The sequence below is a fragment of the Leifsonia sp. Root112D2 genome, assembly GCF_001424905.1.
GTDB lineage: Bacteria > Actinomycetota > Actinomycetes > Actinomycetales > Microbacteriaceae > Root112D2.
In genome coordinates, this window is sequence record NZ_LMCU01000002.1 from 57075 (window position 1) to 113959 (window position 56885).

The 56885-nt window shown below is 65.5% G+C and carries 53 protein-coding genes and 1 pseudogene (2 of these 54 cut by a window edge); 26 read left to right on the forward strand and 28 right to left on the reverse strand.

Features of this window, described 5'->3' with window-relative positions; all coding sequences use genetic code 11:
* From ASC63_RS14125 to ASC63_RS14155, 7 genes are all read left to right on the forward strand, one after another.
* A protein-coding gene (locus ASC63_RS14125) for a hypothetical protein (RefSeq protein ID WP_200936937.1) crosses the window boundary here: on the forward strand, positions 1-747 show its 3' portion. The gene continues 135 nt to the left of window position 1, outside the view; 747 of the gene's 882 nt are visible here — the last part of the coding sequence; its start codon lies beyond the left edge, outside the window; the stop codon is at positions 745-747.
* Positions 748-767: 20 nt separating this feature from the next.
* Positions 768-2342 carry a DNA polymerase Y family protein gene (locus ASC63_RS14130; protein WP_200936938.1) on the forward strand — a complete coding sequence of 525 codons (1575 nt, stop codon included), beginning with the start codon at positions 768-770 and terminating at the stop codon, positions 2340-2342.
* A 30-nt stretch (positions 2343-2372) separates the two neighbouring features.
* Positions 2373-5840, forward strand: coding sequence for an error-prone DNA polymerase (locus ASC63_RS14135; protein WP_055815739.1), 3468 nt, complete (start codon positions 2373-2375; stop codon positions 5838-5840).
* 57 nt (positions 5841-5897) lie between these two features.
* Complete coding sequence (locus ASC63_RS14140; protein ID WP_055815741.1) at positions 5898-6491, forward strand: TetR/AcrR family transcriptional regulator; 594 nt, start codon at positions 5898-5900, stop codon at positions 6489-6491.
* Between the two features lie 91 nt (positions 6492-6582).
* The gene (locus tag ASC63_RS14145; RefSeq protein ID WP_055815744.1) at positions 6583-8076 is read left to right on the forward strand and encodes an MFS transporter; all 1494 of its coding nucleotides are present in this window, start codon (positions 6583-6585) and stop codon (positions 8074-8076) included.
* A 60-nt stretch (positions 8077-8136) separates the two neighbouring features.
* Complete coding sequence (locus ASC63_RS14150) at positions 8137-9735, forward strand: molybdopterin-dependent oxidoreductase (RefSeq protein ID WP_235492342.1); 1599 nt, start codon at positions 8137-8139, stop codon at positions 9733-9735.
* A 57-nt stretch (positions 9736-9792) separates the two neighbouring features.
* Complete coding sequence (locus ASC63_RS14155) at positions 9793-10494, forward strand: endonuclease/exonuclease/phosphatase family protein (protein WP_055815746.1); 702 nt, start codon at positions 9793-9795, stop codon at positions 10492-10494.
* A 31-nt stretch (positions 10495-10525) separates the two neighbouring features.
* Here the strand turns inward: ASC63_RS14155 and ASC63_RS14160 are convergent, their stop codons facing one another.
* Entirely contained in the window at positions 10526-11974 is a 1449-nt protein-coding gene (locus ASC63_RS14160) for an MFS transporter (RefSeq protein ID WP_055815749.1), read from the reverse strand.
* A 42-nt stretch (positions 11975-12016) separates the two neighbouring features.
* Positions 12017-12832 (reverse strand): COG4705 family protein, encoded by an 816-nt coding sequence (locus ASC63_RS14165; protein ID WP_055815752.1) that lies wholly within the window; start codon positions 12830-12832, stop codon positions 12017-12019.
* 87 nt (positions 12833-12919) lie between these two features.
* Here ASC63_RS14165 and ASC63_RS14170 point away from each other — a divergent pair, with 87 nt between their 5' ends.
* The 3 genes from ASC63_RS14170 to ASC63_RS16535 all read left to right on the forward strand — a co-directional run bounded on the left by ASC63_RS14170 (position 12920) and on the right by ASC63_RS16535 (position 14785).
* Positions 12920-13348, forward strand: coding sequence for a hypothetical protein (locus tag ASC63_RS14170; protein WP_235492343.1), 429 nt, complete (start codon positions 12920-12922; stop codon positions 13346-13348).
* A 31-nt stretch (positions 13349-13379) separates the two neighbouring features.
* Positions 13380-14408 (forward strand): LLM class flavin-dependent oxidoreductase, encoded by a 1029-nt coding sequence (locus ASC63_RS14175; RefSeq protein WP_055815755.1) that lies wholly within the window; start codon positions 13380-13382, stop codon positions 14406-14408.
* Positions 14409-14614: 206 nt separating this feature from the next.
* The gene (locus ASC63_RS16535; RefSeq protein WP_200936939.1) at positions 14615-14785 is read left to right on the forward strand and encodes a hypothetical protein; all 171 of its coding nucleotides are present in this window, start codon (positions 14615-14617) and stop codon (positions 14783-14785) included.
* A 105-nt stretch (positions 14786-14890) separates the two neighbouring features.
* On the opposite strand, the gene ASC63_RS14180 is transcribed toward ASC63_RS16535, so the two are convergent.
* The 3 genes from ASC63_RS14180 to ASC63_RS14190 are packed head-to-tail and all read right to left on the reverse strand — an operon-like array spanning position 14891 to position 18927.
* Entirely contained in the window at positions 14891-15685 is a 795-nt protein-coding gene (locus ASC63_RS14180) for a ferritin-like domain-containing protein (protein WP_055815756.1), read from the reverse strand.
* A 30-nt stretch (positions 15686-15715) separates the two neighbouring features.
* Entirely contained in the window at positions 15716-18079 is a 2364-nt protein-coding gene (locus tag ASC63_RS14185) for an HAD-IB family hydrolase (protein ID WP_082487853.1), read from the reverse strand.
* Positions 18076-18927 (reverse strand): hypothetical protein, encoded by an 852-nt coding sequence (locus tag ASC63_RS14190; RefSeq protein WP_055815759.1) that lies wholly within the window; start codon positions 18925-18927, stop codon positions 18076-18078. The genes ASC63_RS14185 and ASC63_RS14190 overlap by 4 nt, the downstream gene beginning before the upstream one ends.
* A 77-nt stretch (positions 18928-19004) precedes the next feature.
* Here ASC63_RS14190 and ASC63_RS14195 point away from each other — a divergent pair, with 77 nt between their 5' ends.
* From ASC63_RS14195 to ASC63_RS14205, 3 genes are read left to right on the forward strand one after another with little or no spacing between them, the layout of a single operon-like run.
* Positions 19005-19784, forward strand: a complete 780-nt coding sequence (locus ASC63_RS14195; protein WP_055815763.1) for an SDR family NAD(P)-dependent oxidoreductase — start codon at positions 19005-19007, stop codon at positions 19782-19784.
* Positions 19784-20548 (forward strand): lysophospholipid acyltransferase family protein, encoded by a 765-nt coding sequence (locus ASC63_RS14200; RefSeq protein ID WP_082487855.1) that lies wholly within the window; start codon positions 19784-19786, stop codon positions 20546-20548. Before ASC63_RS14195 ends, ASC63_RS14200 begins: the two co-directional genes overlap by 1 nt.
* Positions 20545-22239 carry an FAD-binding oxidoreductase gene (locus tag ASC63_RS14205; protein ID WP_055815766.1) on the forward strand — a complete coding sequence of 565 codons (1695 nt, stop codon included), beginning with the start codon at positions 20545-20547 and terminating at the stop codon, positions 22237-22239. Before ASC63_RS14200 ends, ASC63_RS14205 begins: the two co-directional genes overlap by 4 nt.
* A gap of 5 nt (positions 22240-22244) precedes the next feature.
* On the opposite strand, the gene ASC63_RS14210 is transcribed toward ASC63_RS14205, so the two are convergent.
* Genes ASC63_RS14210 through ASC63_RS14230 form a run of 5 tightly spaced genes read right to left on the reverse strand, consistent with a single transcriptional unit; the run spans position 22245 to position 26499 of the window.
* Positions 22245-23081, reverse strand: coding sequence for an MBL fold metallo-hydrolase (locus ASC63_RS14210; RefSeq protein WP_235492344.1), 837 nt, complete (start codon positions 23079-23081; stop codon positions 22245-22247).
* A gap of 42 nt (positions 23082-23123) precedes the next feature.
* On the reverse strand, positions 23124-23537 hold the full coding sequence (locus ASC63_RS14215; RefSeq protein ID WP_055815772.1) for a VOC family protein: 414 nt from the start codon (positions 23535-23537) through the stop codon (positions 23124-23126).
* A 37-nt stretch (positions 23538-23574) separates the two neighbouring features.
* Positions 23575-24411: an ABC transporter permease gene (locus ASC63_RS14220; protein ID WP_268765204.1), complete on the reverse strand. Its 837-nt coding sequence runs from the start codon at positions 24409-24411 to the stop codon at positions 23575-23577.
* Positions 24412-24448: 37 nt separating this feature from the next.
* On the reverse strand, positions 24449-25435 hold the full coding sequence (locus ASC63_RS14225) for an ABC transporter ATP-binding protein (protein ID WP_235492345.1): 987 nt from the start codon (positions 25433-25435) through the stop codon (positions 24449-24451).
* Entirely contained in the window at positions 25432-26499 is a 1068-nt protein-coding gene (locus tag ASC63_RS14230) for a LolA family protein (protein WP_200936940.1), read from the reverse strand. Before ASC63_RS14230 ends, ASC63_RS14225 begins: the two co-directional genes overlap by 4 nt.
* Positions 26500-26661: 162 nt before the next feature.
* Between ASC63_RS14230 and ASC63_RS14235 the strand changes: the two genes are divergently transcribed.
* Positions 26662-27714, forward strand: a complete 1053-nt coding sequence (locus ASC63_RS14235; protein WP_055815775.1) for an ATP-dependent DNA ligase — start codon at positions 26662-26664, stop codon at positions 27712-27714.
* Positions 27715-27733: 19 nt separating this feature from the next.
* Here the strand turns inward: ASC63_RS14235 and ligD are convergent, their stop codons facing one another.
* The 6 genes from ligD to ASC63_RS16370 all read right to left on the reverse strand — a co-directional run bounded on the left by ligD (position 27734) and on the right by ASC63_RS16370 (position 33161).
* Positions 27734-28756 carry a non-homologous end-joining DNA ligase gene (gene ligD, locus ASC63_RS14240; RefSeq protein WP_055815778.1) on the reverse strand — a complete coding sequence of 341 codons (1023 nt, stop codon included), beginning with the start codon at positions 28754-28756 and terminating at the stop codon, positions 27734-27736.
* 40 nt (positions 28757-28796) lie between these two features.
* The gene (gene mctP, locus ASC63_RS14245) at positions 28797-30518 is read right to left on the reverse strand and encodes a monocarboxylate uptake permease MctP (RefSeq protein WP_055815781.1); all 1722 of its coding nucleotides are present in this window, start codon (positions 30516-30518) and stop codon (positions 28797-28799) included.
* Positions 30515-30823, reverse strand: a complete 309-nt coding sequence (locus ASC63_RS14250) for a DUF3311 domain-containing protein (protein WP_082487861.1) — start codon at positions 30821-30823, stop codon at positions 30515-30517. Before ASC63_RS14250 ends, mctP begins: the two co-directional genes overlap by 4 nt.
* A gap of 175 nt (positions 30824-30998) precedes the next feature.
* Positions 30999-31940, reverse strand: a complete 942-nt coding sequence (locus ASC63_RS14255) for a quinone oxidoreductase family protein (RefSeq protein WP_055815785.1) — start codon at positions 31938-31940, stop codon at positions 30999-31001.
* A gap of 34 nt (positions 31941-31974) precedes the next feature.
* Complete coding sequence (locus ASC63_RS14260) at positions 31975-33000, reverse strand: SDR family oxidoreductase (RefSeq protein WP_235492346.1); 1026 nt, start codon at positions 32998-33000, stop codon at positions 31975-31977.
* Complete coding sequence (locus ASC63_RS16370; RefSeq protein WP_157487727.1) at positions 33000-33161, reverse strand: hypothetical protein; 162 nt, start codon at positions 33159-33161, stop codon at positions 33000-33002. Before ASC63_RS16370 ends, ASC63_RS14260 begins: the two co-directional genes overlap by 1 nt.
* 150 nt (positions 33162-33311) lie before the next feature.
* Between ASC63_RS16370 and ASC63_RS14265 the strand changes: the two genes are divergently transcribed.
* Together ASC63_RS14265 and ASC63_RS14270 are read left to right on the forward strand one after the other, a co-directional pair.
* Entirely contained in the window at positions 33312-34265 is a 954-nt protein-coding gene (locus ASC63_RS14265; RefSeq protein ID WP_055815787.1) for a DNA topoisomerase IB, read from the forward strand.
* Positions 34266-34398: 133 nt separating this feature from the next.
* Complete coding sequence (locus tag ASC63_RS14270; RefSeq protein WP_055815790.1) at positions 34399-36291, forward strand: transketolase; 1893 nt, start codon at positions 34399-34401, stop codon at positions 36289-36291.
* A gap of 16 nt (positions 36292-36307) precedes the next feature.
* On the opposite strand, the gene ASC63_RS14275 is transcribed toward ASC63_RS14270, so the two are convergent.
* From ASC63_RS14275 to ASC63_RS14290, 4 genes are all read right to left on the reverse strand, one after another.
* The gene (locus ASC63_RS14275) at positions 36308-36772 is read right to left on the reverse strand and encodes a hypothetical protein (protein WP_055815793.1); all 465 of its coding nucleotides are present in this window, start codon (positions 36770-36772) and stop codon (positions 36308-36310) included.
* The gene (locus ASC63_RS14280; RefSeq protein WP_055815797.1) at positions 36769-39261 is read right to left on the reverse strand and encodes a molybdopterin oxidoreductase family protein; all 2493 of its coding nucleotides are present in this window, start codon (positions 39259-39261) and stop codon (positions 36769-36771) included. Before ASC63_RS14280 ends, ASC63_RS14275 begins: the two co-directional genes overlap by 4 nt.
* 31 nt (positions 39262-39292) lie before the next feature.
* The gene (locus ASC63_RS14285; protein WP_157487728.1) at positions 39293-39463 is read right to left on the reverse strand and encodes a hypothetical protein; all 171 of its coding nucleotides are present in this window, start codon (positions 39461-39463) and stop codon (positions 39293-39295) included.
* A gap of 208 nt (positions 39464-39671) precedes the next feature.
* Entirely contained in the window at positions 39672-40016 is a 345-nt protein-coding gene (locus ASC63_RS14290) for a DUF7882 family protein (protein ID WP_055815802.1), read from the reverse strand.
* A gap of 178 nt (positions 40017-40194) precedes the next feature.
* On the opposite strand from ASC63_RS14290, the gene ku reads away from it, so the two are divergent.
* The 4 genes from ku to ASC63_RS14310 all read left to right on the forward strand — a co-directional run bounded on the left by ku (position 40195) and on the right by ASC63_RS14310 (position 44483).
* Positions 40195-41079 carry a non-homologous end joining protein Ku gene (ku, locus tag ASC63_RS14295; protein WP_055815805.1) on the forward strand — a complete coding sequence of 295 codons (885 nt, stop codon included), beginning with the start codon at positions 40195-40197 and terminating at the stop codon, positions 41077-41079.
* A gap of 144 nt (positions 41080-41223) precedes the next feature.
* The gene (locus ASC63_RS14300) at positions 41224-41571 is read left to right on the forward strand and encodes a hypothetical protein (protein WP_082487931.1); all 348 of its coding nucleotides are present in this window, start codon (positions 41224-41226) and stop codon (positions 41569-41571) included.
* 21 nt (positions 41572-41592) lie between these two features.
* Positions 41593-44082: an ATP-dependent DNA ligase gene (locus tag ASC63_RS14305; protein ID WP_055815813.1), complete on the forward strand. Its 2490-nt coding sequence runs from the start codon at positions 41593-41595 to the stop codon at positions 44080-44082.
* Positions 44083-44153: 71 nt separating this feature from the next.
* The gene (locus tag ASC63_RS14310; protein WP_055815816.1) at positions 44154-44483 is read left to right on the forward strand and encodes a DUF7882 family protein; all 330 of its coding nucleotides are present in this window, start codon (positions 44154-44156) and stop codon (positions 44481-44483) included.
* Positions 44484-44510: 27 nt separating this feature from the next.
* Here ASC63_RS14310 and ASC63_RS14315 read toward each other — a convergent pair whose 3' ends face one another.
* Positions 44511-44852: a DUF7882 family protein gene (locus ASC63_RS14315; protein ID WP_055815819.1), complete on the reverse strand. Its 342-nt coding sequence runs from the start codon at positions 44850-44852 to the stop codon at positions 44511-44513.
* A 180-nt stretch (positions 44853-45032) separates the two neighbouring features.
* Here ASC63_RS14315 and ASC63_RS14320 point away from each other — a divergent pair, with 180 nt between their 5' ends.
* From ASC63_RS14320 to ASC63_RS14330, 3 genes and pseudogenes are all read left to right on the forward strand, one after another.
* On the forward strand, positions 45033-45518 hold the full coding sequence (locus ASC63_RS14320; protein WP_055815822.1) for a Dps family protein: 486 nt from the start codon (positions 45033-45035) through the stop codon (positions 45516-45518).
* A gap of 23 nt (positions 45519-45541) precedes the next feature.
* A pseudogene (locus ASC63_RS16705) lies at positions 45542-45703 on the forward strand (DUF72 domain-containing protein); the annotation flags it as partial.
* 185 nt (positions 45704-45888) lie between these two features.
* Positions 45889-47259, forward strand: coding sequence for an NAD-dependent succinate-semialdehyde dehydrogenase (locus ASC63_RS14330; RefSeq protein WP_055815828.1), 1371 nt, complete (start codon positions 45889-45891; stop codon positions 47257-47259).
* On the opposite strand, the gene ASC63_RS14335 is transcribed toward ASC63_RS14330, so the two are convergent.
* Together ASC63_RS14335 and ASC63_RS14340 are read right to left on the reverse strand one after the other, a co-directional pair.
* The gene (locus ASC63_RS14335) at positions 47256-47936 is read right to left on the reverse strand and encodes an NUDIX hydrolase (protein WP_157487729.1); all 681 of its coding nucleotides are present in this window, start codon (positions 47934-47936) and stop codon (positions 47256-47258) included. The genes ASC63_RS14330 and ASC63_RS14335 overlap by 4 nt on opposite strands.
* Before the next feature lie 46 nt (positions 47937-47982).
* The gene (locus ASC63_RS14340) at positions 47983-48747 is read right to left on the reverse strand and encodes an SDR family oxidoreductase (protein WP_055815834.1); all 765 of its coding nucleotides are present in this window, start codon (positions 48745-48747) and stop codon (positions 47983-47985) included.
* A gap of 102 nt (positions 48748-48849) precedes the next feature.
* Between ASC63_RS14340 and ASC63_RS14345 the strand changes: the two genes are divergently transcribed.
* Together ASC63_RS14345 and ASC63_RS14350 are read left to right on the forward strand one after the other, a co-directional pair.
* On the forward strand, positions 48850-49698 hold the full coding sequence (locus ASC63_RS14345) for a helix-turn-helix transcriptional regulator (RefSeq protein WP_055815837.1): 849 nt from the start codon (positions 48850-48852) through the stop codon (positions 49696-49698).
* Between the two features lie 103 nt (positions 49699-49801).
* A complete protein-coding gene (locus ASC63_RS14350) occupies positions 49802-51577 on the forward strand; it encodes a DEAD/DEAH box helicase (protein WP_055815840.1) in 1776 nt (591 codons plus the stop codon).
* A 63-nt stretch (positions 51578-51640) separates the two neighbouring features.
* Here ASC63_RS14350 and ASC63_RS14355 read toward each other — a convergent pair whose 3' ends face one another.
* From ASC63_RS14355 to ASC63_RS14370, 4 genes are all read right to left on the reverse strand, one after another.
* Positions 51641-52264 (reverse strand): GrpB family protein, encoded by a 624-nt coding sequence (locus ASC63_RS14355; protein WP_055815842.1) that lies wholly within the window; start codon positions 52262-52264, stop codon positions 51641-51643.
* 120 nt (positions 52265-52384) lie between these two features.
* Positions 52385-52807 carry an alternative ribosome rescue aminoacyl-tRNA hydrolase ArfB gene (gene arfB / locus ASC63_RS14360; RefSeq protein ID WP_055815845.1) on the reverse strand — a complete coding sequence of 141 codons (423 nt, stop codon included), beginning with the start codon at positions 52805-52807 and terminating at the stop codon, positions 52385-52387.
* 45 nt (positions 52808-52852) lie between these two features.
* A complete protein-coding gene (locus ASC63_RS14365) occupies positions 52853-54448 on the reverse strand; it encodes an ABC-F family ATP-binding cassette domain-containing protein (protein WP_055815847.1) in 1596 nt (531 codons plus the stop codon).
* The gene (locus ASC63_RS14370) at positions 54445-55194 is read right to left on the reverse strand and encodes a TetR/AcrR family transcriptional regulator (RefSeq protein ID WP_055815850.1); all 750 of its coding nucleotides are present in this window, start codon (positions 55192-55194) and stop codon (positions 54445-54447) included. Before ASC63_RS14370 ends, ASC63_RS14365 begins: the two co-directional genes overlap by 4 nt.
* Before the next feature lie 116 nt (positions 55195-55310).
* On the opposite strand from ASC63_RS14370, the gene ASC63_RS14375 reads away from it, so the two are divergent.
* On the forward strand, positions 55311-56810 hold the full coding sequence (locus ASC63_RS14375; protein WP_055815853.1) for an MFS transporter: 1500 nt from the start codon (positions 55311-55313) through the stop codon (positions 56808-56810).
* A gap of 40 nt (positions 56811-56850) precedes the next feature.
* Here the strand turns inward: ASC63_RS14375 and ASC63_RS14380 are convergent, their stop codons facing one another.
* Positions 56851-56885 carry the end of a response regulator gene (locus ASC63_RS14380; RefSeq protein ID WP_055815854.1) on the reverse strand. 628 nt of this gene lie beyond the right edge of the window, so only the last 35 of its 663 coding nucleotides appear in the window; the start codon falls outside the window, past its right edge; the stop codon is at positions 56851-56853.

The following is a 56885-nucleotide window of genomic DNA, read 5'->3' on the forward strand; positions in this document are numbered from 1 at the left end:
CACCGCCCCGAGCGGGTGCAGGAGCTGCAGACGCGCATCCGGCAGATGCAGCGACGCACCCTGGAAGAACGCACACTGCCCACCCTGCCGGGCCTGGCCGAGTTGCTCCCGGGCGGTGCACTGCGGGCGGGGTCCGCGTATTCTGTGGCCGAGTCGCACGCTCTCGTGATGGCCATGATGGCGGGGCCCAGCGCATCCGGTTCGTGGTGCGGCGTGGTGGGGTTGCCCGACTTCGGGGTGGAGGCAGCGGCAGGTTTCGGTGTGCAACTCGAGCATCTGGTTCTGGTGCCGCGCCCCGGCGATCGCTGGCTCACCGTGACGGCCGCGCTCGCCGACGTTCTGCCCGTGGTCGTCACCCGGCCGCCTGCACGCGTGAGCGATGCGGATGCCGCGCGGCTGGCCGCCCGCCTGCGCCAGCGCGGGTGCACCCTCATTTCGATGGGCCCGTGGCCGCAGAGCGAAGCCAGGCTCAGCCTCGAGCAGACCAGCTGGAGCGGGCTCGGTGCCGGGCACGGTCGACTGACCGACCGACAGGTGACGGTGAGCGTTTCCACGGCGGGCGGCACGGGGCGGCCCCGCACGGGGCGGCTGTGGCTGCCCTCGGCTGATGCGACGCTCGAGCAGGCCCCTCACCTCACGGCAGTCGCGCCGCTGGAATACGGAACAGGCGACCGCTCTGTTCCTGTTCCCGTTCCCGGCTCCGCAGCTGGATCTGCAGCCATTTTACGAACGGCGGTGGGGGCGTGAGAGAGGCACCCGCGGTCTCTGTGTCCACGAGCAGAGCAATAGTGGTCTGGGTTCCGGACTGGCCTGTCGCTGCGGTTGCGACCGCACCCGCAGCATCCGGTTTGTCCGGCGCAGGCGGTGCGGGCAGTAACGGGCTCGTCGCCGTCATCGAGAACGGCCGCGTCTTCGCCTGCTCCGCTGCCGCCCGGGCCGAGGGGGTGCGCCGAGGGCATCGGCTGCGCGAGGCGCAGGCCCGCTGCCCCCAGCTGACGACGATTGCCTACGACCCGGTGCTCGACGCCCGCAGCTACGAACCCGTGCTCGCGCTCATCGAACGACTGATGCCGGGCGTGCAGCCGATTCGACCGGGAATGTGCGCGATTCGCGCCCGAGGCCCCGCTCGCTTCTACGGGGGTGAGCATCAGGCGGCTTCCGTGTTGCTCGGCGAGCTGGCCGAGCTCGGCTTCGACTCCTGCCGGGTCGGCATCGCCGACGGACTGTTTGCGGCCGAGCAGGCAGCACGCTCAGGCACGGGAATACACATCGTGCCCCCGGGCGAATCGCCGCGGTTTCTTGCGCCGCTGCCCGTCGGTATCCTGGGCGATGCCACCCTGGCCACACTGCTGATTCGGCTGGGCATGGGCACGCTCGGCGATTTCGCCGCGCTCGATGCGTTCCAGGTGCGACACCGTTTCGGCGAGCTCGGTGCCCGGGCACACGCGCTGGCGGGCGGGGTGCTGGGCGGCAGCGTCGTTCCCCGCGTCCCGCAGAAAGAACTCGACGTCGCCGTTGAATTCGAACCGCCCCTCTCCTCACTCGACCAGGTGGCCTTCGCGTTCCGCACCGCCGCCGAGAGATTCATCACGCAATTGAGCGATGCCTCCCAGGTATGCACGGCAGTGCGGGTGAGCGTGACGAGCGAATCGGGAGAGGTCTCCGAACGCGAGTGGCTGCATCCACGGTGGTTCACGGCGGCAGATGTCGTAGACCGGGTGCGCTGGCAGTTGCAGGGCTCGGGCAGCGGCTCCAGCGGGTTGAGTTCGGCCGTCACGCGGGTGTCGGTGAGTCCGGGTGGCGTGGACGCGGCCGGCAACCACGAGGAAGGGCTGTGGGGAACGGCGCCCGACGAACGAATCCACCACGCTCTCTCCCGGGTGCAGGGGCTGCTTGGCCACGATGCCGTGCTCACGCCTGTGATGGGCGGTGGGCGCATGCTCGCCGATCGCCAGTTGCTCGTGTCGTGGGGCGACCGCGCTCCGACGGATGCGGCAGCCTCGCAGGCACGCCCCTGGCCGGGGCGCTTGCCACCTCCGCTGCCCTCGAGCGTGTTCGCTCCCCCGCGCCCGGCCGTCGTCGTGGACCCCGCGGGAGATGCGGTGCTCGTCGACGAGCGAGGCAGGCTCACGGGGCCGCCCGCCCGAATGAGCGTGCAGGGCAGGGATGCGGCGCTGCGGTCGGTGTCGGCGTGGTCAGGGCCGTGGTCCGTCGATGAACGCTGGTGGGATGCGGGCTCAGCGCGTCACGTCAACCGCTTCCAAGTGGTCGACGATTCCGGATGCGCCTGGCTGCTGCTGCAGGAAGGCGAGCGCTGGCTCGCGGAGGCCCGTTATGACTGAGGGGCGCTATGGCCAAGGGGCGGTGCGCTGATGGGCTGGAATAACCCGCCGATTCCGTGGTCCCAGCTGGAGCGCACGCTCTCCGGTCGGGAGCGACCGGCCGGAGAGGAGAGCGACGGCGCGTTCAGCAGAAAGCGTCAGCCGTATGAGCCGGGTGTGCTGCCGCCCGCCGACGATGGCCCGCTCGTGCCCTATGCCGAACTGCACGCCCACTCGCACTACAGTTTTCTCGACGGCGCCTCCTCCCCCGAACGCCTGGTTGAGGAGGCGGCCCGCCTGCGGCTGCACGCCCTGGCTCTCACCGACCATGACGGTCTCTACGGCATCGTGCGCATGGCCGAGGCGGCCGAGGCTCACAACCGGCTTGCACTCGAGAACCCGGCGGTGCGTCCCGTGAAGACGGTGTTCGGCGCCGAGCTCTCGTTCTCGCTGAGTAAGCCGCAAAACGGCGTGGCCGACCCCGAGGGCAGCCACCTCCTCGTGCTTGCGCGAGGTCAGGAGGGGTATCACCGCCTGGCCGGGGCACTCACGCAGGCCCAGCTGGCCGAGGGCGCCGAGAAAGGGCGCCCGCTGTATGAACTGCAGCAGCTGGCCGAGCAGGCAGACGGGCACTGGGCGATTCTCACCGGATGCCGCAAGGGCCGGGTGCGCCAGGCCCTCGAGAATGAGAGCGGCGGGTTGAGGGCCGCGGAACGGGAGATCGAGCGACTCACCACCCTGTTCGGGCACGACAACGTCTTCGTCGAGCTGTTCGATCATGGCGATCCCCTCGACAGCACCCACAACGACGCGCTTGCCGCGCTGGCCACCCGTCTCGGGTTGCCCACGCTCGCCACCAACAATGTGCACTACGCCGCCCCCGGTGAACGTCGGCTCGCCACAGCAATAGCGGCGGTGCGGGCGCGCAGAAGCCTCGATGAACTGGATGGATGGCTGCCGGCATCCGGTTCGGCGCACCTGCGCAGCGGGGCCGAGATGGCCGCCCGCTTCGCGCGCTACCCGGGTGCCGTCGAGCGCACGGTCGCTCTGGCCGACGAGCTCGCCTTCGAGTTGCGTAGCGCCCGGCCCCGGCTGCCGCAGCAGGATGTACCGACCGGGCACACCCCCATGAGCTGGCTGCGCGAGCTCGTACGCGTCGGCGTCACCGAGAGGTACCCCGACGCGCTGGTGATCGCTGACGCCGCTCCGGCGACCATCGCTCAGGCCGCCGAGACGGATGCCACGTGGGAGCGCCTCGAGAAGGAGCTGGCCGTCATCGAGGCCAAGGATTTTCCCGGCTACTTTCTGATCGTGCACGATATCGTCGAATTCGCCCGCAGCAAGGGCATTCTCTGCCAGGGCCGGGGTTCTGCCGCGAATTCCGCGGTCTGCTACGCGCTGGGTATCACGGCCGTCGATTCCATCTTCTTCGACCTGCCGTTCGAACGGTTTCTCTCCAGCATTCGTGACGAGGAGCCCGACATCGATGTGGATTTCGACTCCGACCGCCGCGAGGAGGTCATCCAGTACGTCTACGAGAAGTACGGCCGCCGCAATGCCGCCCAGGTGGCCAACGTCATCTCGTACCGGCCCGCATTCGCGGTGCGCGACATGGCGAAGGCGCTCGGCCACAGTCCCGGTCAGCAGGATGCCTGGTCGAAGCAGGTGGAGCGCTGGGGTTCCGAGGTCTCCAGCCAAGAGCACGATATTCCCGCGGAGGTGGTCGATCTTGCCACCGAACTGCTGAGGTCTCCCCGGCACCTGGGCATCCACTCGGGCGGAATGGTGCTCACCGAACGACCGGTCGGCGAAGTATGCCCCATCGAGCATGCACGCAAAGAGAATCGCACGGTACTGCAGTGGGACAAAGACGACTGCGAGTGGATGGGCCTGGTCAAGTTCGATCTGCTGGGTCTCGGCATGCTCGCCGCGCTGCAATACGTCTTCGACCTCGTCGACGAACATCTGGGTGAGAGGTGGACGCTTGCGACAATTCCCAAGGAAGAGCCAGCCGTGTACGACATGCTCTGCCGGGCCGACTCGATAGGGGTGTTCCAGGTGGAGAGCCGGGCGCAGATGAGCACGCTGCCCCGGCTGCTGCCCCGCAGCTTCTACGACCTCGTGATAGAGATCGCGCTGATCAGGCCGGGACCCATCCAGGGCGGGGCCGTGCATCCGTACATTCGCCGGCGCACCGGGGACGAACCCGTGAGCTACCTGCACCCGAAACTCGAACCCGTGCTCAGGCGCACACTCGGCGTTCCCCTGTTCCAGGAGCAGCTCATGCAGATGGCCATGGCCGTGGGCGACTGCAGCGCCGAAGACGCCGACCTGTTGCGCCGCGCCATGGGTTCCAAGCGCGGGGTGGAGCGCATCTCCTCCCTCAAGCAGAAGCTCTACGCCGGCATGGCCGGCAACGACATCAGCGACACCGACGCCGACGTCATCTACGCCAAGATCGAGGCCTTTGCCAACTTCGGATTCGCCGAGAGCCATTCGCTCAGCTTCGCCCTGCTCGTCTACGCGAGCTCCTGGCTCAAGCTGCACTACCCCGCCGCGTTTCTCACCGCGCTGTTGCGCGCACAGCCCATGGGCTTCTACTCCCCCAACACCCTGGTTTCGGATGCGCGCCGGCACGGCGTCGAGGTGCGTCACGCCGACATCCAGCTCTCCGGGGTGCAGGCAGGGCTGGAGCGCACGGTCCCTTCCGCGCCTGCCGCCCCTGACGCCTGTCTCAACGAGCACCAACCGCCCATCGGAGCATTCGACCGCGCCGCACCCGACGCATCCGCCGCCCACCGCCGCGACGGCGGCCACGCCGTGCGACTCGGGCTGGCCGGCGTGAACTCCATCGGAGAGAAGCACGCCGAGCGCATCGTGGCCGAGCGTGAGGCAAACGGTGCGTATCGAGACATGGCCGATGTCGCACGCCGCGTCGGCCTCTCTACCCCGCAACTCGAGTCCCTCGCCGCAGCGGGAGCCTTCGATTCTCTGGGCCTCGACCGCCGCGAGGCCCTGTGGAACGCCGGATGGGCCGCACAGGAACGCGCCGACCAGCTTCTCGGCAGCGCCGTCGTGATCCAGCCACCCCTGCTGCCCTTGCTCACACCGGCCGAGCAGACCATCTACGACATGTGGGCAACGGGAATCTCCCCCGACGATCACCCGGTTCGTCATGCACGCGACATGCTCGATCACCGTGGCGTGCTCCCCATCGCAGGTACCCGAACGGCCGAGGCCGGTCGACGAATCGAGTCCGCCGGGGTCGTCACGCACCGCCAGCGCCCCATGACCGCGGGCGGTGTCACGTTCCTCAACCTCGAAGACGAGACAGGAATCCTCAACGTGATAGTCGGCGTGGGTGTCTGGAATCGCTACCGCAAGGCCGCACGTGAGGCGCCCGCCATGATCGTGCGCGGCATCCTGGAGCGCTCCCCCGAAGGCGTCACCAACCTGCTCGCCGACCGCATCGAGGCGTTACCGCTGCTCGCCCCCACACGGTCACGGGACTTCCAGTGAGCCTTACCCGGTATAAGGATGTTGACCAGTATCAAGAGTGAGTGTACAGTCACTCATATGCCCGAACGATCCTCAACCCTCTCCACCGCCGAACAACGACGTCCCGTCGTGCTTGCCAGCGCGGTGCGGCGCTTCGCCCGCTCGGGTTACCTCGGAACCACCGTGGCGGATGTCGCCACCGAAGCAAACATCTCTCCCGCCTACGTATTCAAGCTGTTCCCCAGCAAGGAGGGACTCTTCGTCGCAACACTTGAGCATTGTTTCGACCGGGTTCAGGAGGCGCTCGAAGCGGGCGCCGATGCCAGCACCGAGTCCACGCCATCCGCCATTCTCTACGCCATGGGTGGCGCGTACGCGGAACTCATCGCCGATCGCAGCCTGCTCATGCTGCAGGTGCACGCGCAATCCGCCGCCGAGGTGCCCGAGATCGGGGGCGCCTTGCGGCGCGGCCTCGCCCGCGTGACGACCTTCGCCAAGACCCGCTCCGGCGCGAGCGATGCCGAGGTACAGCAGTTCATCGCCTTCGGCCAGCTCTGCCACCTCATCGTCACCCTCGGCATCGACGGCTCGAACGAGCCCTGGGCCACGCTTCTCACCGACGGCATTCGCCACCCCGCCTTCGCGCCCGAAACAGGTGGCGAAGACAGCTAACCGGCACACCGACCCGCCCGCGTTCATACGCGGGCAGCTTTTCGCAACGAGGAGTGATTGACCAATCACTCATATCGCAAAGGAGACCATCATGACCCTCAATTCCCCCGCTCGCCTCGAGACCACAAGCACGGCGGCACCGGATGCGCGCTCCCGCAGCACACACCGCTGGTGGGCGCTCGCGATCCTCGCGCTGGCGCAGTTTCTCGTGATACTCGACGCCACCATCGTCAATATCGCCCTGCCGTCGATCGGCGGCCAGCTGCATCTGGATACCGCCGGGCTGAGTTGGGTCATCACGGCATACGTTCTGCCCTTCGGCGGACTCCTGCTGCTTGGCGGTCGCCTCGCCGACCGATACGGCCATCGCAGACTCTTCCTCATCGGAACTGCCGGCTTCATCGTCGGCTCCGCTTTGGCGGGCTTCTCCACCTCGGGCATCCTGCTCTTCAGCGCCCGGGCGATTCAGGGCGCGTCTGCCGCCCTGCTCGCTCCCGCCGCGCTGGCGCTCGTGACTCAGCTCTTCACCAGCAACACGGACCGCGGCAAGGCGCTGGGCATCTGGGGAGCCGTCGCCGGTTTCGGCAGCGCGGCCGGGGTGCTGCTCGGCGGCGTGCTGACCGCGGCATTCGGCTGGCAGGCGGTGTTCTTTGTGAACCTGCCCGTGGGCATCCTCGTTGTCGCTTCCCTACCGTCGCTGCTGAACCGCGACCCGAAGCGAGCGGCGGAGCGCCTCGACGCGCCAGGAGCAGCTGCCATTACCGCGGGCCTCATCGCTGCGGTCGGGGCGTTGACCTCGGCCGAGCGGCTGGGATTCGCGCATCCGCTCACCCTCGCGCTGTTCGCGGCAGCCGCCGTTCTTATCGCGACCTTCATCGTCATCGAGCACCGAAGCACCTCTCCTCTGGTGCCGTTCAGCATCTTCGCCAACCGTGCCGTCACGGCGGGCAATCTGGTGATTCTTCTTCTCGGCGGCGCTATCGTCGCTCTCTTCTTCGCGTTGTCGGTGTACATGCAGACCGTGCTGCACTACGACGCGCTCACCGCCGGCGTTGCCCAGTTGCCGCTGGCCGGCGCGCTCGTTGTCGTCGCCGGCATTGTGCCGAGCCTGATTGTGCGGTTGGGCATGCGCAACACGCTCGCGATCTCGCTGCTGGTCATGGCCGGCGGTTTGCTCTGGCTCGCCACGGCGCCGAGCGATGCACAGTTCGTGACGCAGTTGCTCGGTCCGTCACTTCTGATCGGGATGGGCCTCGGCGGCGCGGCCGTCTCGGGAACCCAACTTGCCGTGCATGGCGTGACGCCAACGGATGCCGGCCTGGCCGGCGGGCTTGTCAACGCCAGCCAGCAGATCGGTGGCGCACTCGGGATTGCCGTACTCGGCGCCATCGCGGCTTCACGCACCGCGGCCCTGCAACAGCAGGGTGCCGCGGCAGCTGACGCGCTCACCGCGGGATTCTCGTGGGTGTTCCTGGGGTCGGCGATGCTTGCCGTCGCGGGCGCGATAATAGCCGTCACCGTGAGGGACCGGCACATGACACCGGCCGCGGCAGCCCGATCAGCCGCGAAAGACCTCAGCGCGTAGCCGTCGGATGCCCACTCATACTCACAGCATCGCGAGTGGCCGAGCGCGTATCGTGAAGCGGTGTCCACCGTTCGCGCGCAGCAGCAACAGACTCGTCCCGGAATCGACGCGGTCGGGTTACGGTGGCTGGCCGCCGCGTGCGGGGTCGTCGCCGCACTCGTCACCCTGGCGGTCAGCGAGGCGGTCGCGCTGTTCGTCTCCCCCTCGAGTAGCCCACTCTTCGCGGTGGGTGGCTGGATCATCGATCTTGCGCCGGCCGGGTTCAAGGAGTGGATCATCCATACCGTCGGTACCGCCGACAAGCCGGTGCTGCTCATTTCCCTGGGTGTGCTCGTACTCCTGCTCGCGCTGCTCGTGGGGCTTCTCGAGTTGCGCTGGGCGCCATGGGGAAGCGTGCTTCTGGCGGGGGTGTCTGCGGTCGCCGCCATCGCCGTCATGACCCGAGCTGGAGCATCCGTTTCATGGCTGCTGCCGACGGTGCTTGGAGCGGTCGCCGGGGTGCTCGTCTTGCGCGCATCCGTCGCCCGGTTGAGACGCTGGCGAGCGAGTAGTGCCGCCAGCCACCGCATCCCGAGCAACGCACAGCGTCTGGATCGTCGCTCGTTCCTTGTCTTCACGCTCGCCAGTGCTGCCGTGGCGATTGCCGTGGGAACGAGTGCCCGCATCGTGAATGCGGGAAGCGTTGCCGTGACCGCGGCCCGCCAGGCGCTGCGTCTGCCCAAGGCGGCAACACCGGCGGCTCCTGTGCCGGCCGGCGCCGATCTCAGGTTGTCGGACCTCTCGAGTTATGTCACGCCGAACGACACCTTCTACCGCATCGATACGGCCCTGCAGGTGCCGGCCATCGACGCGAATGCCTGGAAATTGACGGTGACCGGCGCCGTCGACAATCCCTTTGAGATCAGTTTTGATGAGCTGCTCGCCCTGCCGCTCACCGAACATATGCTCACTCTGGCCTGTGTCTCCAACGAGGTCGGCGGCGATCTCATCGGCAACGCCCTGTGGCTCGGGTATCCCATTCGAGAATTGTTGAAACGTGCCGGGCCTCATTCGGGCATGGATATGGTGCTGTCGACGAGCCAGGACGGCTGGAGCGCCGGCACCCCTCTGGATGTCTTGCTCGACGACAATACAGAGGCGCTGCTCGCAGTGGGAATGAACGGCGAGCCGTTGCCACTCGAGCACGGCTTTCCCGTGCGCATGGTCGTTCCCGGCCTGTACGGCTACGTTTCTGCCACCAAGTGGGTGACGCAGTTGAAGGTCACCCGTTTCGCCGACGAAATCGGGTACTGGACAGACAAAGGCTGGTCGGCTCGCGGCCCGGTCAAGACCGAATCGCGCATCGACAAGCCGCGCAACGGGGCATCCGTGAAGGCTGGTCAATCGGTGATCGCCGGGGTCGCCTGGGCACAGCACACCGGCATCGAGAAGGTCGAAGTTCGGGTCGACGGCGGCCAGTGGCAGCAGGCGAAACTTGCCGAGACCGTCTCTATCGACACCTGGCGGCAATGGGTGCTCCCCTGGCAAGCGACGAGCGGCAACCACACGATCCAGGTGCGAGCGACCGACGCGAGCGGATACACGCAGACCTCACGCGAGGCTCCTCCCGCACCGGATGGAGCCAGCGGTTGGCACGCCGTTCAGGTGATCGTCTCCTAGCCCCGCGTAGAATCGAAGCACACGTGCCCATTCCTCACGACCGAAGAGCTCATCCTGATACGAGTCATCAGCTACAACCTCCGCAAGAACCATGCCAGCGGAGAGTTGGTTCGTCTTGCCGAGAAGTTCGACGCCGATGTGTTGTGCCTGCAGGAGTGCGACACCACGGATATGCCCGCGGACATCGATGCGCTGCACCTGGCAGATTCGACCAAGCGCAATCGCCTCGGACTCGCCGTCTACTACAACCGCGACCGTTTCACCGCGCACGAGACCAAGGCATTCGAGCTCAAGAAGTCCCTCCACGACCGGGTGCTCACCCCCGCGCATGAACGGCTCATCGGCACGAAACTCGTCGACAACGTCACCGGCACGGGCCTTATCGTGGCGTCCTTCCATGCTGCGCCGCTGACCGCGCTCAATTCGCTGCGGCGCAAACAGATCACCGCCGCGTACAGCGAATTACGCACCATGGGCGACGGCGTTGCCACGCTCATGGTCGGCGACTACAACTATCCGATCTTCAAGAACAAGCTCATCGAGCACGTGGGTGAATCGGGCTACGACCTCTCACTCAGTGACCAAAGAACATACACGCGCTACAAGATATTTCGCGGGCACTTCGACTTCGTCACCTCGTCACACCTGAACATCAGCACCGTGCAGACGCTGGCCGCCGGCGACTCCGACCACAAGCCGATTCTCGTCTCGGCCGAATACGAGACGGCCGCACAGGGCGAGGCCGAGCTCAGTAGCTGAGAGCTCTGAAAACGCGGCGGCACTGGCTCGCCTATTCGGCGGGCACCTGTCGCGCCGTCCGCGCGTCCTGTCGCTTCGACAGACGCCGATCGGGCCGGATGTTCTCGCCGACGCTTCGATCGATCAACAGCGCCTCGACAACGGCCACGAGTGTCAGCAGCGCAATGGCGATGAAGGCGATCCGGTACGGCGTGACGGCCGCGGGGGCGGCATCCACCAACTGGCCTGCCCGCAGCGCCACGGCGCCGACGGTCACCCCGAAACCTGCCGCCACCTGCTGCACGGTCGAGGAAAGCGTGTTCGCGCTCGTCATGTGACCCGGCGCGATATCCGCAAAGGCGATCGTGTTGTACGCCGTGAATCCGATTGAACGCATCGCCCCGCCCACGAGCAACAGCGCGGCAATGATGGCAACCGGCGTCGTCGCACCGAGCAGCGCCACGCCCGCGATGCACAGCGCGACACCCAGCGTTGAGCCGACAAGCACGGTGCGAAACCCGAAGCGCACCAGAAGGGGCGTTGTGGCCGGCTTGATCGCGAGATTGCCGACGAACACTAACAACACGAGCGCCCCGCTGGTCACCGGTGACCAGCCGAACGAATCCTGGAACAGCAGCGGCAGCAGAAACGGCACGGCATTCACGGCAAGGCGGAACAGCGAACCACCCCAGTGCGCGATGCGAAAGGTGGCCACCTTCATGGAACTCAGATCGAGAAGCGGATGCTTCGCGCGGGACAGATACCAGATCGCCAGCCCGGTGAGCACGACCCCCAGCACCCCGAAGACGACGAGCTGAGGCCACGCAGGCTGTGCACTGGCCAACAGCGAACCCAGCCATACGAGCGTGCCAAGACCGCCACAGCTAAGCAGCAGCCCGCGCCAGTCCAAAGCCGCGGGCACCTCGAGACGCTCGCGGGGCACCAGGCGCAACGCGGCGAGGAAGGCAATCACGCCGAGCGGCACGTTGATGAGAAAGATCCAGTGCCAGCTGAGGACGGTGACAATAACGCCGCCGGCCAGCGGCGCCACGACGGGAGCCGCGAGCGCAGGCCAGGTGAGCCACGCTATGGCCTTGATCAGATCCTTCTTCTCCGTCACGCGTAACACGGTGAGCCGGCCTACCGGCACCATCATGGCCCCTCCCACGCCCTGCAACACGCGCATCGCCACGAGCATCGGCAGGTTCATGCTGAGCGCACACAGCACGGACGCGAGAGTGAATATGACTATCGCGCTCGGAAAGACGACGCGCGCCCCGAGGCGCTGGGTCAGCCATCCGCTCAGGGGAATGAGCACGGCGAGGGTCAGGAGATACGCGGTGATGGCCACCCCGACATCCGAAGACTCAACGCCGAGCGAGTCGGCGATCGGCGGCGCGGCTGTCGTCAGAATGGTGCCGTCGAGATTCTCCATGAAGAAGGTGCCAGCAACCAGCAGCGTGAGCGGCAGCCGCCCCTGCTGCCCAGATTGCCCCTGCATGGGTCGCCTCCGCGCCGGTTGCGCCTGCGCCATGGTGCCCCTTTACCCGTCGGCGGTGGAATTCCGCTCCTCGAGAATACCGAACGGCGCGAGCGCGCGCGTGGCGCCCCGGCCGGACGTCGCCATCACGGCCACAAGAACGATGATGATCGCGAACAGCACCAGGCTGACCGGCCCCGTGCCCCAGTCGAGCCCGCCTCGGGCCCGCGACACCCCCATCCAATCGGCAAAGGAGGCGCCGAGGGGGCGGGTCACGATGTAGGCGAACCAGAACGCCACCACGGCGTTGAGTCTGAACCACCGGAACGCCACGATGGGAATCACTATGACCACCGCGAACAGAACCCCGGAGGCGAAATACCCCAGCGTGAACGTCACGGCCGTCAGGTCGCCGACCGCCGTGCCAAGAGCGAATGTGGCCAGCACGGTGGCCCAATAGAAGGCCTCACGACGCGGCGTGCGGATGCTGTGAATCGAGAGGGTCTTCTCGCTCGCGTACCAGAGCACCAGGATCGTGGCCAGCACGATGAGAAAGAACGCCGTGGAGATCACGTAAGGAATGCCGATGACGATGTGCAGCACATCGGCCGCCATCGTTCCGAAGACGCTCACCATCACGACGGCAAACCAATAGACACCCGGTATGTATCGACGCACCGTGAACTGCACGGCGAGGGCGATGACGAGTACCACGAAGCCGATCCCCACGGCGATCACCGGGTCGATGAGGCGCACGAAGAAGTCGGATGTCGTCTCCCCCATGCCGGTCGTGAGCACCTTCGCCACCCAGAACAGCACGGTGATCTCGGGCACCTTGGTTGCGGCGCGCCTCAGCGTCGGGTGCGGGGCGGACATCATGCCTCAATCCTTCCGCGCCCGGCACCGTTTCACATCACCGACCGCCTGCGAATGCTCTCAGCCACGAGCGGCGTTAGGATTACGTCCGTGAGCAACGTTGATACCGCATCCACCAGAAAAGACCAGTCCGTCAGCGACGAACCGCTCGTCCGCGCCGTCGGCGGCGAACTGCCCGGCCCCACGGGAGCGCTGCTGGCGACCATCGTCGTACTGGTCTCCCTCGGGCTCTTCGTATGGAGCCTCATCGCCACCTGGAGCGGCTCGCCGCACAACGCGCTGCCGCTGTTCGCCGTGTTCGTGGCGGGCACCGTCGTCTCGCTCACGGCAATCTACGCCCACAAGACCTTCAGCTACGTCATAGCGCTCATCGGCGCCGCCGCCTGGTTGTGGGTCTCGATGGTTCCGTTTCTGCCGGTCTTCCAAATGATCTTCCAGGCCATCACGGTGACCGTGATGCTCGCGGGTGTCATCATCGCTCTCGAAGCCGTCAAGTACACCAAGCGCCCCCGGTTCTAAGAGGCCGGTCGCACGCGAGAGGAACACAGACATGGCGCCCAAGCGCATTGGTTTCCTTTCCTTCGGCCACTGGCAGGCCATCCCCGGCTCGCAGGTGCGATCCGCGGCAGATGCCCTGCTGCAGACCATCGAACTCGCTGTCGCGGCCGAGGAGCTCGGAGTCGACGGTGCCTACGTGCGCGTGCACCATTTCGCGCCGCAACTCGCCTCACCGTTCCCGCTGCTGGCGGCGATCGGCGCCCGTACCAGCCGCATAGAGATCGGCACGGCCGTCATCGACATGCGTTACGAGAATCCGCTGTATATGGCAGAGGACGCCGCGTCCGCCGATCTCATCAGCGGAGGCCGGCTGCAGCTCGGCATCAGCCGCGGTTCACCCGAAACTGCCCTGCGCGGATCCGAATCATTCGGCTATGTGCCAGCCGATGACGAGACGGATGCCGACCTCGCGCGCTCGCACACCGCCGTGTTCCGTGCCGCTATCGCGGGCGCCGGCGTTGCCCACGCCAACCCGCAAATGACGGGGTCGACGGGGGCTCTCTCGATTCAGCCGCTCTCTCCCGGCCTTCCCGATCGCATCTGGTGGGGTTCGGGCACCCGCCAGACGGCGAAGTGGACGGGCGAACAGGGCATGAACCTCATGAGTTCCACGCTGCTCACTGAAGACACCGGTGTGCCGTTCGACGAGTTGCAGGCCGAGCAGATCGCGATCTTCCGCGAGGCGTGGGCCGCGGCCGGCTGGCAGCGCGAGCCGCGCGTTTCGGTGAGTCGCAGCATCCTGCCCATCGTCAACGACACCGACCGCGCCTACTTCGGCGGACGGGGCACCGGCGAGGAGAGCACCGACCAGGTGGGTTATCTCGACGGCGGCCTCGCCCGCTTCGGCAAGAGCTATACCGGCGAACCCGACGCCATCGCGAATGAGCTGAAGTCGGATGCCGCAGTGCAGGCCGCCGACACGGTATTGCTCACCGTGCCGAACCAGCTGGGCGTCGACTACAACGCGCACATGCTGGAGACGATTCTGACGCACGTCGCACCGGAACTCGGCTGGCGCTGACCCCACCGCTTCGTGCGGTCGTTCACCTCGCGTGAAAGAACGGCCCCTCTTCCATCACATTGCCCACCGGCGCACCCCCTCTATAACCCGTTTCCGACGAAAATGTCAGCCCTTTACAGCGCTCACGTTCGCGAGCATGCTGCAACTACAACGTCTCGTCCGCCTCGAAACGAGGGTACCGGGCAGAGACCGAAAGGAGTTCGACCGTGAATGCTCTCTTGGTAATCATCGCTATCGTGGCCATCATCCTTCTCTTCATCGGGGGTTTCGCACAGGCCGTATCGTGGCTGCTCTGGGTCGGCATCGTTCTGCTGATCATTGCGGTCATCGTGTGGCTCCTGCGATTCATCACCGGGCGCAGGAACACCTCGGTGTGACCGACGTGATCGTGCACCACTGAGCAAAGTACGGATGCCGCGGCGCTTGCGCCGTGGCATCCGCTTTTTCAGAAGACAGAGTGCTCTGCAGTCACCATGGTGGTGCTAAGCGGCAATCCCCAGCTTGTCGAGCGAGTCCTCGACAATGGTGAGGCCCTCCAGACCGGGCATGCGGCTGATCGAATCGTCGATCTTGTGCGCGGCCTTGCGCCCATCCGGCCCGCTCATCAGGTGATTCATCACGTGCACCACCTCGGCCTTCTCCATGATGCTCGACCCGACCGGCGCCCAGAACTTGCGCAGGGCCAGACGCGTGAACTTCTGCGCCCTCGTGCTGGCGGCCAGCCGATCGCGCGCCTGCGAGGTGTAGAAGGCGACGTGTCGTGCCTCCTGCTTCGCGATACGGCGCAGCAGTTCGGCCAGCACCGGATGCTCCTCAAGCTCGGCCATGCGGTTGTATGCGGCAATGGCAGAGAGTTCGTTCGCCGCGCCCCAGGCCATGTGCACCGCGACGAAGTCGTTGCCGACGAGGGTGCCGAGCACGGACTGCTTGATCGGGTCGAGCCGATCCTTCCACCCGAGCTTGAGCCGGTTGGCCTTCAACTCGTCGAAGTCGACGGTGATGCCGTGAATCGCGAGCACCGCAGCGAGTGCCTCGCCGTGCCAGAACTCTTCCCGGTTCCACATCGTCATGAAGGCGCTCACCTCCGGCTCCTTGTGCGAGGGCGTGGTGAGCAGATCGCGCGTGTAACAGACGGTGTGATATTCGACATCCGTCATGTAGCGCAGCGTGCGCAGGGAACCTTCGGGAATCGGATCGGTGCGGAACTGCTCAAAGTCGAGGTCGTCCCAGTGCACGCTCACCGAGGTGGCGGTGTACTTGTCAATGTCGAATGCCATGGTGGGTGAGAACAGGCCGCTGGCCAGTCCTTACGCTCCTTCCCGATTCGCACCGGCGACGATGTCACCGGTACTTTCAATGAAATCACGGCTGACCCCGCGAGTTCCACGTTTCCAGTCGTTGATGGTCCATCTTCTTTTCAGCGCCTCGCGAGACAGATGGGTATCAGGATTCACCGCGTGTGGGTTGCCGAGCAACTGCAGCCAGACCAGATCGGCGTGGCTGTCGCCGTATCCGTAGGACTGGGTGAGATTCAGGCCGTGTTCGTCGGCGTACTGTCGCAGCCAGGCGGCCCTCGCTTCATCCACGAGCGGTGGCTTGGCCAGATAGCCGGTCAGGATGCCGTCACGCTCGTGCATGGAACTCGCCACGACCTCGTCGAAGAGCCCGGCGAGCGGCGCGACGAGCGTGCCGATCGAGCCGGTGACCAGCACCGTTCGGTGCCCCGCCTCCCGATGTGCCTTGATGCGTTCCACTGCTGCCGGCATCGTGTGACGCAACAGGGTGTCGCTGTATCCGCGGGCGACGATCTTCTCGAGCCTCTCGACAGGCATCCCGCTGTAGCGCCGCAGGAACACCCGGATGAACTCCCCGCGGTCACGATGCTCGGCCCGCAGGTACCGGGGCAGCGATGCCAGCAGGCTCAGGGTCTCCCCCGGCCATGCCGCCTTGCGGAAGCCCGCGGAGCGCACCCAGAGGTACTGCTCGACGATGTTCGAGTCGACGACGGTTCCCTCGAGGTCGAACACGGCGACGACATCGCTGCGCTTCGGCAGTGCCTTCGCCGCGCGTTGGCGCGCCGCCGGTCGCACGGCGAACGCGCGGGTGAGCGTCATGATCGACGGAATATGCACGCGCTGGAGGTAGTCGTCCCAGTCGATGTCGCGCACATCGAAACCGCGTTCGGCCCTGACGGCCTGCGGCAGGGAATCGTGCAGTGCCCGCGTGCGCCGATCGTCGAAGATGATCTCCGACTGTACATAGGCGCGATAAAGGTCCGAGAAGCCGCGAAAGGACTCCAGGTCGCTTCGTCGCTGCTGAACGCCAGCCAGCCAGACGCGCGTTCGTGCCGTGGACGGCATGCGCTCGATGAGCCGTTCGCGACCGTTGTTCGCCCGCTCGGCGAGCAGCGTTCGGCGTTCGACCTCGCGACCACCGGGCAGCTTCCAGGTGGGAACGCGAATGTGCCCCTCGCCCTGCTGAGGCACCGGGTTGGCGCTGAAGAATTCGTTGACGTTGCGCACCATCGCATGGAAAGGCAGGGGGTTGGCGGTTCCGGATGTCACGTGGAAGTATTCCGCTTCGCCCGGTTGCGGCGGCGTCGCGGCCACCGCCAGAATCGCGTTCACGACGAAGTCAACGGGAATGACGTCGAGAATGCTGTCCGGCAGCCCCGGGAACTCGGGGAGGATCCCGCGCCCGTAGGCGAGGATCAGCGGGTCGGCCACCTTGAAACCGTCGATCCAGCCGGGAAAGGGATGACGCAGGGCGCTCTCGATGATCGACGGTCGCACTATCGACAGCCGGTGGCCGCCCTGCGCCCACAACTCCTCGGCTGCGCGTTCGGCGAACGCCTTCGTGAGCGTGTACACGTCGGTCCAGCCGAGGCTCTCCGCCCTGACGCGCCCGACGTCGACGAGCTGGGCACGCACCCACTCGATGCGCGCCTCCTCAGCAGCGGCGGCGACGGCCTGGGGGCCCTCCTTGCTGTGTTTCGCTCGGGCGGCGCTGATGAATCCGCGCAGAGCATCCGGCTGCCGCGAAGCCACCTCGACGCGTGAGTGCGCGCCCTGCGCTACCTCGTATTCGGTTCGCCAGTCGGCGTCGTGCGTGAGGCTCGCTTCGGGCACGACGCCCTTGCGGATCCCCCCGACATATGCCGTGGAGACATGCACGACGTGCGGGTTGCTGCCGCTCGCCGCGATGGCCTCGTAGATGCTGACCGCTCCCCCGACGTTCGAAGCGAAGGCTTGATCGATGGGCGGGTCGAACGAGACGGTGGATGCGCTGTGGATCACGATGTCGAGATCGCCGGGAAGCGCCGGCAACGCGCCGAGCGCGCCCTCGATGACGCGCACACGACGCTTGACGGCGGCATCCGCGACATCCTCACCGACGCGTTCGCGCCAGGCACGAAAAACCGGCTTGCGCATGAGCGTGCGCAGCCTGTCTTCGCCACTGGTGCTGCCTTTGGTGCGCACGAGCATCGAGATGGTGGTGTCTGGATGCTCGGAGAGCAGCCGTTCAAGCACCGCCTGTCCCAGGAATCCTGTACCGCCGGTGAGCAGGATGTGCGCAGAACCGAGGTCGGGCAGCGGCTTCGTTGCCGCCTTCGTCGAGGCCTTCGCCCGGGTGGCGGTTGCCGCCTTTGTCACCGGCTTGCGGTCGGTCATGGAATCAGCCTTTCGAGCACGGTTGCGGCCGTGCTGTTGTCGATGCCGGGAAGCGCGGCGATGTTCCGTTCGATCTCGGCCGCGCGCGCCCGACCCTCCGCACCGCCAAAGGCGTAATCCTCAAAAAAAGTGCGTTCCTCAGACGAGCGCGTGAGCGACCCCAAAGGCCACGCCGTCGAGGTGAGCGCCCGGGTGGTCAGTTTCGTCGCGCGTGGTGAGTCGACGAGACGGCGGCGGGCCTCCTCGGCGAAGAAGTCGGCATGTCGCGACTTGATCTCCAGTATCCGCGCCACCGTGGCCGTCAATGCCGCGCTGCCGGCCGAGTGCACCACGCGATCGTACCCGGCCCCGGTGACCCACCCGTCCACGAGACCCGCGGTCATGTGCACCGCCACGATAGACGTTCCGACACGGATGGCGGAGATCGCGCGCCACACGGGCCCGTGCCTGTCGGGCGCCTCGGCACGAGTGTGGCGCCGTGCACCTGCATGCGCCCCGGCAGCATCGCGATGAGCTGCGCTGGCTGATGCGCCGCCGTTCGCCTCGATCACGCCGTCGAGGGCGTCGGCGATCCAGAACTTCTCGAACGCCCAGGTCACCAGGAATGCCGTCACACGCGCATCCTTGTGCGTCGCCGTCACGAGAACGTTACGCAGGTGCTCCATCGTGGATGCCTCGAGATCGCGCAGGAATTCAAGCGCGCGAAGCGTCTCGGCGTTCAGCGGCGCGCCGGAATACTCCGCCAATTCGAGTTCGTCCCGATGGCTACCGTGCGCGGTGCGTGCGAAGCCGCGCACATCGAAGCGAGCTCCTGCCGATGGCACTGAAGTGTCGTCGTCTTTGATCATCGGAGGCAACCCTTGTCGGCAATCGAATTTCGGCCACTTCGCGAAACGAAGCCTGTTAGCACCGTATCGTAAAGGCCATGGTTACTGCTCTCGTCACGGGAGGCACATCCGGCATCGGTGCCGCGTTCGCGCGCGCCCTCGCCGCCCGTGGAAACGATCTCGTGCTCGTCGCGCGATCGGCGGATCGACTGGAGGCGATGGCGGCCGAGATCCGCGCGACGGGCCGCTCGGTCGAGACCATCAGCGCTGATCTCGCCGTACGCGACGACGTCGCCCGCGTGGCCGCTCGCCTTGAGGACGCAGCGCGACCCATCGACACGCTGGTCAACAACGCCGGATTCGGCGTACGTGCCCTCCTGAGCGATGCGGATGTCTCGGCGCACGACACCGCCATGGAAGTCATGTGCCGAACGGTGCTGGTGCTCTCGGGTGCGGCGGCCCGAGCCATGAGCACACGGGGCAGCGGCACCATCGTGAATGTCTCCAGCACGGCCGGCTTTCTGGCGATGGGCAGCTACTCGGCCATCAAGGCGTGGGTCACGGCCTTCACCGAGAGCCTGGCGGTGGAACTCAAGGGAACAGGCGTCGGCGTGACTGCGCTGTGCCCGGGCTGGGTTCATACTGAATTTCATGAGCGCGCGGGCATCCGATCGTCCTCGATTCCAAACGGAATGTGGCTGGACTCCGAATATCTCGTCAAAGCGTGTTTGCGCGATGTGGACAAAGGCCGGGTGATCTCCATACCTACTCTTCGGTACCGACTACTCATGTGGATGGTTCGGCATGCGCCGCGCCGTGCCGTGCGTGCCGTTTCTGGCGCGCTCTCCTCACGCCGACGGCATCCGGCGGCGTCGTGATGTCGCGAGCCGCAGCAACAAACCAGGCCGGCGCCGAACAGACGCGCCCCGGCAACGCCGTCATCGTGCGGGACCGCTTCACCTCCAGGCCGCTCGCCGTGGCCCGTTTCATCGCACAACGCGTGCTGCTCAAGCCGCTCGTGTGGTCGCTCACCCGGGTCACGGTCATGCACAAGGAGAAGCTCTCCTCTCTTGAGGGCGCCTTTGTCGTCGTGGCGAATCACGCCAGTCACCTCGATGCACCGCTCATCATGGGGGCGCTGCCACGCCCGCTGGCGCGCTACCTCGCCGCCGGCGCCGCGGGTGACTATTTCTTTGACGTGCGCTGGCGTCGCGGGCTGACCGCACTGTTCTTCAATGCCTTTCCCGTCGATCGGGGCGGGCGTACATCACGCGGCATCAAGGCGGGCTCGCTTCTGTCCCGCGGCGTTCCGATACTGATCTTTCCAGAGGGAACCCGCTCCCGGGATGGCGAGCTCGGCTCGTTCAAGCCGGGTGCCGCGGCGCTCGCCGCTTCCTGCTCCGTTCCGTGCGTACCGCTCGCCCTCGTCGGCGTGCACATCGCGCATCCGCGTGGCTCCAACTGGCCCAAGCGTGGGCGCCTTCCCGTCGGGGTCATCTTCGGTGAACCGATGCTTCCGAACCCCGGCGAGACGGCCATCGACTTCACCGCACGACTCAAGGCGGAGATCGTGCGGCTGCGCGAACAGCACACACCCCATATTCTGGGTCAGTCCACTTCGATCGAAGGAGCGCATCAATGACCGATGCCACACAGTTGACGAGCGCTATCGATGACGTCAAGCACATGAAATGGTGGGGCTGGGGCGTAGACGGCGTCGGCTTTCACCACCATGACAAGCCCGGCTTCGCGCCGTTCGTGCAGATGGCCGTTGGCCTCGACGTGAACGAGCCCGCGCCCGATCCGATGTCCTTCGACGATGTCGAGGTTCCCGCCAGCACCGCGTCAGGCGAATTCGTGCAGCAGCTCGAGCGCATCGTCGGCGAGGGGCGAGTGTCGACGGCTCGGCTCGATCGTGTGGTGCACACCTTCGGCAAGAGCCTGCGCGACCTCGTGCGCGTGCGGTCGGGACGTCTCGAACGCACCCCCGACGTCGTCGTGTATCCCGCCGATGAGGCCGAGGTACAGGGCATTGTGGATGCTGCCGCTGACGCTGACGCCGTGATCATCCCCTTCGGCGGCGGCAGCAACATCGTCGGCAGCCTGGAGCCGCACGCCCAGGAGAGCCGCACGGTCATCTCCCTGGATCTCGGCCGGTTGAACCGGGTCATCGACATCGACGAGGAGTCCGGTCTGGCCCGCATCCAGGCCGGGGCCCTGGGGCCCGATCTCGAGGCGCAGCTCGTTGCCCGGGGCTGGACACTCGGCCACTTTCCTGACAGCTTCACGCACTCCACCCTCGGCGGTTGGGTGGCCACCCGGTCCTCCGGCATGCAGTCGGACAAGTATGGCGACATCGCCGACATCGCCCGTGGCCTGAGAGTGGTACGCCCCGGCGCGGTGCTGGTCATCCGCGCCATTCCGAGCGCATCGACCGGGCCGAATGTGCGCGAGATGATCGTCGGCAGCGAGGGGCGTCTCGGTGTCATCACCGAGGTCACCGTGCAGGTGCATCGCACGCCGCAGAAGCGCGTCGTACTCGCCTACCTCTTTCCGAACTGGGAGGCGGGTCTCGCCGCGATGCACGCGATCTCAGAAAGTGACGCCGCACCATCCATCACCCGCGTTTCGGATGCCCGCGAGACCGGCTTCTCCTTTGCCACCGGCAAGGAGAGCAAAGGCATCTCGGGCCTCGTCACCAAGGGGTTGGGCAAGTACCTGACCGCACGGGGGTGGGACACCGACAAGATGTGTCTCTCCTTTATCGGCTACGAGGGCAGCGATTCCCACGTGGCCCGTCAGCAGAAGCTGGTGGGTCGCATCGTGAAGAAGCATGGCGGCATCGGCGTGGGCAAGGGCCCCGGCGTGCTCTACGACCAGAAGAAGTTCGACACCCCCTACCTGCGAGACTTTCTGCTCGATCGCGGTGCCGCGGCCGATGTCTCCGAGACCGCCGCCCCCTGGTCTCGGCTGCTGCCGCTCTACAATGAGGTCGTCGCCAGCGCGAACCGCGCCTTCGACGAAATAGGCATCAAGGGGTGGATCATGGCCCACCTCTCGCACTCCTACCACTCCGGCGCTTGCCTCTATTTCACCTTCGCCTTCGTGCACGGTGAGAATGCCCTGGCCCAGTACGACGTCGTGAAGGGTGCCATCCAGCAGGCCTTCATCGACGCGGGCGGCACGATCTCTCACCACCACGGTGTGGGCCTCGAGCACGCTCCCTGGCTGGCACAGGACATCTCCGTCGAAGGCGCGACGGTGATGCAGTCGCTGTTCGATGCCGCAGACCCCAACCGCACCTTCAATCCGGGCAAGATCACCGCGCGCTGAGATCTTCAGGTCAGATGGTCGAAGTCGCCTCGCACCCATCCGATATACCGCGCGGCCGAGCGGCGAATTACGGCGTGTGCGTCGCCGTCTATCACGCCACCGAAGTTGCCGTACAGACGGTCGAACTCCAACTCGAGGGTACGTCGCGCAATCCGTTCGACGACCGCCGCCGAGAGCGGAATTCGATTCGGGTAGCTGCGCAGGAAGGACACGCTGAGGCCGTCTGGGCCCGGAAAGATTCCGTCGCCTGCGAGCAGCACGCCGCGCCCGTGAGCCCCCGCCGACCACAACGCGGCGAGGCTGCCTCGAAAGTGACCACCGATGGTGTGCAGCGTCAGTCCGGGCACGAGTTCGAAGTCGCCGACGAAGCTGCGGATGTTCGCATCCGGTCGCTGCACCCAGTCGCGGTCGGCCTCGGCAACGTAGACGGGGGCATCGTCCAGCAGCCGTGACCACTGCACCTGGGCCCCGTACATGTGCGGATGACTGGCCACGATCGCCACGACCGGCCCGAGCTCACGCACGCGGGCGGCGCCCTCCTCGTCGACGAAACCGGTCGGATCCCAGAGCAGGTTGCCGGCATCCGTTTGCACGAGCAGGGACTGCTGGCCGATGCCCACCTGTGGTTCGGTGGTGATGGCGTGCAGGCCCGGCTCGACCTCCGCAACCAGAACACGCGTGCCTTCCGCCGTCAGCCTCTCCAGCGAGGTCCACGCCTGCCCCGAGCGCGGCACGTACTGCCGCTCGTCGAGGCAGATCGGGCAGCTTTCGGGAGGGGTCGCGCTCTGGCGCCGTTCAACGCCGCAGGCCACGCAGATCCACACGCTCTGGGTTGTGTTCACGTCACCAGCGTACTGAGCGTGCATCCAGACCCGACACGATAGTTAGTCGGGTGTGACGTTGCAGACGAACTGCCAGAGATGACCGTCAGGGTCTTTGACCGTACCGACATACTGCGTTCTCCCGCTCACGTGGTCGATCACGTGCGGCTCGAACGACTCGCCGCCCGCGGCCTCGGCCGATCGAAGAATCTCGTCTATCTCCTCCCGCGTCTCTATCGCACAGCTCAGAAAGCCGGTGGCGGTGGGCACGGGAAGGCGGGGCTCGGCCCTCGCCTCGCGTGCATACTTCGCAAAGTGCTCGCCCGCCGCCAAAAAGAGGGTCAGCCCGGGCAGTTGAACGGCGACGATTCCGAGCACAATCTGGGCCGACTCGATGCCCAGACCGTTTCGGTAGAACGTGAGCGATCGCTCGACATCCTCGACGGCGAGACTGAGGACTACACCGTTCGACTTCATTCGATTCGCTCCTTCGACGCCGGCTTCGAGTAGGCAGTCATGACAAGACATCCTTGCTGAGAAAGCGCCCGTAGGCCAGGGCGCCGAAGACCACGAGATATCCCGCCTGCAGCAGGGCGTTGTCGCCGAAGGAGCCCCACGAGATCGGCTGGCGCAGCAGGTCGGCGAAGCCGAACCAATAGTGGCTGAACAGCCACGGATGCAGCCAGTCCAGTTGCGGCAGCTCGTCGAGCACCTGGGATGCAACGGCCAGCACGACCGTCGCGGCCATGGCCCCGACGGGCACATCCGTCAGGGTCGAGATGAACAGTCCGATGGCACTGAGGCCCAGCAACGACACCGTGATGTAGCCGGCGATGAGCAGCAGGCGCATGAGGGACTCGCCGACCGGCACCGTGTCGCCGGACAGCAGCGCTACCGGGCCGACGGGAAAGAGGGCGATGCCGATGATCGTGCCCGCAACGACGACCACGAGCGTGGCGGCAAGGCAGAACGTCGTCGCACCCAGGTATTTGACGAGCAGCAGTCGCACTCGGCCGGCGGGAGCTACCAGCAGATAACGCAGCGTGCCATGGCTCGCCTCTCCCGCGATGGTGTCGCCGGCGACAACCCCGATCGTCAGCGGCAGGAACAGCGGAATCGACACCACCAGGGCGGTGACGCCGACGAAGAGCCCGTTGTGGGTGATGTTGTCGAGAAATTGCGGCCCGCGGCCCGAACCGGATCCCGACGAGGTCACCCGCACAGCAACGGCGATGAGAATCGGCACCGCGGCGAGCGCCCCCAGCATCGCCCACGTTCGACGGCGCCGAAAGAGCACGGCGAGTTCGCTACCGAGCAAGGCCCACCCGACCGAGGGCCGGTCGGTGCGCACGGCGGTCTCATTCTGCCCAGTGCCATTCGGCCCAATCTCATTCGGCAATGTCGAACCCCTCGCCGGTCAACGCGACAAAGCGATCCTCGAGACTCGCGTTCTCCACGGTGAATCCGCGAACCCTTACCCCGCCGCGCACGAGTGCCTCGACGATCGATTCGCTTCGCACATCCGAGTCGGGCAGCGCGGCCCGCACGAACACGTCGCCGCCAACGCCCTCGGTCTCGTCCACACCAATGGTCTCAACCACAAGACCGGCGGATGCGAGCACGCGGCGCGCACGAGCGGCATCCGGTGTGCGCAGCACGAGGCGAGCCTGCCCGCCCGCTCGCCGGAGTTCATCGAGGGTTCCCTGCGCCACGAGCCGCCCCGCGCTCATCACCGCCGCGTGAGTGCACATCTGCTCGATCTCGGTGAGCAGATGGCTGGAGACGAACACGGTCGTGCCACCATCGGCAAGCGAACGCACCAGGCTGCGCACCTCCCGCGTGCCCTGCGGATCCAGCCCGTTCGTGGGCTCATCGAGAACGAGCAACTCGCGGGGCGAGAGCAGCGCGTTGGCGATGCCGAGCCGCTGCTTCATGCCCAGCGAATAGGCGTGCACCTTCTTGCCTGCAGCATGCGTGAGGCCGACCCGGGCCAGCGCCTCCTCGGTACGCGCCCGCCGGGTGGAACTCGACGCATGCCGTTCGGCCGAATCCAGTCGGCGCAGGTTAGCGGCGCCGGAGAGAAACGGGTAGAACGCCGGCCCCTCCACGAGGGCGCCGACGCGCGGAAGCACCTCGGCCAGGCGCCGGGGCATCTCGTGGCCGAGCACGCGCACCTGCCCCTCCGAGGCCGCTGCAAGGCCGAGCAGCATGCGAATGGTGGTGGTCTTGCCCGATCCGTTCGGTCCGAGAAAACCGAAGACAGCCCCACGGGGAACCGCAAGGTCGATGCCATCGACAGCCGTATGCCGACCGAACCGCTTGCTCAGGGCGTGTGTCTCGATCGCCAGTTCGGCGGTCGAGGGCGTGTTTGTCACCGATCGGATGCCGCGGCCTGCAGCGCGCTCGCCGGAACGGAGCCGGCGAACACCCGGCCGTCGGAGGCCACAAACACGTTCACGAGTGACGTACTCAGCAGTCGACCGCCTGAGACGGCGCTGCTCGCCTGCGCGAGCAGCGGGGATGTCAGCGCCGATGCCGGAACCGTTCCGGCCGGCAACTCGACGATGGAGGCCCAATCGGAGCCGATGACCTTCGGAGCCGCCGCGTGGTCGGCGGTGTGTCGGAGCGCCCCGAGGCTCTGCGGCAGCGTCTGCTGCTTCACCGTTGTTCCCTTGGGAGCGGTGAAGTCGAAGGTGCTCGCTGCCGGGGCCTGTAGCGAGACATCGGTGAAGGCGATGCTCACGGCGGCGTCTTTCTGTCCCCGTGCGTTCACCTCGACACGCAACGGCATGCCGGTCTTCGCATCCACCGCGATGGACACCGAGCCGACGAGCGTTGCGCTCGTGCGTGGCGTGAGCACCAGGTCGTAGGCGGAACGACCGGCAACGCTGGCGTTATCGCCAAGCGACACCGTCGTGCTTGGCGTGAGTTCGGCCAGCAGTCGATGCGCGAGCTGCGCGGGCGTCTGCACGCCGGCATCCGGGTCGGGAGTGACGGCACCCGGGTGCTTGAACGCTCCACCGGCCGGCAGTCTCAGGTGGGTTGCAGTGGCCTTGCTGGAGTCGTACGCCCACAGCTCTGCGCCGTTGCGCACCAGGTCTCGCTCGGCGAGGGTGTCGATCACCTGTACGCGGGCATTCGTGGGCCCGTCAACGAAGACTCGAGCTGTATGGGAGCCGGTCAGAAATTCCAGGGCAGACGACAGTCCGGCATTCGCGGAAGGCCCGACGCTCGGCAGTGCGGGAAGGCCGAGATTCGAGCTCTGCTCGATTGTGCCGGAGAACGCCGTCACCGAACTCTGGCCCACCAGGGTTAATACCTGTTCCGGCGTCTTCGTGGGCAGGCTCACATCGGTGGCGCCATGAGCCGCAATGACCCCGGCAGCAATCAGCACGGGCACCACCGCGGCGGGCACCCAGCGCAGCAGATTCTTGTTCATACTCTTGGGCCTCCCTTACGGGGCTATCGGTGAGGCTCTCGGTACGAACGACACTACGCTTCGCGCCGGTCATCTGCAGCTTTCCCGGCTGCGAACTCGGTGTGAAGGGCAACCGAACCGCCGCCGGTGGCGCGCACTCACGCTCGGGCGCAAGATCACAGTATGAGCACGCCGTACGATTCCATCCCCACTCCCATGCTCGCCAAGGCCGTGGACGCCGTTCCCGCCGCTGACAGCGTGCCCGGCGGCCTCTGTTACGAACCGAAATGGGACGGCTTTCGAGCGATTGTCTCCTTCGACGGCGAGTCGTGTGAGATCGGCAGCCGCAGCTCCAAGCCGCTCACCCGCTACTTCCCGGAACTCACGGACATCTTCACGCGGCTTCTGCCCAGCGCCTGCATGCTCGACGGCGAGATAGTGGTGCGTGCGGGAGAGCCGGGCCATGAGCGGCTCGACTGGGACGCTCTCTCACAACGCATTCACCCGGCCGCGAACCGCATCCGCACGCTGTCCGATCAGACGCCCGCGATGTTCGTCGCATTCGACCTGCTCGCGCTCGACGATGACGACTTTCTGGAGCTGCCCTTCTCGAAGCGGCGCTCCGCACTCGAAAGGCTGACACAAGGGCTGCCCGCGCCAATCTTCATGAGCCAGAACACCCATGACGTCGAGCTCGCGCGGCGCTGGCTCGTGGATTTCGAGGGTGCCGGTCTGGACGGCGTAGTGGCCAAGCCGCTGGCCGCCGCATACGCGCCGGGCAAACGCCTCATGCTCAAGATCAAGCATCATCGCACAGCAGACGTCGTGCTGCTCGGGTACCGCGTGCACAAGAGCGGCAGCGGTGTCGGTTCCCTTCTGCTGGGCCTGTACGATGCCGAAGGCGTGCTGCGCAACGTGGGCGGGGCATCCGCGTTCAGCGACGCGCGCAGGCTCGAGTTGGTCGACGAGCTCGAGCCGCTGGTGCAACGCGACGAGCGCGGCGAGATCGTGACCGGCGAGACCGAGCGCAGCCGCTTCTCCTCTGGCAAGGATGTCTCCTACGTGCGTTTGCGGCCGACGCAGGTGGCCGAGGTGCGCTACGACCAGATGGAGGGCTCACGCTTTCGGCACACCGTGCAGTTCTTTCGCTGGCGGCCGGATCGTGATGCGCACTCGTGCACCTTCGAGCAGCTCGAGACTCCCGTCGAGTACGACCTCAGCAAGGTACTGCTCTGACTCGTTCTGCGACTTCGGGTCACCGCTCGGCACGGGCACGACTGGGCTGCACGCGCGGCGGCTCCCCCGGCATCTTCGGAAAGTCGGGCGGAAAAGGGAGTTCCCCGAGTCCCGCCTCGCTGTCCCGCTTCCACCAGCCGAGCAGCTGATCGATGGAGCCGGGATGCTCGTGCATGCCAGCCCACGAGTCACCGTGTTTCGCCAGCCGTTCCGGCACCGTGCTTATGGTGAGGTTGCGGGGGTCGATATGCGCCAGCTCGTCCCACTCGATCGGGCAGGAGACGGGCGCGTGGGCGAGTGCCCGGGGGCTGTATGCACCGGCCATCGTGCGGTCGCGATTCGCCTGGTTGAAGTCGACGAAGATTCGCTTGCCACGTTCCTCCTTCCACCACGCGGTGGTGACCGCACGCGGCATCCGCCGTTCGAGTTCGCGCGCGAGGGCAATGACGGCGTGCCGCACGTCGAGAAACTCGTAGGCCGGCTCGATTGGTGCGAAGACATGCAGTCCCCGGTTGCCGGATGTCTTCACGAAGCCGGTCAGACCCGCCTCCTCCATCACGGAACGCAATCCAAGCGCCGCGGCAATCGCGTCGTCGAAGTCGGTGCCGGGCTGCGGGTCCAGGTCGACGCGCAACTGGTCGGGAAAATCCGGCCTGCCGGCGCGGGACGCCCACGGGTGGAAGACCACCGTGTTCATCTGCACCGCCCAGACGGCCGTGGCCGGCTCATCGATAACGAGTTGCGGATGCGTGCGTCCACTCGGGTAGACCACCATCACCGAGCGCGCATAGTGCGGGGCGCCCTTGGGCGGGTTCTTGGAGAAGAAGGTCTCGCTGTCGATGCCGTCGGGAAAGCGCTGCAACGAGATCGGGCGGTCACCGTTGGCGGCGATGAAGGCCTCGCCCACCGCCACCATGTAGTGCGCCAGGTCGAGCTTCGTGATGCCTGCATCCGGCCACAACACGCGCGTCGGGCTGGAGATACGCACCTCGCGCTCTCCATCGGGGCCCTCGACGGTGATGACCTCTGCTTCGCCTGCCATAGCGACACGCTACTCGCGACCAGCCTCCTTCTGCCGACGGTCACTCCACGGGCGAGGCCGGGCCCGGGGCTGTCGGCGAAGCCGTCGTGGCGACCGCCCGCACCTTCGGGTCGTGTTCATCGGCACCGTAGTCGCTCGAGGTAGTGCTGTCATGCCCGTCCTTCACCTTCAGCGCCTTGAAGACGACGGTGAGCACCACCGAGACAATCGCGTTGATGACGAACGCGGTGATGGCGATGTAGATCGGGATGTTGGTGAACGGAATGGCTGCGATCGATCCGCCGAAATGAGCTCCGGTTGCGGGATTGACGACGCCGTACGCCGCCATCGTGCCGTAGAGAATTCCCGCGGCCCAGCCGATCAGCAGCGCCCAGCGGTGGAACCAGCGCGTGTACAGGCCCGCGACGATCGCCGGGAACGTCTGCAGAATCCAGACCCCGCCGAGGAGTTGCATGTTGATGGCCGCGGACTGATCCATCACGAGCACGAACAGCAGCGCGCCGAGTTTCACCAGCAGGGAGACCAGTTTGGAGACCTTGGCCTCCTGCTCCGGCGTCGCATGCGGTTTGAACAGGTCCCGATAGATGTTGCGCGTGAACAGATTGGATGCCGCGATCGACATGATGGCGGCCGGTACGAGAGCGCCCACCGCGATGGCAGCAAGCGCGACGCCGGCGAACCACGACGGAAAGTTGTCGAGGAACAGCTGGGGCACCACGAGCTGCGGGTTGATCTTGCCGTCCAGGCCGAGCGGGATGGTTCCCGCCTTGATCGCGACGTAGCCGAGCAACGCCAGAAACCCGAGCATGAGCGAGTAGATCGGCAGCACGACAGCATTGCGGCGAATCGTGTTGCGACTCTTTGTGGAGAGCACGCCGGTGATCGAATGCGGGTACATGAACAGCGCCATGGCCGATCCGAGAGCGAGCGTCCAGTAGGCGTTGAAGCTCGTCGCCCCGGGAATGACCGAGCCGACGGGCGCTCCGGTGGCGGGATTCGTCGCAGACATCTTCGCCGACGCCGCGTCGAAGATGTGGGCCCATCCACCGAAGTGCGAAGGCAGCCAGATGATCGCAACGATGATGGCAATGTAGATGAGCAGATCCTTCACCACGGCTATCGCGGCGGGAGCGCGCAACCCGGCCGTGTACGTGTACGCGGCGAGCACGACGAAGGCAATGATCAGAGGAAGATCGGCAAGAAACGGGTTGGCGTCGCTGCCGAGCCCGAGTACCGAGAGCACCGCCTTGATGCCAACCAGCTGCAACGCGATGTACGGCATCGTCGCGACGATGCCGGTGACCGCAACCGCCGTGGAGAGTGTCTTGCTTCCGTAGCGGCCTCCGACGAAGTCGGCAGGCGTCACGAAGCCGTGGCGGTGCGACACCGACCAGAGCCGCGCCATGAGCAAAAAGACGATCGGGTACAGCACCACCGTGTACGGCACGGCGAAGAATCCGCTGACCGCGCCGGTGCTGTACATGGCCGCCGGAACGGCGATGAATGTGTATGCCGTGTAAAGGTCACCGCCAAGGAGAAACCAGGTGATCCAGCTGCCGAAGCCGCGGCCGCCGAGGCCCCATTGGTCGAGGGACTTCAGCCCACGTTCCTCGGGCTTGATGCGCCAGCGCACGGCAACGAAACCCATGACGGCCACGATGACAAAGATGATGATGACCACGGCAAGGGCTACACCGTCGACCTTGTGCGTGCCGGTTGTCGCAGCGGCTGTAGCCATCGACGCGAACGGCGCGGCGCTCATTTCTGCCCCTCCGTCTTGCCGTGGCGCGCGTGTGAGGGGTTGCTCGGGTCGCTGCGCACGGCGTCACGTCGGCGGCGATCCTCCTTTGTGATGATCACGTAACAGATCCACAACAGCACCGCATCGATGAGCACCCAGAGCATCTGATACCAGTAGAAGAACGGCATTCCGAAAAGCGCCGGCTCCGCACGGGCATAGATGGGAACTATCAGCGGCAGGGCTATCGCAATAACGATAAGAATGCCCGATATGACATACGGACCGCGTCTCGCTGGCCCACGTGTGGGAATCTCTGGTGTCGACATTGACGCTCCTCATGAACCCCGGCTCTGCGGCCATTCCGCGGGAGTGTCTGATCGGCGGTGGCGCGTGCCTCACGCCGACATCAACAGGAGTCCGATCAGGAGAGTACTCCCGTGAGGAGTTTTGGCAAAGAGGACTCACCCTCCCGCTTCTGGCCCGTGCTCGGGGAATCAGCGCTCACGGAATCAGGGCGAGCTTGCCTCCGGCGTGCCCTGACTTCAGCAGCGTGAGCGCCGTGATGGCCTCGTCGAGCGGAAAGGTTCCGGCAACGGGGACCTTCAGACGGCCCTCCGCGGCCAGTCGGATGAGCTGTGACCGGATGCCGTCCCGGTACGCCGCGCTTGCCGGAATCCGACCACCGATCGCCGTGAATCCATCCCGCTCTGCGCGGGCCGAATTCGCAATGGTGACGATGCGGCTGCGATCGGCCACGAGCGCCAGCGAGACATCGATCGCCTCGTCGGTGCCGATACAGTCGAGCGCCGCGACGGGGCTGGCCGAGAACTCGTCGCGAAGGCGCTCGAGCAGATCGTTGCCATAGGCAATCGGCTCAGCCCCAAACGAGCGCAGTGTCTCGAAGTTCTTCGGACTCGCGGTGCCGATGACCCGTGCGCCGATGATTCTTGCCTGCTGAAGCACGCTGACGCCCACCGCGCCGGATGCGCCGTGTACGAGAATCGTCTCGCCCGCCGCGACGGACGTGACATGCAGCATCTCGGCAGCGGTCGAACCGGCCAGCAGCAGATTCGCGGCCTGCGAAAAGTCGAGGGCGTCGGGCTTCGCAAAGACGTCCGCGGCAGGCACGGTCACCTCGGTGGCATAGCCACCGGAGATGCGAAAGGCGAGCACCTCGTCGCCGACGGCGCCGCCGCCCGAGCCGATCTGCGTATCCGGCCCGAGAGCGCTGAGAATGCCGGCGACCTCATACCCGATGGCGATCGCAGCCTGCGGCGTTGACGGGTTTCGGGCACCGGCGAAGTGCTTGTAGTCGGCCGGATTCATTCCGGCCGCCTTCACCCGTATCGTGACCTGACCGGCGCCGGGTGCCGGCACCTCCTTGTCGACCAGTCGCAGCTGTTCCAGGCCTCCGAAGCCCTCGGCAATCCATGTCTTAGCCATGGCTGCAAGTTAACCACTCGGCGCCGTGACACGGTCAGCGGCGGCGTGTGCGCATCGCGCCCCACAGCGCAGTGGCGGCAGCGGCGCCGGCGAAGGCGCCCGCGAGGAGCTTCATGCGCTGTCGAGATGCCATGGCCTGAATGCTGCGGGACTGTGCGCGATCATCGAAGATGCCGTGGCTGCCGAAGTCCTCACTCTCGTCAGCGGGCTCCCACAGGTTCACGGGGGCGGAGGGATCGCGAGGCTGGCTCGTCTGCTGGCCGCCGAAGCCCGTGCGGGCCAAATAGTGGTCGAGCATGCCGGGCACGACGGCGTTGCCGATCATGGACTTCACCGTGCTGCGTCCGACCCACCACTCCCGGCGGCGCGGGTGGAACGCCGCGTACACGACGGCGTGGGCCGCGACCTCCGGTTGGTAGATCGGCGGCACGGGCTGTGCCTGCTTGGGCAGCCTCGACAGCAACCACGAGAACTGCGGCGTGTTGAGGGCGGGCAGTTGCACCATCGTCGTGCGAACACCGCTCGATTCGTGCAGAAGCTCGCAACGCAACGATTCGTTGAACCCCTGGATGGCGTGCTTCGCTCCGCAGTATGCGCTCTGCAAGGGAATGCCCCGATAGGCGAGCGCCGACCCGACCTGCACGATGGTCCCCTCATCGCGCGTCCGCATCCGTTTCAACGCGGCCATCGTGCAGTAGACGAAGCCCAGGTAACTGACCTCGGTCGCGCGCCGGAACTCAGCCGCCGAGATTTCCGAGAACGGGGCGAACGCCGACGAGAAGGCGGCATTGACCCAGATGTCGATGGGTCCGAGTTCCTGTTCGATTCGTTCGACGGCGGCCTCGACGGCATCGGCATCTGCCACATCGACAGACACGGCAAACGGATGTCCGCCGGCGGCACGCACCTCGGCTTCGGCGCCAGCCAGTCCGGCGGCGCCACGCGCGAGCAGGGCCACGCGGGCACGCTCCCGCCCGAACTCGATCGCGGTAGCCCGTCCGACTCCCCCGCTTGCACCCGTCACCGCGACCACGAGCGGCCGCTCTCGCCTCGTCATCATCAGGCCGCGCCGCCCGACGCCGTATCCTCCTGCGTCTCCGGATTGTGATGCTCCTGCTGGGATGGTTCGTTGCTTAGCCCCGCGTCTTCCTGTCCCGTCTCCGGCGCGCCCTCACGGTCGGTTTCGTCGTCGTTCTCGTGGTCTGGATGCTTGTCGCTCATCGTCTCTCTTTCGTCTCGGTCCGACCGTTTCTGGCGGCACCCGCCGCCTGTGTTCCGCACGCTACGCGCGGGGATCGTCAGCGCACAGGGCTTGACAGCGCGCACGGGAATACTAAAGTCGGAGCACTTGAGGGGACGAGGAGCCGCAGCATGCCCAGACTGCATCACAGCGACCCGACCGGTCCCGGCATCCGGCGTCTGGGGACATCGCGGCTGCGCTATCTCGACGCCGACGGCCGAACCGTGACAGACAAGCAGCTGCTTGACCGCATAGCCGCGCTCGTGATTCCCCCGGCGTGGACGGATGTCTGGATCTCCCCGGATGAATTCGGGCACATCCAGGCGCTGGGCACCGATCAAGCCGGCCGGCGCCAGTACATCTATCACGACGCGTGGCGGGCACGGCGGGATCGCGTGAAATTCGATCGCGCCATTCTTCTGGCACAGTCGCTTCCCGCCGCGCGCCGCTCCGTGAGCCGCGACCTGGCCGGTTCCGATTTTGGCCGGTCGCGGGCTTGTGCCGCCGCATTTCGCATCATCGACCGTTCCTCACTGCGCATCGGCAATGAGCAGTATCTGCGCAGTAACGGCAGCCGCGGCCTCACCACTTTGCTGTGCCAGCATGTGACGATCACCGCTGCGGACGCGCTCTTCACCTTTCCGTCGAAAAGCGGGCAGGAGTGGCGATCTGTCGTGACGGATGCCACTCTCGTGCGGTTCCTGGGCGCGATCCAGGCCGCACGCGGGCCGCGCTCACGCCTGCTCTCCTGGCGAGACCCGCGCTGGCACTCGCTGACCACGGCGCTGGTCAACGATGACATCCGTGAACGCACCGGCGGCGAGCTGACAGCCAAAGACTTCCGCACCCTGCGCGGGACCATCGCCGCCGCAACCTCGCTCGCCAGCCGCGACGGCGGCGAGCACGACGCCGACGCCGCCATCACCCGGGCGATCGAGCACACGGCGGATGCGCTGGGCAACACCCGCGCGGTAGCCAAGGCGAGCTACATCGATCCGCGCATCTTCGATCGCTACCGTGCCGGTCAGGTGCTGAACACTCGGCTTTCACCCGAATCTGCCCTGCTGCGCCTGCTGGAGAGCTGAACCAGACACCTCCACGCTTGAACGCAAGGGGCTTGCACGGCCGCGTGCCGCGCGTAGCGTGTCAGTCGTCACGCGCCGAGGGATGAAGGGCCACGACATGTCTCGGCTTCAGTGCGCAACGCGAGGAGGAACGATGTCTGAGCCACAGATCGAACGGGTGGATTCCGGAACAATCGAGGTTGCCGAGCTGGCCGCGCAACTGCGTGTCGACTCCATTCGCGCGGCATCCGGGCCCTCGTCAGGCCATGTCACCTCGAGCCTGTCGGCGGCAGATCTGATGGCTGTTCTGCTCACGCGATACCTCCACTACGACTGGAACGATCCTCGCAACAGGAACAATGACCACCTGATCTTTTCCAAGGGGCACGCCTCTCCTCTGCTGTATTCGATGTTCAAGGCGGCCGGCGTCATCGATGACACCGAGCTGACCAGCACGTATCGACGTTTCGGATCCCGGCTGCAGGGGCATCCAACGCCGCAGCTGCCATGGGTCGACGTCGCCACCGGATCGCTCGGACAGGGCCTGCCGATCGGTGTTGGCATTGCATGGGTCGCGCGGCGCCTGGAGAAGCTTCCGTACCATGTGTGGGTCTTGTGTGGCGACAGCGAGTTAGCCGAGGGCTCGATCTGGGAGGCCCTCGACAAGGCCGGTCTGAACGGCCTGTCGAACCTGACCGTGATCGTCGACGTGAACAGGCTCGGCCAGCGTGGTCCCACCGAACTGGAATGGGATCTGGATGCGTACGGCCGACGGGTCGAGGCGTTCGGGGCACGCGCGATCGCCATCGATGGGCACGACATCGACGCCATCGACTCCGCGCTCGACATGGCGCGCTCCAGCGACGCGCCGACGGTCATCCTCGCCAAGACGGTCAAGGGAAAGGGTGTGCCGGAAATCGAGAACGAGGATGGATGGCATGGCAAGGCATTGCCCCAGGAGATGGCTGAGCATGCGGTCGCTGCGCTTGGTGGGGTGCGAAACGATACGATCTCGCCCCTGCTGCCCGAAGACGCCGAAACAGGCACTACGAGCGCGGAGTTCCGGCCCGTCGATGTGCACGTCGCGATGCCGAGCTACGAACTCGGCGAGAAAGTGGCGACGCGCACCGCGTATGGTGACGCGCTGAAGGCGATCGGCGTTCACGAAGACGTCGTCGTCACCGACGGCGAGGTGAGCAACTCCACCTATGCGAGCACCTTCGCCGCAGAGTACCCGGAGCGCTATTTCGAGATGTACATCGCGGAGCAACAGCTGATAGCCACCGCCGTGGCCATGTCGGTGCGCGGATACCGGCCATTCGCCTCGACGTTCGCGGCGTTCTTCTCGCGCGCCTATGATTTCATTCGGATGGCGGCCGTCTCCGAGGCAAACATTCGGCTGTGCGGCTCGCACGCCGGCGTCGAGATCGGCGAGGACGGCCCCTCGCAGATGGCGCTCGAGGACATCGCCGCGTTGCGCGCCATCGTCGGTTCCACCGTGCTCTACCCCGCGGATGCGACGAGCGCCGCTGCGCTGGTCGGCGAGATGCTCGAACGAAGCGGAATCGTGTATCTGCGCACGACCCGTGGCAAATACCCGGTGCTCTACCCCTCCGGTGAGAGATTCCCGATCGGTGGCAGCAAGACCCTGCGCTCGAGCGACGACGACGCCGTCACCCTGATCGGCGCCGGCGTCACCGTGCACACCTGTCTCGCCGCGGCGGAGCAGCTCGCGACCGACGGAATCTCGGCACGCGTCATCGACCTGTATTCGGTGAAGCCGCTGGATCGGGACACCCTCATCGAAGCGTCGACGGCCACCGGCGGCTTCGTCGTGGTCGAAGACCACCACGTCGAGGGCGGCGTTGGCTCCGCCGTCGTCGAGGCGCTGGCCGACCAGCAGAATCCGCCGCGTGCGATCCTGCTCGGTGTGCAGGGACGGCCCGGCTCCGGCACGGCGATCGAACTCATGGATGCCGCAGGCATCGGCACGGCACGCGTCGTGCAGGCAGCACACAGCCTTGTCGACGACTCGAGGTCGCGCTGAATGAGCCTCCCGATGCTTACCGGGCGACGACCAGGGCCTGTGGGGCTGCCTGTTTCATGCGGGTCTTCAACCACGCAATCTGCACCGCGGTCTCCTTGTCGCACTTCGCGACGACGCCGAGCAGCTCCTCGTCGCGCAGCGCCTGTGCGGCCTGTTTGACCATGGTCCAGGTGCAGTCAACGAAGTTCGCGAGAATGTAGAGATCCTGCAGATCACGCAACAGCCCGATCGGCCCGCTGCGTGTCTCGCCGAGGCCCTCGGCATGAATATTCTCCGGCTCGCTGGCCTGATCATCGTCTTCGCCATAGCGGTCGACAACCGGTGCGAGAGCGTGCATATGGGCGTCGCACTGTTTGGCCAGAGTCATGCACAAAAAGTACACATCGGGCTCATGGCCGTGGCCTTCGGCGACCTGCCAATACGATTCAGCCATCGTCTGCTCCGCCTTGTGCAGCAATCCCAAATACGACGACAGCTTCATGATGGCTCAGCCCCCACCACACTCGCATCGACAGTCGTGGCGCCCCGCTCAAATCGTTCGCTGCTGGCCGCCTCGGGCCCGCCCGTCGTCGTCGGAACCGCGTCGCCAAGAGGCCCCGCGGGCCGCGATGCCGCCGTGGTCGGCGCGGGCGCTGGCCCTGTTCCCGCCTGCACGCGCTCGACCCGCACAGCACCGTTCTTGAACGACGGCTGCTTGGAGACCGCATCCCACTCCGTCATCGTCAACTCGTTCGCCGCACTCGGCCGCTCGCCGGGGGAAGACGCATCCGAGTCCCAGTACCCATAGTGAAACGGGGCGAACACCGTTCCCTCCCGTATGTCGCCAACGCGAGCCGGCACGACGATCTCGCCGCGACGTGAGGTCACTCGCACGATGTCCCCCTCGGCGATACCCATCCGGTGTGCGTCAGCGACCGAGAGTTCGGCCCACGCCGATGGTGCCGCTCGGTTCAGAGGCTTGGCACGCGCCGTCTTGGTTCGTGTGTGAAAGTGATAGACGGTTCGGCCGGTCGTATAGCGCAGCGGATACTCCTCGTCGGGTTCCTCGTGGCTCGGCGTGAACGGCGCCGTCTTGAAGATCGCCCGCCCGGCCGGGTTCATTTCGCGATATGCCTGCTCCCCCACCGTCGCTCCGGTCAGAAGGTCATGGCCGTATGTCTCGCAGTAGTCGGGATCGGTCGAAAACGTGTTGTCGACATAAAGCCTCTCCGTACCATCCGGATGCTCGTCGGTACCCGGCCACTGAATGCCGCTGCCACCACGCAAGCTGTCGTAGTCGATGCGGGAGTAGTCGCACGGTCGTCCGCGTGAACAATCCTGCCAGGCACGGTACGCATCCTCGGGTCCGCTCCAGTCGAGAAGCGGCTCGCCGTCGCGGTTTCGGAAATCCATGCGACGGGCATAGTCGAGAAAGATGTCCAGGTCGCTGCGCGCCTCACCCGGAGGCTCGACAGCTTTGTCGGAGAAATGCACCGTGCGATCCACATTGGTGAAGGTTCCCGTCTTTTCCCCCCAGCCCGCCGCCGGCAGCACGACATCGGCGAGCCGTGCCGTCTCAGTGAGGTACAGATCCTGAACGACGACGAAAAGCTCGGGTTTGGCCAGAATGTTGCGGATGCGCGAGAGCTGCGGCATCGATACCGCCGGATTCGTGGCCGAGATCCACAGGAACTCGATGGAGCCCTGTTCGGCGTAGCGAAAGATTTGTAACGCGTGCGTGGGCGGTGACCAGTGAGGGATCACCGCAGGGTCGATTTTCCACAATTCCGCGAGCTCGTTCACGTGAGTGGCATTCTCCCAGTTGCGAAAACCGGGCAGGTCACCGTCTGCACCACACTCGCGATTGTTCTGCGCCGTCGGCTGCCCGTTCATCTGCAGGATGCCGCTGCCCGGCTTGCCGATCAGCCCGCGCAGCAGGTGGAGATTGTTGACCTGGCACGACGAGGCCGTCGCCTGGGACGACTGGTAGAAGCCCTGCAGGACAGTGGAGAGAACGCGCTTCGATGTGCCGAAAATCTCGGCCGCCCGGCGCACGTCATCCGGGTCGACACCACAGGTCTCGGCAACGGCCTCCGGGGTCCACTGCTCGGCCGCCGCGCGCAACTCGTCGACACCCAGTGTGTGCTGCAGAATGTAGGAATCATCGATCCAGTCGTGCTCGAACTGCTCGCGGATCAGCCCGTACATGAGCGCGAGGTTCGTTCCCGGTTTTACCGCGAGGTGCACGTCGGCATTGCGCGCCACCTCCGTCTTCCGGGGGTCGACACAGACGATCGCCGGGCGGTCTGGGCCGGCCAGGCGATCCAGAATCCGCGTCCACAGCACCGTCTGCGTCTCCGCCATGTTGTGACCGTAGAGGAAGAGCGCGTCGCACTCATCGATGTCGTCATAACTGCCGGGCTGACCGTCGGCCCCGAAGCTCTGCTTGAGTGCCATCGCAGCCGTCGCGGTGCATAACCGCGTGTTGCCATCCATGTGCGGAGTGCCGATGCCCGCCTTGCCGAGCACGGCGAGCGCGTAGTACTCCTCGATGAACAGCTGTCCGCTCGTGTAGAAACCATGTGAGAGCGGGCCACGCTCGCTCAACAGAGAGCGGCTCTTCGAGGCGATCAGCTCCATCGCCGTCTCCCAGTCGGTCTCGACGAGTTCACCGTCGCGACGGATGAGCGGCTTGGTCAGCCGGTCGGCGTTGTCCATGCCCTGCCAGCTCGCGAACAGGCCCTTCGGCCCAAGGCGCCCGTGATTGACACGGTCGACGGCGCGGCCCCGGATGCCGACCATGCGGCCATCTTTGACAGCAATGTCACAGCCGCAGCCGTTGCTGCAGAGCACGCAGGCGGATTGCACCCATCGGTCCACCTCGTTCTCGCCGACTCCGTCGGCGAGGGCCTGATCCACTCTTATCGGCCAGGAATCGCCGCGGGCGAAGGGGGTGCGGCTCCCCCAGATCTGCGCTATCCGATCGGGCATACCTTCACCACTTCCTCATCGAGAAAATACGTCAACTCCGTCGGGCGAAGTGCTCTGTCACCTCATCGAGTGAACGAAAGGTCAGCTTGGCGATGCCGTGCCCAGCTCCAAGCTGCAGCACCTCGTAGATTCGTTCGTCGGTCTTTTCCACGAAACCAAGAACGCTGCCAGCGTCGCCCACGGGGATGCGTGAATCGCTCACTCGCCACTCCGTGTCGGAGATCTTCCGCAGTTCGATCGATCGGGTTAATCCCTGGAATCGTGGTTGCGGTGATTCCACCTGAATAGACATGGTCGGCCTTTCCGCTTGCGTGCCTGCATGGAGCAAACTCAATACGTCTGGTCTACGCAGGGGCCCGCGAGCGAGCAAGGGATTGCCGCAGGCACGACGCTGTGCTAGCGCCGACAGATCACGGCTTCATGCTGTTGTCCAGGGAGTGGCCGTCGTCGCCGTCGGGCTCCGGCTCGTCCGTGAGCTGCATGCCATGCTGTCCCTCGGCACTGTTCACCAGAATCGCGAGCCATCCGCGATTTATTTCCTGCTTGTCTGTAGTCGTGTAGCTGAAGGCCAGGGGAATCGACGGCTCCACCCAAATGCTGCTGCGGCCGTCGCCGACCTGCACGGTGTCCCTCCAGTTCAGAAAGAAGCTCTCGCCGCGGCGCAATTTGGCGCCCATTGCGAGTTGAAGGTGCGCCAGCACACGGTCGTCGAATTCGACTTCGATACCGGTGGCGCTGTAGTGCAGAACACCCATCGCGCTCAGTCCTCCCTCTCGGGTCGCTGAGGTGTCGAAAGCATCGTGTTTGCGTGATCGCACATAGTGCTCAGGGTCGTCCCAATCACCGTGGCGCGCAAGGGACGCCTCGGCGCGCATGGGTTCTGGCGCCCGGCACGGTGTGGCGGCACGACAGCGAACGATGTCTACTGAGTGCATGAGAGCTATCTGGAAGGGTGCCATCGCGTTCGGTCTTGTGAACGTTCCGGTGAAGGTCTACGCGGCGACGGAGGATCACGATATCGCCCTCCATCAGGTGCATGACAAAGATGGTGGTCGCATCCGATACCAGAGACGGTGCGAGGTCTGTGGGCGTATCGTGCCCTGGGAGCACACAGACAAGGCGTATGAGGCCGGGGACAAGACTGTCGTGCTGACAGACGACGAACTCAAGTCGCTGCCCGAGGAGCGCAGCCGCGAGATCGAGGTCGTTGAGTTCGTGCCCAGTGAGCAGATCGACCCCATCATGTTCGACCGCAGCTACTTTCTTGAACCTGACTCGAAGTCGATCAAGGCCTACACGCTGCTACGCCGAACGCTCGAAGAGACCGAGCGCACGGCCATCGTGCACTTCGCGCTGCGCCAGAAAACCCGCCTCGGCGCGCTGCGCGTACGCGGCGACGTGCTCATGCTGCAGTCGCTGCTCTGGGATGACGAAGTGCGCGAGGCGGAGTTTACTGCGCTCGATGAATCAGTACGCATCAGCGCGAAAGAGCGGGAGATGTCGGCGGCACTCGTCGAGTCATTCGCCGACGACTTCTCGCCGGAGAAGTTCAGCGACGAGTATCAGGAGGAGTTGACCAAGCTCATTGACGCCAAGCTGAAACAGGGCGAATCGCTCGACACGGATGCGACCTTCGGCGAGAACTCCGACGACGACAACGGCGGCGGTGAGGTTCTCGATCTGATGGAGGCGCTGAAACGCAGCGTCGACAAGAATCGCACCTCGCGGAGCAGTTCCCGTGCTCCTGCGAAGAAGGCCACGAGTCGAACGAAGACTGCCTCTGGTGCCACCAAGAAGAAGCCGACCAAAGCCAGCTAGCCGTACTTCTCACCAATGACTGGCCCGCGTAGCATGTCGGTCCGCTCTCAGCTACCCCCTTCCCCGACCTCAACAATCCGCATACCGTGCGGGTGAAGGCTGAAGCCCAGGCACATGCGCATCGGCCAGACGGGAGCAGGAACGATGAAACGCATCCACTATGTTGGCGAGGAATTTCTTACGGGTGACCGCATCGCCGAGGCGGTCATGGATTATGCGACGGCTCTCGCGCGCCGCACCCGGGCGGATAGATTCGACATTCCCGTGATGTCCAAGGGGCGGGTGGGGCGCATAGAGATGGTTGTGGGGCCGGCAAGCCAGATTATGGCCGAACCGGTCGAGCAGGCGCAGGAAGAACCGGTGGACGAGGAACTCGTCCGTGAACTCGAGCGGCGCACAGCGGGGCTTCTCGGCCCTCGGGCCGTCCCCGTGCCCGACGGCGCAGCCTCGGCCGCTGACGGCATCGACTTCCCGGATGACCTCGTCGACTGATCGGAATGGTGAGGCGGAGTGATGGCGGCATCGAGGTCGGAGAGTGTGACCGTGGGCGGTCGCACACTCAAGCTCACAAATCTAGACAAAGTCTTTTATCCCGAAACGGGAACAACCAAGCGCGATGTGCTCAGCTACTACGCCGCGATCGCCGAGGTTCTGCTGCCGCACACCACAGATCGCCCGGCGACGCGCAAGCGCTGGGTGAATGGTGTCGGCACCGCCGACGACCCCGGCGAGGTCTTCTTTCAGAAGAATGCGGATGATTCGACACCCGACTGGGTTGCTCGAGCATCCATTGTGCACAAGACACACACCAACCAGTATCCGCTGGTGAACGATCTGGCCACCCTGACGTGGCTGGCTCAGATCGCCACGCTCGAGATCCACGTGCCCCAGTGGCGATTCGGTCGCAACGGCCAGCCGAAGAACCCGGATCGCCTCGTTCTCGATCTCGACCCCGGCGATGGTGTCGGGCTCGCCGAGTGCGCGGAGGTTGCACGCTTCGCCAAAGACATTCTCACGGGCATGGGGCTTGATCCGATACCGGTGACGAGTGGCAGCAAAGGCATCCACCTGTACGCGGCGCTGGATGGAACGCAGAACTCCAGCGACGTCTCCTCTGTCGCCCATGAACTGGCTCGCGTTCTCGAAGCGGATCATCCCGACCTCGTCGTCAGCGACATGAAGAAGTCGCTGCGGCGGGGAAAGGTACTGGTCGACTGGAGTCAGAACAATGCCTCGAAGACGACCGTCGCACCCTATTCGCTGCGCGGACGGTTGCGCCCGACGGTCGCAGCCCCACGGACGTGGCGCGAACTGGCCTCAAAAAACCTGCGCCACCTGGAATACCCCGAGGTGCTGCAGCGAGTGAACCGGCGCGGAGACCCTCTGGCCTCACTCGACGCTGGCCGCATTCAGCAACCGGGGGCAGCCAGCGCCCAGAGCGATCGACTGGCGACGTATCGCAGCAAACGCACCACGGGCAAGACGCCAGAGCCGATTCCCGATCGCCACGGCAGCGCATCCGAAGGCCGCTCCTTCGTGATTCAGGAACACCACGCACGCAGGCTGCACCATGACTTCAGGCTCGAGCACGATGGGGTGCTCGTGAGTTGGGCATTACCGAAGGGCCCGCCCACCGACCCCGGCAGCAATCATCTCGCCGTGCAGACCGAAGACCATCCGCTGGAGTACGGCAGCTTCGAGGGCACCATTCCGCAGGGCGAGTACGGGGGTGGAGAGGTGTCCATCTGGGATGCCGGCACATACGAGCTGGAAAAGTGGCGTGACGGCAAGGAGGTCATTGCCACTCTGCACGGCAGGCCGCAGGGCGGTCTCGGCGGCCCCCGCACGTTCGCACTCATCCACACCGGCGGCGAAGGCAAATCCGCGCAGAACTGGCTGATCCATCTCATGAAGGACAGTCCAACGAGGGGCAAGGCTGCGACCTCGAAGCCACGCGCCACCACACGCGCCACCGATGCCGGCGAAGCGAATGCGGGTGCCACGCATCCGCAACGCAAACGGGTTACCGGGGCGAAACGCCGATCTATGCTCGCACCGATGCTGGCAACTCTCGGTGACGTAGGCGACATTGACGACGAGAGCGAGTGGGCCTTCGAGATGAAGTGGGACGGCATCCGGGCCATCACCACCGTATCGAACGGTGCGGTGCGAGTCGTCAGCCGCAACGGCAACGATATGACGGCGAGTTACCCGGAACTCAGGCAGCTGGCCGAGCTGCTCCGCGACGACGACGCCGTTCTCGACGGCGAAATCGTAGCGCTCAACAAGGCGGGACGGCCCGACTTCGGCGTCCTTCAGACGCGGATGAAGCTCACCAAGCCGGCGGATGTCGAACGAGCGATGAAACGCACCGCCGTGCACTACATGGTCTTTGACCTGCTCGAGGTCAATGGAGAGTCGCTCGTCTCGCGCGAATACGACTCACGTCGGCACGCTCTGGAGGCACTGCTGTCGCCGCCGGCATCCGGTGCCATCCAGGTTCCGCCCACGTTCACGAGAGGCCTCGACGATGCCATTGCCAGCAGCCGGGAACTCGGCCTTGAAGGCGTCATGGCGAAGGAGCGGGACGGGCGCTATGCGGCCGGCCTGCGCTCTCACAGCTGGATCAAGATCAAGCATCACCGCACCCAGGAGGTGGTTGTGGGGGGCTGGCGGCCGGGCAACGGGCGCAGGGCCGGCACGGTCGGATCGCTCCTGATCGGTGTGGCTGAGAACCAGAGCTTCCGGTACATCGGCCGGGTCGGCACCGGCTTCAGCGACCGCGATCTCGACGAACTCCGTGGGCTCTTCGCGGCCCGTGCCCGCACAACCCCATCGCTCACCGACGTTCCCGCTGTCGATGCGCGCGACGCGCACTGGGTTCGAGCCGATCTGGTCGGTGAAGTGGAGTTCGCGGAATGGACCTCCACCGGCCGACTGCGACAGCCGCGTTGGCGCGGTTGGCGTACCGACAAAGCGCCGTCAGACGTGCGGCGCGAATAGCCGACAGAGGAGAATGGCTCGTGAAGCATTCCGGTCGGTCTCGACCCGTGATCACCTGAGAGGATCGCACTATGGGATATCTCATTTACGGCGCAGGCGCCGAGTACGAAATCGATGACCGCGTACTGGCTCACCTCAAGATCGCCGTCGTGGCGAAGCTGCGACTGCAGGAGAGCTTCCTGCTGAACTGGAGCCTTTCCCCATCGGATGGCTCGGGACGGGTCAGTCTGTGGCTGTCGCCTTCCATTCCCCTGCAGTTCAGGTTCTCGGGCAGTAAGCCGCCCGAGTTGAACCGCCTCTGGCTTCAGGCCCTGGCCCATTCTTCCCATGGCAGCCGCGGCATGATTCTCATGGCCGAGGCCGAGGCCGAGGCATATCTGGAGGAGGTCGGCGCGCAGTAGGTGCGGTCGAGCCACTCGCGACCGGACTCAGCGAGTCCGTGAGTCGGCCGAGGGTACGTTCTTCTCCGGCGCCGGTTCCGGCAGCAGCACCAGCCCCCGACCGCTGTTCGCGATCTCGTCGAGCAGACGCAACCATTCGGTATTCATCGTGGGCGCGCGACCGCCGGAGTACTTGAACATGAGCGGGATACCGGGACTCAGCCAGACGCTGTTCTTACCGCTGTGCCGGCGATCATTCTGCTCTGCCCACGAGAAGAAGAAACTCTCGCCGCGACGCAGTTTGCTGCCGATCACCACTTGCAGATGCGACAGCGTGCGGTCATCAAAGGAAAGCTCCATTGCGGGTGACCCATAGATCAACGCCCCCATTGCGGCACCACCTTCTTCGTATCGGAACGAGCCATGCTTTGTTGAAGCACGCAAACTCCGTAAGGCCGACGGGAGACCCGCGGCACGGCAACTTCTCGGTTGATTCTATGCATGTCAAGGCCTTGTCGCCCGTCGTGTTGCGCGTTAGTTTCGGCACAAGACAATCGTGAGGAGCAGCGGATGAAGGCGACGAAGAAGCTCGGCGAAGACATGCAGGCCGTTCTTGTGGACATGATCGAACTGCACATACAGGGCAAGCAGGCGCACTGGAACATCGTTGGAGCGAACTTTCGCGACCTGCATCTTCAATTGGACGAGATCGTGGCCGCCGCGCGGCAGTTCTCCGACGAGATGGCCGAGCGGATGCGTGCGCTGCATGTCGCGCCGGACGGACGGTCGGCCACCGTGGCATCGACGACCACCCTGGAACAGTTTCCGGCCGGCGAGGTCGACACGGCCGCCACCGTCGACATGATCACCGAACGGCTGGAAGCGACCGTCGGCACCATGCGCCGCGTGCATGACCGCGTCGACGAGGCCGATCCGACGACGGCAGACCTGCTGCATGCCTTCATCGAACGGCTGGAGCAACTGGCATGGATGGTGAGCGCCGAGAACCGCAAGCCCGGTGGCTCTCGGGCCGTCGGGCCAGCCGCAAAGCACTGATCACGACGGCGACGAAACATGTGCTGACGGCGCGAACACCCGCGGCGCGCATCGGCATCTCCGGCTGGCGATACACGTCGTGGCGGGGCGACTTTTACCCGAAGGGCCTGCGCCAGCGTGACGAGTTGTCATACGCGGCACAGCGCTTCGGCAGCATTGAGTTGAACGGCTCGTTCTATTCGCTGTCGTTTGATGCCGGCGTGCTGGACGCCTTCTGCGCGACACTTCCCCACAGCACTGCAGACGCGTGTGAGTAGGGGCCACGCGCCACACGATGCGATGCGGCTTCAGGAATATGTGCGACGCCGACGCGCCCACCATGGCCACAACGACTGAACCCGGCATACGATCGATCAACGAAAGGTCAGCGATGAACGACTACGCAGTAACGAATCCGGCCACGGGCGAGCGAGTGGCGGAGTATCCGCTCATCACGACGGATGCGCTGGAGGCCGCCATCGCCTCGGCCGCCGGCACCTATCGGGAATGGTCGGCATCGACATCCGTGGATGATCGGGCCGAGCTGCTTCATCGCGTCGCACAGCTGTACGCGGCGCGGCGGGAGGCGCTTGCGGCGATCATCGTGCGCGAGATGGGCAAGCCCATCGAGCAGGCGCTCGGCGAGGTCGACTTCAGCGCAGCCATCTACGAGTACTACGCCGACAACGGTCCCGGATTCCTTGCGGATGAGCCGATCACGTTACTCGACGGTGACGGGTCTGCGTTCGTGCGCACCGGTCCGATCGGTGTGCTTCTCGGCATCATGCCGTGGAACTTTCCGTACTATCAGGTCGCCCGATTCGCGGGGCCTAATCTGCTGCTCGGCAACACCATACTGCTCAAGCACGCGCCCCAGTGCCCGGAGTCGGCTGCCGCGATCGAGTCGATATTCCACGAGGCAGGCTTCCCCTCCGGCGCCTATGTGAACATCTACGCCTCGAACGAGCAGGCCGCCGAGGTGATCGGTGACCGACGCGTTCAGGGTGTTTCACTGACGGGGTCGGAGCGGGCCGGCGCCGCCGTGGCGGAGATCGCGGGACGCAACCTCACAAAGGTGGTTCTCGAACTCGGCGGCTCGGATCCATTCATCCTGCTGTCGACGAACGATCTGGCCGCAACGGTGGATGCCGCGGTGGCTGGACGCCTGGACAACTCCGGCCAGTCGTGCAATGCGGCCAAGCGCTTCATTGTGATCGACGAACTGTATGACGCCTTCCTCGAGGCCTTCACGGCGGCTCTTGGCGCGATCGAGCCTTCCGATCCGCTGTCTGCCGAAACGACACTCGGCCCGTTGTCGTCGGAGGCCGCCTCGGCCCGACTGCAGGATCAGGTGGACCGCGCTGCAGCAGCGGGGGCTCGAGTCCTGCTGGGTGGGCCGCGGCGCGGCGCGCACTTTGCGACGACCGTGCTCGTGGACATCGAACCACAGAACGACGCCTACCGCGAGGAGTTCTTCGGCCCCGTTGCCAGCGTCTACCGGGTTGCCAGCGAGCAGGATGCCGTGGCTCTCGCCAATGACACGCCGTTCGGGCTCGGCTCCTACGTGTTCACCACCGACGCCGAACAGGCTCTGCGTGTCGCCGATCGCCTCGAGGCGGGCATGGTGTTCATCAATGCGGTCGGCGCCGAAGGAGCCGAGCTGCCGTTCGGCGGCGTCAAGCGCTCCGGCTTCGGCCGTGAGCTCGGCCGGTTCGGCATCGGCGAGTTCGCCAACAGGAAGATGATCCGCACCGCTGGCTAGGGTTCGACGACCTTGGCCTGATCCCACGGCACGGCCCACCCGAGCTCATCGAACATGCGCGAGAGCACGATGGCAGTGAAGCCCCAGATGAGCCGACCACCGACCGTGAACGCGGGCGAGCGAACCGTGCGCTCACCAAAGACGTGCGCGGTGCTCGCCCGGTTGCCCGGATCGAGCAGATCCGCCACTGGCACCCGAAACACCTCGACGGTCTCGCGATGGTCGACGGCGGCCACCTGAGAGGGGCGTGTCCACCAGGCCGTCACCGGCGTCACGAGGTGGTTGCTCACGCGCAATGGCATCTCGGGCAGCTCGCCGAGCGGCTCGAGACCGTCAGGCTCCAGCCCCGTCTCTTCGACGGCCTCGCGCAGGGCAGCGGCCGTCGGGCTGGCATCGGATGCCTCAAGCCGGCCCCCGGGGAACGCGATCTGCCCCGGATGGCTTCCGAGCGTTGCGGCGCGGCGCAGCAACAGCACGTCGAGGTCCCGCGCGACGGGCCCTCCCGCCTGCGCCGGTACCGCATCGAGCACACCGAACAGCACGAGCACGGCGGCCCGACGCGCCAGCGCCGCATCCGGCACCATGCGTGCGAGATCAGCGTGCCAGTCGAGGCCGCGCGCGCAGAGCGCCGCAAGCTCGGCCCTGGCATCGGCGAGAGCGAGCGGCGCGGCGGTCATCACCCCAGCCTACGAGAGCGCCGGCGCTCGCCTCATACGTCTCGCCTCATGCCTCCTGCAGGGCCAAGCCATTCAGCGTCGCAACGACCTGGTCGTAGTCGCCTCTGGCCTCGCCGTAGCGCAGGAACTTCACGCGCTCCACCACGATCTCCTTCGCGTCGCTCTGCGTTTCGAAGAGCGAGACCGCCTCGTTGACGAAGTCCTCCAGCGGCATCGCCGCCTCCCTCGTCTCCTGCCCGGGCGTCAGGGCCGTGCGCACCGCCGGCGGTACGAGCTCCACGACCTTCACGCTCGTGTTCGCGAGCTGCAGTCGAATGCTCTCACTGAGCATGTGGATGGCCGCCTTGGTGGCGTTGTAGCTCGGCGTGGCGGAGAGCGGCGTGAAGGCGAGACCGGAGGAAACCGTGACGATAGTGGCATCCGGTCGCGTTTGCAGGTGCTCGATGAAGGCCCCGATCAGCCGGATCGGTCCGAGCAGGTTGGTGGTGATGGTCGTCTCCGCCGTGGCCAGAAAGCCGTCGGGCGAGTGCCAGTCCTCGGCACGCATGATGCCTGCCATGGCGATGAGCACGTTGAGATCCGGATGCGCGCCGAGCACTTGCGCAGACGCACGAGCGATGCTCTCGGCATCCGCCGTGTCGATCAGCACGGTGTCGATGCCCGGGTGCTCCTGCGCGATTTTCTCGAGCAACTCGGTGCGGCGCCCACCGATGATGACGGTGTTCGCCCGCTCGTGAAGCTGCACGGCGAGGGCGAGACCGATGCCGCTGGTCGCGCCGGGAATGAAGATGGTGTTTCCTGTGATGTTCATGTTTTTCAGCGTAGAAGCCGATGTCTAGTGGCGGCAGAGGAGCGGTTATCGGGGGATCCGCGATCCGTGGTTGCGAGCGCAGCGATACGGGATGATGGAGACATGGATCGCGCCGCACTCGCAGACTTTCTCCGCAGACGCCGTGGCTCCCTGCAGCCCGGCGATGTCGGTCTGCCTGCCGGCACGCGGCGCAGGGCGCCCGGCCTGCGGCGCGAAGAGGTGGCCCAGCTGGCCGCGATGTCGGTCGACTACTACACCCGCCTCGAGCAGCAACGCTCTCCGCAGCCCAGCGAGCAGATGCTCGCCTCACTGGCTCGTGCGCTGCGGCTGAGCGACGACGAGCGCGACTATCTTTTTCGCATGGCCGGACACAGCGCGCCCGACCGCACCGCGGCATCCGCCCACATCTCCCCCGCGTTGCAGCGTGTGCTTGACCGCCTTGACGACACGCCCGCCCTCGTGCTGACGAATCTGGGTGAGACGCTCGTGCAGAACGAGCTCGCCGCCGCGTTGATCGGTGATCGCTCGGCCTTCACGGGGCTCGATCGCAGCGAGATCTACCGCTGGTTCATGCACCCCGAGACGGAACGATCGCGCTACCCCACAGATGACCACGCGCGGCAGAGCCGGGCCCAGGTGGCGTCGCTGCGTGTGGCCTATGGGGCTGCAGGTACCACATCCCGTGCTGGCGAACTCGTGCGCGCGTTACAGAGCGCCAGCCGCGAGTTCGCGGAAATCTGGGATCGTCACGAGGTAGCCAGGCGCTTTGAAGACCACAAGACTCTCATTCACCCCGAACTCGGCGCGATCGAGTTGGACTGCCAGGTGCTGTTCACCGAAGATCAGTCCCAGTGCCTGCTCGTGCTCACGGCCGCGCCGCGTTCCGAGAGCGCAGAGAAGCTGGCGCTGCTCGGCGTGCTGGGCACCCAGGCATTCAGCCAATCACCCTGAGCCACGACTCCGGGCGGTGCCCAGCCCACCGGCGAAGGACTACCGTTAAAACGTGACGCCTGACTCAAGAGCGCAAGGCGAGGCAGACACTGCCCCCGAAGCGATGACCTTTCCCGAACTCGGACTCAGCGACGCGGTGCTCAAGGCACTCAAAGATGTCGGGTACGAGAACCCGTCGGCCATTCAGGCCGCGACAATTCCCCCGCTCCTGGCCGGCCGCGACGTCGTGGGGCTCGCTCAGACCGGAACCGGCAAGACGGCCGCGTTCGCCTTGCCGATCCTTTCGCGGCTTGACCTCTCGCAGAAGAGCCCGCAGGCGCTCGTACTCGCCCCGACGCGCGAGCTCGCCCTGCAGGTCTGCGAGGCGTTTGAGAAATACGCCGCCCACATGCGCGGCGTGCATGTTCTTCCGGTCTACGGCGGTCAGGGATACGGTGTTCAGCTCTCCGCATTGCGTCGCGGAGTGCACGTCGTGGTCGGCACCCCGGGCCGCATCATGGATCATCTCGAAAAGCGCACTCTCGACCTGTCTCAGCTCAAGTACCTCGTGCTCGACGAGGCCGACGAGATGCTCACGATGGGCTTCGCCGAAGACGTCGAGACGATCCTCGCCGAGACGCCCGATGACAAACAGGTCGCCCTCTTCTCCGCCACCATGCCCGCGCAGATTCGCCGCATCTCGAAGAAGTACCTGCGCGATGCAGAAGAGGTTACGGTCAAGAACAAGACGACAACCTCGGCGAACACGACCCAGCGCTATCTGATGGTGTCTTACCCACAAAAGGTGGATGCCCTCACCCGCATTCTCGAGGTGGAGAACTTCGAGGCAATGATCGTGTTCGTGCGCACCAAGAACGAGACGGAAACACTGGCCGAGAAGTTGCGCGCCCGCGGCTACTCGGCGTTGGCCATCAACGGTGACGTGCCGCAGGCGCAGCGCGAGCGCACGGTGGACCAGCTCAAGTCAGGCAAGCTCGACATTCTTGTGGCCACGGATGTTGCTGCCCGCGGCCTCGACGTGGAGCGCATCAGCCACGTCATCAACTACGACATTCCGATCGATACCGAGTCCTACGTGCATCGCATCGGTCGCACGGGGCGAGCGGGGCGCAGCGGCGCCGCGATCAGCTTCGTCACCCCGCGTGAGTCACGTCTGCTCACCGCGATCGAGAAGGCGACCCGGCAGCCACTGACCCAGATGCACCTGCCCAGTGTTGAGGATGTGAACGTCACCCGTCTCGCACGCTTCGACGATGCCATCGACGAGGCTCTCGGCCAGAGCGATCGCATCGCGCAGTTCCGAGACATCATCGCCCACTACGTCGGCCACCACGATGTGCCGGAAGCCGATGTCGCCGCCGCGCTCGCGGTAGTGGCCCAGGGCGAGACGCCGCTGCTGCTTTCGCCCGATCAGGTGCGAGCGCAGCGCCGCGAGCGCGCCGAGAGTGACCGCGGTGCGAATGGTCGTGGTGAGAGGCGTCGTGGAGAGAGCGACCGTGGAGCCCGGCAACGACCCCGCGACGATCGAAACGGTCGCGGTGAGCGCCCCGAGCGGCGCCCCCGTGGTGGTGCACCGATGGCGTCGTATCGCATCGAGGTCGGCAAGCGACAAAAAGTCGAGCCTCGACAGATCGTCGGAGCCCTCGCCAACGAGGGCGGCCTGAGCCGAGAAGATTTCGGCGCGATCAAGATCCTCCCGGATTTCTCCCTCGTCGAACTTCCCGTCGACCTCTCCCCGGATGTCCTCGGCAAGCTCGGAAACACGCGCATCAGCGGCAAGCTCATTGAGATTCATCCCGACCGGGCAGGCTCGTCTCGCCACGACGATCGTGAGGAACGACCGCCGCGCAAGCCCCGTCGGCATCACGAACGCCCGTAGAAAGGTCGAGGGGAAGGCGCCGACTACCCGGCGGTCGTCCCGCAAAGAGGTCGACCCGCAAAGTCAGAGGTGCGGCCACGCTGGGTGTGATGCCGGAGGCACGCTGAAGATGCGGGTATAGATGTCATCGATCACGGCGTTCTTGGCAAGGTTGTAGTCCTCGGGATTCGTCGCCGTCGACTCGGCGAGTTCACGTTTGGTCGATGCATAGAGTTGCCGGTCGTCCGAATGGGACCTGAGCCAGTCTCGAAAGAGGAGGTGCCGCAGCGGCTCAGGGGCGCCGACGGGAAAGACGTGCAGATTGAACCGTCCGCCAGATCCCACAAGCATTCGGTGCCCGTTCCACCACGGCTCGCGCAGAATCAGACGATAGCCGGAGTCAACAAGTGGCGGAATGTAGCTGCTCTCTGCTGCACTATCGGCGACCTGAAGGTCGATGTCGATGATCGGCTTGGCCGGTAGGCCGGCAACGGCGGTCGAACCCACGTGTTCGATCCGAATGACGACATCGCCCAGGATCTCCATGATCCGGGCGGCTTCGCCCGCGAACCACGAGGGCCATTCGGAATCCGGGTCAACGATCACGATCGGCTGAGACGGGGGCGTGGCCCCGCCGACCCACCCAGCGAGTTGTTGATCTGGATTACCGACGTGTCGCTCGGTGATCTCCAGCGGATAAACCGACATCGGGCCTCCTGAAACGGGCATGCAAAGTCCTTCAGGATACGACATCGTCCGTCACGAAGGCAATCAGGCGTGAGGTGCACGTCAGCCCCTTCGGTTGCATAGACGTGTCGCCTGACCGTGCTATTCGGCGGTCGGGCGCTGCCGTTGCCGCTTTGTTGCCGAACGCCTGACCTTCGCGGCGAGGCGCCGCTGAGCAGAGCCTCGGGTGGGTTTGGTCGCACGTCGCCGAGCTGGATCGGGAGCAAGACCCTCTGCCACGAGGTCGGCGAGCTTGCTTAAGGCGATCTCGCGATTGCGCAACTGAGACCGTCTCTCGGAGGCGGTCACGGTGAGCGAGCCGGCGACGAGACGACGGTCAAGACGCGTGAGAAGAAGCATCCGCTGGCCGTCGGAAAGAGCCGACGAGTCGGCGACATTCCAGGAGAGCTCGACGCGGCTGTCCGAGGTATTGACGTGCTGGCCGCCCGGCCCGGATGACCGCGAGAACCGCCAGGCGAGTTCGGATGCGGGAATCCTCAGCGCGCGCGACACCTCCACGTCCATGTACTAAGCGTTGCACACCGTGAACGTGAGCTCGATCGATGCCCCCTAGGCGGCACGCACGTCGATCGCTCCGGGAACCGTACCGCCGGTGCCGAACACGAGCATCCGATTGGCGATCTTGTCGCTGAAGAAGCGGTCGTGGCTCACCACGATGACCGCGCCCGGAAAGTGAACGAGGGCTCTCTCCATGACCTGGGTACTGGCGAGGTCAAGGTGGTTCGTCGGCTCGTCGAGCAGAAGTACCGAGGCACCGGAGAGAAGGCACTGGGCCATGGCCACGCGGGCGCGCTGGCCACCCGAGAGCTCCCGAATGCGCTTCTTCAAATCGGCTTCGGAGAACTGGAACATGGCGAGAAACCTGCCCACCGACTTGCGCGTCGCGGTGAGGGCGAGGCTGTCGGGCATGGCATTGACCGAGTGCGTAACGGTGTCGTCGTCGTCGAGTTCTTCGAGAACCCGGTTGTACGAGACCACCTTCGCTCCGGATGCCCAGGAGACGTCCCCGGAGTCGGCGCGCTCCTCGCCGGTGAGCACGCGCAGCAGTGTGCTCTTGCCGCATCCATTCGCCCCGAACACGACGATGCGATTGCCTCGCCGCACCTCGAAGTCGAGCCCGGCGAACAGCGTCTGCGACCCGTAGGACTTACTGAGGCCGTTGACGCGGCACAGCACATCTCTGACATGGAGCCCGCCGTAGATGCTCGTGATGATCTCGTCGACGGGCCGGGGTGCGCGGGCCTTTTTGATGCCCGAGAGCTGCTTGTCGAGATTCTTGCTGGCGTTCTTCGCGGCCTCGCGCCGGTCGGCTATCCCTTCGGCCTCGAAGGCCAGCAGTTCGGACTCATGCACGTACTGCTGCTCGAGCGTCTTCAGGCGGAATTGCTTCTGAATGACGTATTCACCGAAGTTGCCCGGGTATTCGTGCAGGTGGAAGTTCTCGACCTCGATGATGCGGGTCGCGACAGCATCGAGAAACGTGCGGTCGTGGGAAACGATGATCGCGGCACCCCCGAAGTCGCGAAACCAGGATTCCAGCCACTCCACCCCGGCCACGTCGAGAAAGTTGGTGGGCTCGTCGAGCAGCAGCACATCTGGGTCTTCGAGCAGGATCTTCGCGAGCGCCGCGCGATTGCGCCATCCCCCGGAAAGCTCGTCGATCGGGCAGATGCGGCGCGCTTCAGTGAAACCGAGCGTGGTGAGTGCCGTGTCGATCTTGCGCGGGTAATCCCACCCGTCGAGTCGGTCCATCTCCGCGAACAGTTCGGACTGTCGATGAATGAGCCGGTCGAGTTCCGCCCCGCCGGATGGATCCGCGGCGATTGCTGTCTCTATCGAGGCGAGCTCGTTTTCAACGGCGTGTACCTCGTCAAAGAGCGCATCCAGCACTTCGGTGATGGTCGAATCGCCGTTGAGCTCGGAGAACTGCGAGAAGTAGCCGATTCGGGTTCCCGGATCGACGGTGATGGTTCCCGTGTCGGGCTGCACCTGGTCAAGCACCAGCTTCAGCAGCGTCGTCTTGCCCGAGCCGTTGCGGCCGATCAGTCCGACCCGGTCTGTGTTCTCGAGGCGCAAGAACGCCTCTCGGAGGATCTGGGTGTTCTCGAATCGAACGCTGACGTCATTCAGCCGAACCAGGCTCATGCGGGAACCCTCTTCGTGGCGAGGCCCTGGAAGAGCAGATTCAGGGTGAAGTCGAAGCGTTCGTGCCCCTCACCCGCGGCGAGTTCCTGCGCGTGCGCGACGGTGCTGGGAAACCGGTCCACCGGCAGCATCCTCAGGCGCTCGATGATCTCATCCTTGTCGAGAATGCGCCCGTCCGCATCCTCGCCGAGCTTGCGTCTCAGTGACGCCTCGAGACTGTATGCACTGACGTAGAGATAGGCGGCATCGACCGCCCAGGCGGCGGATTGTGCTGGCACTCCCCCGGCCAACACGATAGCGAGCATGCCTTCATTGATCCGCAGCGTGTCGAGGCTGGTGGGGGCTGCGGCCAGAGCGGCACCCGAGACCCCCGGGTAGCGGAGAAACTGATCCCGCAGCTGTGCGCAGACATCGATGATCTGCGCCTGCCACTGCGTGGAATCCGGCACCGGCAGCGCCACGCGCGAGCACAGCTCCCCGATCAGCAGGTCGTCGAGTTCCGCCTTGTTGCGCACGTGCGCGTACAGCGACGCCGCACCGGTGTGCATGGCGGCGGCGACGCGACGCATCGTCACGGCGTTGAATCCTTCGGACTCGACGAGCCGCAGCGCGACATCCACGATTCGGTGCACGGTGATGGGCTCCTTGCGAGAGTCAGAAGCACGGTGGATGTCGTCGAGTGCGGCGATCTGCGCCGCCCACCCGTCACGGGAAACGATGCCATGCGAAGCGTCTTTGTCGGCCATGGAGTCAGGGTACCACTTGACGCGAACGTTGTTTGTGTGTAGAACAGTGTTCGTGTGCGAACACTGTTCGTTTCATGTCATCACGTACCACCACACCCTGCGAAAGGACGCCCCCCATGAGCATCCAGAAGTCTGAACACAAAGAAGAGATCCCATCTGCTGGCTCTCCCCGCTCCTTGCGGGAGGCGTGGGTCGCATTGGCCGGCCTCTCTGCGGTGTTCCTGTTTGAAATGCTGGACAATTCGATCCTGAACGTGGCGTTGCCCACAATCGGGCGCGAGCTGCACGCTTCGACGACGTCGTTGCAGTGGGTGACGAGCGCATACGCGGTGGTGTTCGGCGGGCTGATGCTGGCCTTCGGGGCGGTAGCCGACAGATTCGGTCGGCGCCGGATCATGCTCATAGGCCTGGCACTGCTCGGCCTCGCGAGCCTTGCGACAGTCTTCGTCACCACTTCCGACGAGCTGATCCTCATCCGCGCCGTGATGGGTATCGCCGCCGCCATGACGACGCCGGGATCGATGGCACTGGCCTTCCGACTGTTCGGGGAGGACAGCCTGCGCGTTCGCGCACTGACCCTCATCTCGACCGTGGGTCTGGTGGGGCTCGCGGTCGGGCCGACGGTGGGCGGCTTTGTGCTCGCCATCGCCCCGTGGCAGGTGCTGCTGCTGGCGAACGTGCCGATAGCCTTACTCGCGATCATCGGCATACGAATCGGCATCGCGGCAGACAAGGCCGCCGATCTGCACCGCGACCCGATCGATGTGGTGGGCGCGCTGCTGGGCACGGTCACGATAGTGCTCGCACTCGTGGCGCCCACGCTATTCGTGAACGAAGGCACCTCCTCGTGGGCGCCGTGGACGGCCGCCACCGCTGCGGTGCTGACCGCGATACTGTTCGTGGTGCGCGAACGTTCGGCGCGCTACCCGCTTCTCGACCTGAAGCTCATCGCCCTCCCCCTGGTGTCGAGCGGCCTGGCATTCAAGGCCGCGGCCGGGCTCGCAACCGCCGGACTGGGCTACCTGGTGACACTGCAGTTGCAACTCCAGTGGGGGTGGCCGCCCGCGCTCGCCGCCATCGGCATGCTGCCGCAGGTTGTCGTGCTCGTCGCCGGCGGCGCATTTGTGAATCCCTTCGTGCAACGTGTTGGTCTGGTGCGCGCCGCCTGGATCAGCGCCGTGACAGTCGTTGTGGGGCTCGCCGTATACGCGCTGCTCAACAGCTTCGGATACGTCTGGGTCGCGATATCTCTTGCGCTTGTGGCCGCCGGGCTGCGCGTGGTCGGTGTCGTCGCCGCCACCAATGTGCTCAGCGGCCTGCCCGCCAACCGCACCACCATCGGCGCGGCGCTCACGGACACCGCGACAGAGGTTGCCAACGGCATCGGCATCGCCGTCACCGGAACCATCCTGGCCGCCCTGTTCGCCGGAAGCATCGCCACATCGCACTGGAGCGCGCATCAGACAGCCCAGTTTCAACAGGGGATCACCCTCGCGGGAATCGTGCTCACGGTTCTGGCCGGGGCACTCGTCGGCTGGGGTTTCCTCCGGGCTCGGCCCGCCGCTTCCTCCGATCGCGCAGCGACGATCGAGACGCGTCAATCCTCAGAGTCGTAGACTCGCCTCGACGCCGTCGAGCGTGCCACGGCGGCACCTCTCAGACGAGACCGTGCTCGTAGGCGAAGACCACGA

Coding starts and splice junctions, on each gene's coding strand:
- ASC63_RS14280 (WP_055815797.1), bottom strand. CDS start 39,261: ATGCCCGATCGGATAGCGCAGATCTGGGGGAGCCGCACCCCCTTCGCC.
- ASC63_RS14190 (WP_055815759.1), bottom strand. CDS start 18,927: ATGATCAAAGACGACGACACTTCAGTGCCATCGGCAGGAGCTCGCTTC.
- ligD (WP_055815778.1), bottom strand. CDS start 28,756: ATGGCAGGCGAAGCAGAGGTCATCACCGTCGAGGGCCCCGATGGAGAG.
- ASC63_RS14315 (WP_055815819.1), bottom strand. CDS start 44,852: ATGGGGGCGTTGATCTATGGGTCACCCGCAATGGAGCTTTCCTTTGAT.
- ASC63_RS14235 (WP_055815775.1), top strand. CDS start 26,662: ATGAGCACGCCGTACGATTCCATCCCCACTCCCATGCTCGCCAAGGCC.
- ASC63_RS14205 (WP_055815766.1), top strand. CDS start 20,545: ATGACCGATGCCACACAGTTGACGAGCGCTATCGATGACGTCAAGCAC.
- ASC63_RS14290 (WP_055815802.1), bottom strand. CDS start 40,016: ATGGGTGTTCTGCACTACAGCGCCACCGGTATCGAAGTCGAATTCGAC.
- ASC63_RS14265 (WP_055815787.1), top strand. CDS start 33,312: ATGCCCAGACTGCATCACAGCGACCCGACCGGTCCCGGCATCCGGCGT.
- ku (WP_055815805.1), top strand. CDS start 40,195: ATGAGAGCTATCTGGAAGGGTGCCATCGCGTTCGGTCTTGTGAACGTT.
- ASC63_RS14350 (WP_055815840.1), top strand. CDS start 49,802: ATGACCTTTCCCGAACTCGGACTCAGCGACGCGGTGCTCAAGGCACTC.
- ASC63_RS14320 (WP_055815822.1), top strand. CDS start 45,033: ATGAAGGCGACGAAGAAGCTCGGCGAAGACATGCAGGCCGTTCTTGTG.
- ASC63_RS16370 (WP_157487727.1), bottom strand. CDS start 33,161: ATGAGCGACAAGCATCCAGACCACGAGAACGACGACGAAACCGACCGT.
- ASC63_RS14305 (WP_055815813.1), top strand. CDS start 41,593: ATGGCGGCATCGAGGTCGGAGAGTGTGACCGTGGGCGGTCGCACACTC.
- ASC63_RS14135 (WP_055815739.1), top strand. CDS start 2,373: ATGGGCTGGAATAACCCGCCGATTCCGTGGTCCCAGCTGGAGCGCACG.
- ASC63_RS14335 (WP_157487729.1), bottom strand. CDS start 47,936: ATGACCGCCGCGCCGCTCGCTCTCGCCGATGCCAGGGCCGAGCTTGCG.
- ASC63_RS14185 (WP_082487853.1), bottom strand. CDS start 18,079: ATGACCGACCGCAAGCCGGTGACAAAGGCGGCAACCGCCACCCGGGCG.
- ASC63_RS14255 (WP_055815785.1), bottom strand. CDS start 31,940: ATGGCTAAGACATGGATTGCCGAGGGCTTCGGAGGCCTGGAACAGCTG.
- ASC63_RS14270 (WP_055815790.1), top strand. CDS start 34,399: ATGTCTGAGCCACAGATCGAACGGGTGGATTCCGGAACAATCGAGGTT.
- ASC63_RS14310 (WP_055815816.1), top strand. CDS start 44,154: ATGGGATATCTCATTTACGGCGCAGGCGCCGAGTACGAAATCGATGAC.
- ASC63_RS14195 (WP_055815763.1), top strand. CDS start 19,005: ATGGTTACTGCTCTCGTCACGGGAGGCACATCCGGCATCGGTGCCGCG.
- ASC63_RS14365 (WP_055815847.1), bottom strand. CDS start 54,448: ATGAGCCTGGTTCGGCTGAATGACGTCAGCGTTCGATTCGAGAACACC.
- ASC63_RS14330 (WP_055815828.1), top strand. CDS start 45,889: ATGAACGACTACGCAGTAACGAATCCGGCCACGGGCGAGCGAGTGGCG.
- ASC63_RS14165 (WP_055815752.1), bottom strand. CDS start 12,832: ATGATGTCCGCCCCGCACCCGACGCTGAGGCGCGCCGCAACCAAGGTG.
- ASC63_RS14175 (WP_055815755.1), top strand. CDS start 13,380: ATGGCGCCCAAGCGCATTGGTTTCCTTTCCTTCGGCCACTGGCAGGCC.
- ASC63_RS14200 (WP_082487855.1), top strand. CDS start 19,784: ATGTCGCGAGCCGCAGCAACAAACCAGGCCGGCGCCGAACAGACGCGC.
- ASC63_RS14250 (WP_082487861.1), bottom strand. CDS start 30,823: ATGTCGACACCAGAGATTCCCACACGTGGGCCAGCGAGACGCGGTCCG.
- arfB (WP_055815845.1), bottom strand. CDS start 52,807: ATGGACGTGGAGGTGTCGCGCGCGCTGAGGATTCCCGCATCCGAACTC.
- ASC63_RS14375 (WP_055815853.1), top strand. CDS start 55,311: ATGAGCATCCAGAAGTCTGAACACAAAGAAGAGATCCCATCTGCTGGC.
- ASC63_RS14370 (WP_055815850.1), bottom strand. CDS start 55,194: ATGGCCGACAAAGACGCTTCGCATGGCATCGTTTCCCGTGACGGGTGG.
- ASC63_RS14145 (WP_055815744.1), top strand. CDS start 6,583: ATGACCCTCAATTCCCCCGCTCGCCTCGAGACCACAAGCACGGCGGCA.
- ASC63_RS14340 (WP_055815834.1), bottom strand. CDS start 48,747: ATGAACATCACAGGAAACACCATCTTCATTCCCGGCGCGACCAGCGGC.
- ASC63_RS14215 (WP_055815772.1), bottom strand. CDS start 23,537: ATGAAGTCGAACGGTGTAGTCCTCAGTCTCGCCGTCGAGGATGTCGAG.
- mctP (WP_055815781.1), bottom strand. CDS start 30,518: ATGAGCGCCGCGCCGTTCGCGTCGATGGCTACAGCCGCTGCGACAACC.
- ASC63_RS14230 (WP_200936940.1), bottom strand. CDS start 26,499: ATGAACAAGAATCTGCTGCGCTGGGTGCCCGCCGCGGTGGTGCCCGTG.
- ASC63_RS14260 (WP_235492346.1), bottom strand. CDS start 33,000: ATGATGACGAGGCGAGAGCGGCCGCTCGTGGTCGCGGTGACGGGTGCA.
- ASC63_RS14355 (WP_055815842.1), bottom strand. CDS start 52,264: ATGTCGGTTTATCCGCTGGAGATCACCGAGCGACACGTCGGTAATCCA.
- ASC63_RS14345 (WP_055815837.1), top strand. CDS start 48,850: ATGGATCGCGCCGCACTCGCAGACTTTCTCCGCAGACGCCGTGGCTCC.
- ASC63_RS14160 (WP_055815749.1), bottom strand. CDS start 11,974: ATGCAGGGGCAATCTGGGCAGCAGGGGCGGCTGCCGCTCACGCTGCTG.
- ASC63_RS14180 (WP_055815756.1), bottom strand. CDS start 15,685: ATGGCATTCGACATTGACAAGTACACCGCCACCTCGGTGAGCGTGCAC.
- ASC63_RS14300 (WP_082487931.1), top strand. CDS start 41,224: ATGAAACGCATCCACTATGTTGGCGAGGAATTTCTTACGGGTGACCGC.
- ASC63_RS14275 (WP_055815793.1), bottom strand. CDS start 36,772: ATGAAGCTGTCGTCGTATTTGGGATTGCTGCACAAGGCGGAGCAGACG.
- ASC63_RS14140 (WP_055815741.1), top strand. CDS start 5,898: ATGCCCGAACGATCCTCAACCCTCTCCACCGCCGAACAACGACGTCCC.